We start from the raw sequence: 57671 nt of genomic DNA, 5'->3' as shown, positions 1-57671 counted from the left end.
TTCTTGGCATCCGCTAGCCGCTGGAGCACCGGTGGCCGCCGCGATACAGCAGGCATACGAAGCGATCCGGGGGGCAATCGCGTCCGGGACCTATGGGCCTGGGCAGCATCTGCGTGCCGCGGAGGTCGCCGACCGCCTTGGGATCAGCCGCACGCCTGTCCGGGAGGCCCTGCGGCGGCTCTCGGCCGAGGGGTTGGTGGAGTTCTTCGCGAACCGCGGCGCCTACGTTACGCACTGGTCCCAATCGGACGTCGAAGAGGTCTTCGCTCTGAGGACGGTGCTTGAGGCGCATGCTGCCGAGGTCGCCGCCGCTCGACTGACGCCTGCCGCGCTCGAAGAACTCGAGCGCTATGCGACAGAGATGGAGGGCGTGGTCGGATCGGGACCCGATCGCGACCTTGCCGAGCTTGCGCGGCGGAACGGCGAGTTCCATCGCATCATCATCACGGCCGCGGCAAATCAGAGGCTCTCGGCCATGATCTCGAGCGTCGTCGAGATGGCGCTCGTGACGCGGACGTTCCACGTCTATTCCGACGAAGACCTCGCCCGCAGCATGACGCATCATCGCGAGCTGATCGCGGCCTTCCGCGGCCGGGACAGCGTATGGGCTGGCTCCGTCATGCGCAGCCATATCCGTGCGGCCCATCACGTCTTCATCTCGTCATTGAGGCGCTCGGCACCGCCGAACATATCGACGCCGACGGTCGCCAACGGCCCAGGTCGGTCAACGACCTGATCTGCGGGACGTCGCTGCGAAGCATCAGAGCGCCACTACAATGATGGCGCTCGATCGTATTTGAAGTACCAAACCAAGTCTAACCCGCACCTTCCTCCAGCAACATCGGAAACAATCGCCATTTCGGCTGTTGAGAGACGATCAGCGTTGTGGCCACGCCCGGCTGACGGTGGCCCGGTCTCTCGGAGCTGACGAGGGCGGATCTGATGACGATGTACGGGCGGCTGAAGGCGGCGTTCCTCTATTTCGAGGGGGCGGTGCCGTTCAGGCTCAAGCCCGCACTGATCGCCACGGTCGTGCTCGCGATCCTGCTGCTGGTCCCGGCGCCGGCGGGACTGACGGAGAAGGCCTGGGCGCTCCTTGCGATCTTCCTGACGACCATCCTCGCCATCATCCTCAACGTGATGCCGATCGGCGTCATCGCGATGATGGCGATCGTCGTCGTGGCGCTGTCGCAGGTTACGGCTGCGTCCTCGCGGGAGGCCATAGCCGACGCGCTGAGTAGTTTTTCCAGCCCTCTCATATGGCTGATCGTCGTGGCCGTCCTGATCTCGCGCGGCTTGAGGAAGACAGGTCTCGGCAGGCGGATAGGCCTGATCTTCATCGGGCTCATGGGCCGCCACACGATCGGTATCGGTTACGGCCTGGCCACTTGCGAGCTGTTGCTGGCGCCATTCACTCCCAGCAACACGGCCCGCGGCGGCGGGATCGTGCACCCGATCATGAGGTCCATCGCCACCTCCTTCGATTCCGACCCGGCCAAGGGAACGGAGGGCAAGATGGGCACCTACCTGGCGCTGGTGAACATGCATGCGAACACGATCACGTCCGGCATGTTCGTCACGGCGACTGCGCCCAATCCGCTGGTCGTCGACTACATCGCCCGCGCGACGGACCAGAGCCTCGAACTGAGCTGGACCACGTGGGCGATATGCATGGCGGTTCCAGGGCTTGTCTGCCTGGGCCTCATGCCGCTCGCGATAGCGGTCCTTTCACCGCCTGCCGTAAGGGCGACACCTCACGCAGTCGAATACGCGCGGGCCGAACTGACGAAGATGGGCCCGCTCTCCGGGCCCGAGAGAGTGATGATCGGCACCTTCGGCCTGCTGCTGGTCCTTTGGGCGAACGTGCCTGCGCTTGTGCTCGGGGAGGCGGCCGTTCTCGACCCCACCGTCGTCGCCTTCGTCGGGCTGTTCGTGTTGATCATCACGGGCACGCTCGATTGGAACGACGTGCTCTCCGAGAAGAGCGCGTGGGACACGCTGATCTGGTTCGGCGCGCTGGTGATGATGGCCGAGCAGCTCAACGAGGCCGGCGTGATCGCCTGGCTGTCGGCGCGCCTTCAGGACGGCATCCTGGCCTCCGGGGTCGGCTGGCAGGCTGCCGCCGCGATCCTCGTGCTGCTCTTCGTGTTCAGCCACTACCTCTTTGCCAGCACGACGGCGCATATCAGCGCCATGATGCTGGCCTTCCTGACGGTCGGCGTCGCGCTCGTGCCCCCCGACTATGTCGCTCCCTTTGCCTTGATGATGGCGGCGGGGTCCACGATCATGATGACGCTGACGCATTACGCCACCGGGACCTCGCCGATCATCTTCGGCAGCGGCTACGTGACCATGGCCACATGGTGGAGGGTCGGCCTCGTCATGTGCATCGGCGAGCTGCTGATCTACGCCGTGCTGGGGAGCGCCTGGTGGAAGCTCCTGGGCCTCTGGTGATCTGCTCATCGTCCAGGCCTACGACGCAACCCGGTCTTACCGAGACGGGCGGACGCGTGAGCCCAGCTCGCTCCGGGCGCTCTCCCACTAACCCGGCTTGTCCGCCTTGGATCGAGAAGCGGGTTGCTCGGCAGCTTTCTGCTCCTCGACCACTTCGAGGAGCAGCTTGGCGGCAGCCATCGAGCCCGGCCAGCCCGAATAGAACGCCAGGTGAGTGATCATCTCGCTGAGCTCGTCGACGGTCACTCCGTTCGAGAGGGCGCGTACGAAGTGGCCCTTGAGCTGGTCAGGCCGGTAGGCGGTCAGGAGCGCCGCGCATGTGATCAGGCTTCGGTCGCGCTTAGAGAGCCCCTCCCGCTCCCAGACATCCCCGAAGAGGACCGTCTCGGTCAGCTCGATCATGTGGGGCACGATCGCCGAGAGCTTCGCTCGGACGGGCGTGGATGGCGTAGCGGCCATGGCGGGATGCTCCGAAATATGATGCAGAGACCCGGAGATCCGAAAAGAGGACATCCCGGTGGGCACAGCTTTCATATGCACCGCGTGCGGGCAGCAATACCCCGAGGCAGATGCTCCACCGGAAGGTTGCAAGATCTGCCTGGACGGACGCCAATATGTTCCGGCGTCAGGCCAGGGCTGGACGAGCTCCCCGGCGCTTTCGGCCCGTCATTTCGGCACCTGGCGAATGCACGAGCCCGGGCTATACGGGTTCGGCATCTCGCCAAAATTCGCAATCGGGCAGCGGGCGCTCTTCGTCTCGACCGGCGAAGGGCTGATCTTGTGGGACCTTGTCCCCTTCCTGGACGAGGCGACCCGGGAGATCGTCGCTTCGCTCGGGGGCATCAAGGCGATCGCCATCAGCCACCCACATTACTATTCCAATCTGGTGGAATGGAGCCGCGCCTTCGGTGACGTGCCCGTCTACCTGCACGAGAACGACCGATCCTGGGTCACGCGGCCGGATCCGTGCATCGTGCACTGGTCGGGCGACAGCCGCGAACTCGCGCCCGGGGTGACGATCGTCCGGACAGGCGGCCATTTCGAGGGGGCTTCCGTCCTTCACTGGGCCGCCGGCGCTGAGGGTGCCGGCGTGCTGCTGACAGGCGACAGCGTCCAGGTCGGGCCCGACCGACGCGTGAGCTTCATGCGCAGCTACCCGAACATGGTTCCGCTCAACGAGGCGAGCGTCGCCTCCATCTCGGCGACGCTCGAGCCGCTCGCGTTCGAGCGGATCTATGGCGCCTTCTTCGAAAGCGTTGTCCCTCGAGAGGCCAAGATCGTTTTCCGCGAGAGCGTGAGGCGTTACCTCGCGGCCCTCAAGGGCGATTACCGGCTGCCCGGGAACGGCTGAAGCCGCGCCAGCATCCCGCTCTCAGGCGGGTACGAGCGGACAGCCGCCCTTGTTCGCGGCCCGGAATGCCCGCTCGGGCGGCGTCGATTCGATGAGCTTGTAGTAGTCGTACGGGCCACGGCTCTCGGCCGGGGTCTTCACCTGGAAGAGATGCATCGGGTGCAGCTTACGCCCGTCTAGCCGGATCGAACCCGGGCCGAAGAGCGGATCGTCGGTCGGAATCGCCTTCATCCGCTCGACCGTCGCTCGGCCGCTCGCCTTGGCGGCTCCGACACCCAGCGCGGAGACCGCCTTGAGATAGTGCAGGACGGCGCTGTAGGCGCCTGCATGCGCGATGCTCGGCATCTGGCCGTTCATCTGCGCCCCGAAGCGCTGCGAGAAGGCGCGGGTCCCGTCGGTCAGGTCCCAGTAGAACGGTTCGCTGAGGAGGAGCCCGCCCGCGACGGCGAGGCCCATGCCGTGCACGTCCCCGAGCTGGATCACGAGGCCCGCCACGCGCTGCTTGCCTGACATCATGCCGAACTCGGCGGCCTGCTTGATGCAGGTCACCACATCCTGCCCGCCCTGGGCCAGGCCGACCACCTTCGCGCCGCTCGTCTGCGCCTGCAGCAGGAAGGACGAGAAGTCGTTCGAGGGCGAGGGTGTCAGCACGTTGCCGATCACCTTCCCGCCCTGCTCCGTCACCGCGGTCGCGGCGTCGCGCTGGAGCGCCTTCCCAAACGCGTAGTCGGCCGTGAGAAAGAACCAGGTGTCGCCGCCGCCCGCCATGATGCCTTGCACGGTTCCCTGGTTCAGAGCCCAGGAATCGTAGGTCCAGTGGATGCTGTTTGGCGTGCAGGCTGAGCCGGTCAGGTCGCTGCTCGCGGGCGCGGTGAAAAGCGCCACCCTGTCGCGCTCCTTGACCAGGTTGGCGACTCCAAGCGCCGCCGAGGAGATCGGCACGTCGATGATGCAGTCGACCTCAGCGCGGTCGATCCACTCGCGGCTGAGGGTGAGGGCGACGTCCGGCTTGTTCTGCTGGTCGGCGCTGACGAGTTCGACCCTGAGGCCCGGGTCGATCTTCTTGTAATCCTCGATCGCCATCGTGGCGCCGAGGACCGAGCCGCGTCCGGTATTCGTGGCGTAGATCCCCGACATGTCCGTCAGGACCCCGATCTTGACCGAGCTGGCCTGGGCCCGCGCGATCGCAGGACAGCCGAAACTCGCACCGAGCGCGGCGGCGGAGCCCAGGACGTGACGTCGTGACAGCATTGATTTCCCCCCTTGGCTGATGAGCTGTTGTCGGCAGCCCTTTCCGAGCGCCCTTATCGAAGCTCGCTCATAACCTCTTCGATGCTCGCGACCCGGCAGACGGGCCGAAGCGCCGCGAGCGCGGTCTCATGGGTCTCGAGCGAGAAGGCGGCGCATCCGTCACTGAGCACCGCGACGTCGAGGTCGCGCACATGCGCCTCCCGGACCGTCGAGGCGACCCCGCCATTGGTGACGATGCCGCAGACGAAGAGGTGCTGGATGCCGCACTTGCGAAGCACCCATTCGAGGCGTGTCTGATAGAAGGCCGAATAGGCGAGTTTCTCGACAGAGAGATCGGCCGGCTGCAACTCGTCCACGAGAGCGTGCCCCCAGGAGTTGGGGGCGAAATCGCCCTTGGCGAGGAAAGGCCGCAGCTGCTTCAAATGAGGCGAGATGATGGGCTCGCCGCCCTTTTCGGGAACAAGCGTGAACTGGGTGGAAACAATCCAGCCGCCGCGGCTGCGCAATAGATCGGCCAGAGGCTTCACCCGGGCGGGAAGCGCCGCAATGGCCTCGTGCCCTTGGCCTGCACGGCTATAGGCTCCGGCCGGATGCACGAAATCGTTCTGAAGATCGACGATCAGCAGTGCGGTGTCAGAAAGTTGTTCGGGCCGGGACATCATCTTTTCTAGGATGCTCGAGCTGCCCGCGTCCATCTGCGCGCGCCGCCGGGTAGGTCAAATCGCGGCTATCGAGCTTCCCATCGACGGTGGCGATTCACTTCTAGTCCCTACTGAGGCGGACATGATCATGGTCTTCCGCCCCTTCAGCTCTACGCAAATACTCGCTGCTAGTGAATCAAAGGCCGAGATAGGCCCGCCGGACGCGGTCGTCGTTGGCGAGCTCGGCTGCCGGGCCTTCGATCGCGATGCGGGCATGTTCGAGCACATAGGCATGGCTCGCCTGCTTGAGGGCGAGGGCCACGTTCTGCTCCACCAGCAGGATCCCGATGCCGCGGCTCGCGATGGTGCCGATCACGCGCATCACCTGCTTGACGACGATGGGCGCCAGCCCGAGCGACGGCTCGTCGAGAAGGAGATAGCGCGGCTGCGACATCAGTCCCCGGGCGATTGCGCACATCTGCTGTTCACCGCCGGAGAGGGAGCCGGCCGCTTGGCCGAGCCGCTCCTTTACCCGGGGAAAGATCTCGAACAGCCAATCCAGCGTCTCGGCCTCGCGCTTGCGGCCGCGCGGCGCATAGGCTCCGAGCTCGAGGTTCTCGCGCACGCTCATGAAGGGGAAGAGCTGCCGCCCCTGGGGGACATGGGCGATGCCGGCCTCGACCCGCTCGTGCGGCGACATTCGGCCAAGGTCCACGCCGTCCAGCCGGATGGTCCCGGACCGCACCTGCGTGACGAGGCCGGAGATCGCGTTGAGGGTCGTAGTCTTTCCATTGCCGTTGGCGCCGAGCAGGGCCACGACCTTGCTCTCCGGCACCTCGAGGCTGACGCCGCGCAGGACAGTCACGTCGCCGTAGCCCGCGACAAGATCGCGAATCTCGAGGCTCATGGCTCATCGCTCCCGAGATAGGCCGCAACCACGGCCGGGTCGCGGACGACCTCGGCCGGCACGCCATCGGCGATCTTGCGCCCGTAATCGAGGACGACCACGCGCTCGGCCAGCGACATGACCGCGTGCAGGTTGTGCTCGATCATGATCACGGCGAGGCCATCCGCCTCGGCAAAGCTGCGGATCAGATGGAGGCTGTCGTTGACCTCCGAGGGGTTCAGTCCTGCCAGGATCTCGTCCAGCAGCAGGATCTTCGGCTGGATCGACAGCGCACGCGCGAGTTCGAGGCGCTTGCGCGCTTCGAGGGTCAGGCTGCCGGCAGGCCGGCCGGCGAGGGATCCCATTCCCACACGCTCGATGATCGCCGCGGCTCGCCGGCGCGCCTCGGCAATCGGATGGTGGAGGAGAGCGCCCACGGTGACGTTCTCGAGCACCGTGAGCGTCGTCAGAGGTTTCACGATCTGGAAGGTGCGTCCGATCCCGGCTCGCGCGCAGGCGGTTGCAGAGGCCTTGGTGACAGGGGCTCCTGCGAAGACGACGCGGCCGGAATCGGCCCGTATGTGCCCACTGATGATGTTGAACAACGTCGTCTTGCCGGCGCCGTTCGGGCCGATGAGGCCGACGATCTGCCCGGGCCGAACGTCGAAAGAAACATCGTCGACCGCGACGAGCCCTCCGAAGCGGCGTGTCACGCCCTCGATCCGCATCAAGGCGGAGGAGTTCGCGCTCATTGCGCCCGCCTCCTGGCCTGGATGGCGCCGACTACGCCCTGCGGCGCCAGGAGGACCACGGCGAGAAGCACGGTGCCATAGATGAGGAGGCGCGGCCCGCCGCCGACGAACTGGCTCAGCGCGCCGTCGAGTGGCGTCATGATCATCGCGCCGACGATGGGGCCAGCGGGCGTGCCGAGGCCACCGATGATCGCGAGCAGCGCCACCTGGACGGAATTGTTGATCGAGAACACGCTCGGCGGGTCGATGAAGAGGATGTACTGGGCGTAGAAGAATCCGCCCATCGCCGTCAGAGCGGCGCTGATGAGCGTGATGAGCAGCTTCACCCGAAGCGGATCGACGCCCATGCTGGCCGCCGTCGCCTGGTCGTCCCGTACGGCTACCAGGTACAGCCCGAGCCGGCCGCGATGCATCCAGCGGGCGACGCCGTAGACGAGCAGCATGAACAGCGCCGCCGCGATCAGATAGGCGAGGCGGGAGGAGAACATGAAGTTCTCCAGCCCGGGCCGAAACGGGATCGCGATGCCGCTCGACCCGCGAGTCATGTCGGACCAGTTGTTCGCGACGATCTCCATCGCGATCGGGAAGACGAGCGTGGCGAGCGAGAAGAAGGCGCCGCGCAGCCGGAAGCAGGGCCAGCTGATGAGCACCGCGACCGCCGACGTAATGACGATGCTGGCGACGAGGCCGATCCAGGGCGACAGGCCGAACTTCGTGTAGGCGATGGCCGTCACGTAGGCGCCAATACCGAGGAAGGCCGCGTGACCGAGCGAGACGAGGCCGCCATAGCCAGCCATCAAGTTCCAGGCGCCCGCCAGACCCGCCCAGAGGCAGGTCATCACCAGGATGTTGAGGTAATAATCGTTGAAGAGGCTCATTTCGTCCCGACCTCTTCCATGCCGACGCGGCCGAAGAGCCCCTGTGGCCGAACGAGCAGGATGAGGAGAAACAGCCCGAGCGCGATCAGGTCCTTGAGTTCGACGGAGATGAAAAACCCGGTCAGCGTCTGCGTGATGCCGATGATCAGGCCGCCGACCACCGCTCCCGTGACGCTCCCAAGCCCCCCGAGCACCACGACCACGAAGGCCGTGATGATGAGATCCACGCCCGCGCCGGGGAAGGTGTAGTAGATCGGCGTGAGGATGCAGCCGGCGACGGCCGCGCAGGCAACTCCGACCCCGAACGCCACGCGATTGAGACGCTCGGTGTCGATTCCCATCAGGCTCGCCGCGTAGCGGTTCTGCACCATCGCCCGGAGCGCGCGGCCTTCGCGCGTGAAGTTCAGGAAGGCGACAAGCAGCGCCGCCATCGCGAGCGCGGTGAGGAAGGCGTAGAGCGAGGTCGCGGCGATAGAGACCTGGCCGACCACGAAGGAAGTGGTCGAGTAGGAGGCCTGGACCGATCGGTAATCCGGGCCCCAGAGCGTCAGGGCGAGGTTCTGGAGGATCACGGAGACCGCGAATGTCGCGAAGATCTGCATCGCGTGGGGCGCGTGCAGGATCGGCCGCACGACGATCCGTTCGGTCAGGAGGCCGAGTACATAGATCGCCGGCGCAACGATCAGGATCGACAGGTAAGGGTCGATCCCGAACAGCAGGTTCAGCCAGAACGCGCCGAACATCGCCAGCATGATGAATTCGCCCTGCGCGAAATTGACGATGCGCAGGACGCCGAAGATCAGCGTGAGGCCGATCGACAGCAATCCGTAGACGCCGCCGATCAGGATCCCCGACACGATCAGCTGGGGGAGGATGTCGAGCATGATTCTGGCCTGGCCAGCTTCTGGAGGCTAGCGGTTGCTCCAAGCCGGGAGGGGAATGTTCGTCGCGTCGGTTGTCTTCACCTTGTCCGGCGAGATCACGACGAGCTTGCCGTCCTGCCATTGCTGCGCCACCGGGAAGGAGCGCTGGTTCTGGCCCGGCATCGCGTCGCCTTCGGGTGCGAACTTGATGCCCCAGCCGAGAACAGTCTTCCCCTCGGGGATGTCGAGGGCGAGTGCCGCCGCGCGCACCTTGGCCGGCTCCGTGGAGCCCGCCTTGGCGATCACCTCGCTCAGGAGAGCATGAGTGCCGACGAAGCCCTGGGTCCCGACATAGGAGGGCGTCTTCCCGACCTTCGCCTCGAAGCGCTTGCGGAACTCGGCGAGCAGCGCGCGCGATTCCTCCGACAAGGCGTCCGGGTTCACGTTGGCCGACCCCTCCGTGTTGAAGATGCCGTTCACGGCATTGCCGAGCCCCTCTGCATAGCTCGGAAGCCCGTGGATGCCGCCCGTCCCGATATAGGCGCCGACATTCACGTTGAGCTGCTTCATCTGCCGCTGGATGAGGAGCGCATCGTTGGCGTAGGACGAGGCGATCACGATGTCCGCGCTGCCGGCTCGCATGCGAAGCACGAGCGGTGACAGATCTGTGGAGGACGCCTTGTAGGGGAGGCGGCCTGCCACCTTGAACCCGTCCGCCTTCGCCTTTTCTTCCGCCGCAGAAGCGACGGAGGTGCCGTAGTCCGAATCCTCGTGGATCACGAGGACGGTCAACTCGGACGGCTTCTTTCCGAGTTTCGGCGCGATGACGTCCTTTGCGACGGTCGCCGCGAGCTGTCCGTTCTGGCTCGCCGTGAACGGCACGCGGAAGAAGTTCTTGAAGCCGCGCTTGGTCAGCCCGTCCGCGATGCCGCCCGTCTCCCAATAGATGCCGCCACGGCGCTCGACGACCTGGCTCGCCGCGTAGGATAGGCCGCTGGAATAGGTTCCGGTGATGACCTCGAGCTTCTCGAGCGAGGCGAGGCGCTCGGCCTCCGATTGCGCCTTGTCAGGCGTCGAGGCGTCACCGGTGACGATCTCGACCTTGCGGCCGTTGATCCCGCCTTTCTCGTTGATCATCTCGACCGCGACACGGGCGCCTTCCATGTTCTCGTTGCCGAGAAGGGCGAGAGGTCCGCTCAGCGGGTAGAGCGCGCCGATCCGGAGCGGCTCCTGGGCCGCTGCGCCCGTGACACCGACCACGAAACAGGCGGCGGCGAACAGGCTGAAACTCGCTGTCGAACGGGTCATGTCGGCTGTCCTTCTGTCTGGCGCGGGAGGTCTTGCAGCTGGCGTATGACGTCGGCGGTCGACATCACGTCCGCGAATTGCCGGTCCATGTCGAACAGGCTGATCGCGTGCGAGATCGGGAGCCGGTCGAACACGGCATCCGACGGCACGATGGTGCGGAAGTTGTAGGAGGAGGAATCGAACACGGTCGCGCGAACGCAATTGCTCGTCGCGCCGCCGACCACGATCACGGTGTCGATCTTACGGTCGACCAAGTAGGCGAGAAGCGGCGTTCCGAAAAAGCCGCTCGGCTTCTTCTTCACGAAGACGATATCGCCCGGCTCGGGGCCGACCTCCGGGAGAAGCTCGGAGCCGGGCGTGCCCTCGAGACACCAATCCGGACGATCGAGAAACGCGCGCTTGCGGCCGTACACGCCGATGTCGGCGGCCGTCGGATCGAGGGCGAAGCGAGTGAGGAAGACCGGCACGCGAACGGCCCGGGCGGCCGCGAGAAGCTGGGAGATACGGTCGACGGCCGCCCAGCCGATCTCGCCGCAGGACGACGGAAAGCGCTCGTCCTTCACGCCGCGCTCGCCGACCATGTAGCGCTGACAATCGATCGCCACGATCGCCGGGCGTATGCCGAAGCCCATGCGCTGGGCGAAGCGGCCGCGGGCGAGGACCGCGCGGTCCTCCTCCCCTAGGTATCGCGCCCAGGGCAGCTCGGCCGGTGACGTGGGTTGGCTCATCGGGCGGTCTCTCCTGCGCCTCTCGGGGCGGGATGCTCCGCGATCCAGTGGCGGGCGATGTCGATGCGCCGGCAGACCCAGACGCGATCATGCTTCATGATGTGATCGAGCACGCGGGCGAGCGCATGGGTTCGGGCGGGACGGCCGGTGACCCGGCAATGCAGCCCGACCGACATGATGGCCGGACGCTCCTCGCCCTCCTCGTAGAGGCGGTCGAAGGCAGAGATCAGGTAGTTCTCGAAATCAGCCGGGGTGCCGAAGCCGGAGGGCGTCGCGAACTTCCCGTCATTCGCATCCATCGTGTACGGCACGACGAGATGCTGCCGCCCGCCGACCTCCGTCCAATAGGGCAGCTCGTCGTTGTAGGCGTCGGAATCGTAAAGGAACCCGCCCTCCTCGACGACGAGGCGGCGCGTATTCTCGCTCGGCCCGAAGCGACAATACCAGCCGAGCGGCCGCTCCCCGGTGGTCCGAGCGATCGATTCCACCGCCTTGTGGATGCGCTCGCGTTCCTCCTCCTCCGAGAGGCGGAAATGCTCTTCCCAGCGATACCCATGGGCGCAGACGTCGTAGGCCGACGCCACGATCTCCTCGCAGACCTGCGGGTTGCGCTCCATCGCGAGCGCACAGCCGAATACCGTGAGCGGCAATCCGCGCTCCTGGAAGAGCCGGAAGAGCCGCCAGACGCCGACGCGGCTGCCGTATTCGTACATGGTCTCGAAGGCGAGATCGCGCCGGCCCGCGGGAACCCGGCCGCCCGGCGCCTCGGCGAGGCCGAGCTCGGTGCGGTTGTCGCCGTCCAGGATCGTGTATTCGGACCCTTCCTCGTAGTTGACGACGAAGTTCACTGCGACACGCGCGCGGCCCGGCCAGCGCGGGTCGGGCGGCGTGCGGCCGTAACCGACAAGGTCACGGCCTAGGGGCCCGTTCATGCCGGCTCTCCCTTCCGGGCGCGCAGCCGATCGGCGAGCTCGGCGAGGATGTCGTCGCGGTGCTGATCAATTCGCCCGCCCGGGAACCGGATGCTGCCCGGGGTCCGCGACAGGCGCGGGAACACGTTCTGCATCTTCAGCGGCCCGAGATCCTCGTCCTCGACGGTGGTGATCGACTCGCGTGCCGCAAATTGCGGATCCTCGAAGATCTGTCCGACATCGTAGATCGGCGCGATGGCGGCCTCGGCCTTCTCGAAGGTCTCGATGACTTCCTTCAGGTCATGGCGCGCGATCCAGCCGCCGACAATCAGGTCGATCGCATCGACGTGCTTCACGCGGTCGAGATTGGTCTGGAAGCGCGGGTCGTCCGCGGTCCCCTCGCCACCGGTGAGGTTCAGAACGCGGCGCACGATGCTCGGAGCCGCAGCCGAGAGCGCGACCCATCGCCCGTCCCGCGTCTTGTAGGCATTCCGCGGCGCATTGTTGACGGAGCGATTGCCCGTCCGGTTCTGGATGATGCCGAGCTGATCGTAGACGGTCGGCTGCGCCCCCAGGAGGGCGAAGATCGGCTCGTAGATGGCGAGGTCGATGAACTGGCCCTTGCCGCTGCCCCGCACGTCGCGGTCGTAGATCGCGAACATGGAGGCGAAGCAGCCGAAATAGGCCGCGATGCCGTCCGCAAGGCCGAAGGGCGGCAGGGTCGGCGGGCCCTCGGGCTCGCCCGTGATATGGGCGAAGCCAGACATGGCCTCGGCGAGCGTGCCGAAACCTGCGCGTCGGCGGAACGGGCCCGTCTGGCCGAAACCGGTGACCCGGACCATGATCAGGCGTGGGTTCAGCTCGGACAGGACGTCCCAGCCGAGGCCCCAGCTCTCCAGCGTGCCAGTGCGGAAATTCTCGACCAGGATATCGGCATCCGCGACCAGCGACTTGAAGATTTCGGCATCCGACGCCGCCTTCAGGTCGAGCGCGATGCAGCGCTTGTTGCGCCCTGCGACCTTCCACCAGAGCCCGTGCCCGTCCTTCCTGTAGCCCATGTTCCGGATGGGATCCCCGGATGGGTGCTCGATCTTGATGACGTCTGCGCCGAAATCGCCGAGCAGCGTCGAGACGATCGGACCCGCGAACAGGGTCGCGCAATCGATGACCCGAAGGCCCTCGAGGGGTCCCTTCGCGGGAGCGCTCGTCTGACCCTCGCTCATCGAGAGGTCTCCCCGGCTGCCGTGAGGATCGCGCGGGCCCGCGCGATGAAGGGCTCGTCGACCATGTCGCCGTCCAAGGTGAAGGCGCCGACGCCGGCGCCGAGCTTCTCCTCCGCTGCGGCAAGCACCCGGCGGGCGCGTTCGATCTCCTGCGCGCTCGGGCCGAAGACCTCGTTTGCGATCGCGATCTGGCGAGGATGAATGCAGCTCTTGCCCGCGAAGCCGAAGCGCCGCGCCGTCTCGCATTCGCGCCTGTAGCCATCCTGGTCTTCGACACCCACGAAGGCGCCGTCATAGGCAGGTATGCCCGCTTCCGCAGCGGCCATCCGGACGGCGAAGCGCACAGCGGTGAGCGCGCCCTCCTGAGCGCGGTCGATCCCGAAGGGCTCGAACAGGTCACCAAAGCCGATCTGGAGTGCCATCACGCGGGGATGCGCGGTGGCGATGTCCGCCGCGAGACGCAAGCCACGCGGGGTCTCGATATTGGCCAGGATGGTGACCGGATCCGTCCGGCCGTGCTCGCGTTCGAGGCGCTCGAGGCGCTCGACGACCTCACGGACCTCGTCTGCGCTTTCGAGCTTGGGGACGTTCACGACGGCAAGGCCGGCCGGGACCAGCGCAGCGAGGTCGCCGCCAAAATGATCACTGTCGATCGCGTTCACGCGGACGATGATGAGGGGGGCGCCGGCAGGGCGGGCCTGCTTCAGCCACTCGGCAACAGTTTCGCGCCCCTCGGCCTTGCGCTCCCGCGCCACCGCGTCTTCCAGGTCGAAGGAGAGGGCATCGGCGCCAGAGGCCAGCGCCTTCCCGAAGAGCTCCGGCCGCGTTCCGGGCACGAAGAGCTTGCTCCGCATCGTCAAGTTATGCCCTTGAAGCATGTTGCTCTTGGAACCCGACCGGCTCCCTCCCGGATAGCCGACGGATTAGAGAGGCTCGACCGAGCCCGATCAAATAGTATGATCCTCTAGCGATATTCCGCCAAGGAATGGGATTGTGCGATGGACGTGCGCAAGCTTCGCTATTTCGCGCAGGTCGTGGAGGCGCGCAGCCTCTCGCGCGCGGCCGAACAGCTCAACGTGGCGCAGCCGGCGCTCAGCAAGAGCATTCAGGCTCTGGAGCGCGACCTCGACCTGCAGCTCCTGCGCCGCTCCGCCCAGGGCGTCACGCCGACCGAGGCGGGCGTGCGGCTCTACGAGCATAGCCAGATCATCTTCCAGCAGCTCGACCGTGCGCGCCTCGAGGTCCGGAAAACCGGAAACCGACCCTTTGGGCGAGTGGTGGTCGGGATGCCGCACAGCATCGCCGCCGTGCTCGGACTGCCGCTGCTCGTCGCCGCCGCGGAGCGGCTCCCGGACATCCGGCTGGAACTCGTCCAGGATCATAGTCACCAGCTGACCGGCGGCCTTCGGGCTGACCGGGTGAACCTCGCCATCATGGCCAACCCGCGGTCGCGTGCCGATCTCGCGGTGGAGCCGATCCTCTCCGAGCAGCTGTTCTTCGCGGTTCGCCTTCAGGAATCCGAGCCGGCGGGCCCGATCTCGTTCGCCGAGGCCGCCAACTACCGATACGTGCTGCCCGGCTCGAGCAACGGATTGCGAGCGACGGTGGAAAGCTATTTCCGCACGCGCGGCCTGTCGCTCGTGGTCGAAACCGAGGTGGATGCGATCGGGCTGATCCCGCGTTGCGTCGAGGCTGGGCTCGGCGCAACCGTTCTGCCCGGCGGCAGCCTTTCCGACCCTCGAGGAGCGAAAATGCTTCAGGTCCGGCCGTTTGAAACCAGCTTCGAACGCGTCGTAGTCCTCGCACGCAGCGCGCAAACGCCGCTGACGCCGGCTCCGGAAGCCGTCATCGAGTTGGCGATAACGCTGTGTCGCGAGCTGGCAATGTCAGGCAAGTGGCGGGGCGGATCCGTCCTCGCTCTTGATAGTCACTAGTGCTTTCTCGAGCCCTGAACGGTCATTTTCGTGCCCGTCGATCGACGTCGCCCGGGCGCGGCCACCTGGGGCTAAGCTGGCGGGGAGGAAGCGGCCGGCCGTCCTCGGCACGTCGTTACCGTGCGATGGACCAGATGAGGCGGGTCGGCTGGAAAGGGTCGGGGTTGCCGTAGCGGCGGGGGCAGTCGCCCGGGATCGCGAAGGAATCGCCCTCCCGCAGCAGCAGCCTTCTGCCGTCCAGCCAGAGTGCGAGGCGTCCGGACAGGACGTATCCATTGACTTCGCCTGGATAGGAATAGGGCTCCTCGCCCGTCCCGCCTCCTGGCTCGACCGTGATGAGAAAGGTCTGCAGCGGTCGTGTACGGTCCGGACTGAGCAGCTCCTTGGTCATGCTCGTCGTGTGCATGGCGATCCGCGGCCGAGCCTCGCGGCGAACGACGAGGCTGTCTTCGCCGTCATCGGCGGCTACGGCTTCGTCGAAGAACCAAGCCATCGGGACGTCGAAGGCGTTGCTGAGAGCGACGAGGTTCCTGACCGACGGCGAGGACAGGCCGCGCTCGATCTGGCTGAGAAGGCCGATCGACAGGCCTGTCATGCCGGCCACCGCCTGCAGCGACAGCTCGCGCGAGCGGCGAAGGAGCCTGAGCTTGCGGCCTACTGCGGCCTCCGCCGCTTGCGCCGGGCTGTCCCCGGGCGAAGCCGCGGCCCTGGCGTTCATCGCCGGGTTTCCGCCTCGACGAACAGCTCCAGCCCGACGAAGCGCTGGAGAAGCACGACGAGCACGATCGTGACGAGCACGAGGAAGCTCGAGATCGCGGCGACGACGGGGCTCGCGCTCTCCTGGATATGGGCGAAGATCCGCGTCGGCAGCGTGATCACCTCCGGGCCGATCAGGAAGATCGTGACCGTGACCTCGTCGAACGAGATGATGAAGCTGAAGAGGAGCGCGGTTACCAGGCCTGGCCGGAGCAGCGGCAGCGTCACCGTCCGGAACACGTAGGTGGGCCGCGCGCCGAGGCTCATGGCCGCCTCTTCCAATGCAAGATCGAGCTTGCGCATCGAGTTGACGATCGGGCGGTACGCGAAAGGCACGCAAAGGATCACGTGCGCGAGCAGGATGCCCGGATAGCGCCCGATCCAGCCCATGGCGGAGAGGAGGCTGAGGAGCGCCACGCCGATCGCCGCATGAGGAAAGAGAAGGGGCGAAAGGAGCAGTATCTCGAACGCGCCGCGCCCTGCGAAGCGCCTGCGGGTGGTCGCGAGGGCGGCGAGGAAGCTGATGACGGTCGTCAGGATGGCCACGACAAGCGCCACCACGAAGCTGACCGCGAGCGCCTTGAGCCAGGTCTCGTCGGTCAGAAACTGGGCGTACCAGCGCAGCGACAAGGCCTGGGGCGGGAACTGGAGGTAGCCAGTGCGGGAGAAGGACGACACGACCACGATGACGATCGGTGCCGGCAGAAAGAGCAGGACGGCCGTGAGCCACACGTTCAGGCCGAGGCTCGCGGGCCTCATGCGTCGGCCCTCCGGAGGTTCCTCGTGACGCGCCGCTCGACGAGCTGGAGTGGCCAGATCAGAAGCCCGGCGATCGCCATCAGCATGAAGGCCATCGCGCCGGCCTTCGGGAAATCGAAGAGCTGGAAGACGTCCTGGTAGATCTGCGTGGACAGCATGCCGTTGCGCGGCCCGCCGAGAAGCAGCGGCGTGATGATCGCGCCCGTGGACAGGAGGAACACGATCGTCGAGCCGGCGACCACGCCTGGAACGCTGAGGGGCAGCGTGACCCGGAAGAAGGTTTCGGTCGGGCCCGCGCCCAAATTGGCGGAGGCTTCCTCGAGCGACCGGTCGACATGCATCAGGACCGTCAGGATCGAGATGATCATGAACGGGCAGAACACATGCGTCAGGCCGATGAGCACGCCGGTCTGGTTGTAGAGGAGACGGATCGGGCCGTCGGTGACTCCGAGCGACATCAGGAGCGAGTTCAGCGTCCCACGATTGCCGAGGATCACGGTCCAGCCATAGGTGCGGACGACCACGCTCACCAGCCAGGGCAGGATGACGAAGATCATCAGCGTGTTGCGCCAGCGACCGGCCCGCGCGATGCCGTATGCGGCCGGGTAGCCGATCGCGAGGCAGAGCGCGGTCGTGGCGAGCGCGATGGAGATGGTCGTCACGAGCACGGCGCGATAATCGGGTCGCGCCAGGAAGGCGAGGTACTGCCCCAGCCCGACGCCGCCGTCCTCGCCATGCAGCGACTGCCAGCCGAGCTGGCCGAGCCCGTACACGAAGGCCGCCATGACCAGGCCCGCGGGCATGATCAGCGCCAGCAGCCAACGTCCGAAATTCATGACGTGGGACCGCCCAGCCGCGCAGCCCCCCGAGGAGGCTGCCTCACTTGATCCCCGCGATCGTCTTCTCAACGAAGGCCACGCGCTCCTTCTGCTTCTCGGCGATATAGGCCCAGTCGGGCTGGATCAGCTTGGGCTTCAGCACGGCGAGCGGCATGCCGACGATCTTCTCGAGCGGCGGCGGCAGGACGGCGGTCTCGTTCAGCGGCATGTAGCCGGAGATCTCGGTCGCCCTGAGCTGCGGGTCGGCCTTGCCGACGAAGTCGAGCCACTTCTTCGCCGCCGCCATGTCGGGCGCGCCCTTCGGCACGACGACGAGATAGGGCAGCATCAGGGCGCCTTCCTTCGGCACCACGAACTCGACATTGGTCAGGCCCTCGCGCTTCATCTGCCAGATGCGCGTGGAGTAGTAGGCGCCTCCGGCGATCTCGCCCCGCGTGAGGAGCTGGTTCATCTGCGCCATCGAGCTGAAGGCCGTCATGCCGTTCTGGGCGATCTGCTCGTAGAGCTTCATGCCCGGCTCGATGTTCTTCTCGTTGCCGCCGGTCGCGTAAGCGAGCACGGTCAGGTCGTAGGTGGAGGCATAGATGGGCCGGTTCAGCGCCAGCTGGCCCTTCCATTTCGGCTTGGCGAGGTCCGCCCAGGACGCGAATTCGGCCGCCTTCGCATTGTCCGTGTTCAGCGCGATCCCGTAATACATGAAATAGACCGGCATGCCGAGGAGCCGGCCGTTTCCGTCGAGGAGGCGGTATTTTTCGGCTATGTTCTTGATCTCGGGGAAGTCGGCGACGTCGAAGGTCTCGATCAGGCCGTCCTTGTTCATGTTCGCGGCCTCGAAATAGGTCGCGATCACGGCATTGTATTGCGGCGATCCCTTCTGGGCCCGGACCTGCGCCTCAGGGTTCGGCACCTCCGTGATGGTGACCGGCGTTCCTGTCGCTTCCTGGAACAGCTTGCCGAAACTGTTGCGCCAGGTCTCGCCGACGCCGCCGCCCCAGGTGGCCATGGAGATCTTCTGCGCGCAGGCCGGCCCCGCCGCGAGCCCCAGAGAGAACAGACTTCCCAGCGCGAGGGCCAGAACGCGGGATCGCTTGGGGGGACGCATCGCTGGTTCTCCTGTCAGTGGGCTGAGATCGTGTCGGATATCGGCGCCGGCCTATCGGCCGGGACCAGCACGGAAGCCCCCGCATCCCAGTCGATATCGACCTCGTCCCCGGTGGCGAATGGCGCATCCGCGCCTCCTGGACGACACGGCATCGTGGCGAGGATCGAGCGGCCGCCCGCCTGGACGGTGTATTGCACGTTCGAGCCGAGATAGACCTCGTCCCTCACGATGCCCCGAAGGGCGCTGCTGCCGACAAGGGCCGGCTGGAGCCGGATATGCTCGGGCCGGACCGCCAACATCAGCGCACCATTCGCGCTTGCGGCCTGCGGCGCCTGCCGGATGATCCCAAGCTCCGGCAGCCTGAGCCCGCCGGACACCCGCTCGGCCGAGAACATGTTGTTGTCGCCGACGAAGCTTGCCACGAAGGCGGTTCGCGGCCGATCGTAGATTTCCTTGGCGCTTGAGAGCTGCTCGACCTTGCCGCCGTTCATGACGGCGATGCGGTCGGACATGCTCAACGCCTCCTCCTGATCGTGCGTCACGAAGATGAAGGTGGTGCCCACTCGCTTCTGAAGGTTCTTCAGCTCGACCTGAAGCTGCCGCCGAAGCTTGAGATCGAGGGCGCCGAGCGGCTCGTCGAGGAGAAGCACGGCCGGCTTGACGACGAGCGCACGGGCGAGCGCCACACGCTGGCGCTGTCCGCCGCTGAGCTGATGGACGGCGCGTCCTGCAAGCGGGCCGAGCCCGACGAGCTCGAGGGCGGCCGCAACCTCCCGGGCGATCGTCGCGCCGTCCCGTCGGCGCACCTTCAAGCCGTAAGCCACGTTCTCGCCGACCGTGAGGTGGGGAAAGAGGGCGAGGTTCTGGAACACCATGCCGAGTGGCCGGCGGTAGGGCGGGGAATCCGTCTTCCGCTCGCCCGCGATGAAGATGTCGCCGCGAGTCACGCTCTCGAAGCCGGCGATCATGCGCAGCAGGGTCGTCTTCCCGCAGCCCGACGGTCCGAGCAGCGTCAGAAACTCACCCGCCTCGACGGCGATGCTGACGCCACGCACGGCCGTGTGGCCGGCGAAAGCCTTCCACACTTCGCGCGCTTCGAGGATCGCGCCTGCGCTCGTCATAGTCGTTCCGGCCACGGTGGCAGATTGCGGGCGATCACCCGGCAGTGCAAGCCTCTTTCACGATCATGGAATTCCGGCGCGCCGCAGAATGGAAGATCGTTGTTGATGGCGCAGGTTGAGGCAGGAAGGCGCGTTCCTGATCTTCACGTGAGTGAAAATTCGGGCGCTCGTCGGCATTGCGCCGAGGCCGGATTGATGCTTCACCCGACGGACGATGTCGGCCGTATGACGGAGTCCTGGATGCGGGTCGGAGTGGAGATCGGCGGCACGTTCACCGACCTCGTCGCGGTATCGCCCGAAGGCGTCCGTATCGTGAAGGTGCCGAGCGTTCCCAGCCGGCCGGACGATGGCGCCTTCGCGGCGATCGAAACGGCAGGCATCGCGCTCTCCGACATGGAGGAGTTCGGTCACGGCTCGACCGTCGCGACCAATGCGGTGCTCGAGCACAAGGGCGGGCGCCTCGCCTTCCTGGTCACGGCCGGGTTTCGCGACATCCTGCTGATCCAACGCCACGATCGCACCCGCATCTTCGACCTGTTCTATCGGAAGCCCCGCCCCCTCGCGACACGCGAGGACACCTTCGAGGTGCCGGAGCGGGTGCTCAGCGACGGCACCGTCGAGAAGGCACTCGATCTCAAGGCCTTCGAGCACGAGCTCGCCGCCTTCCTCGACCTTGGGCGGTACGACGCGGTCGCGATCTGCCTCCTGAACTCCTTTGCCTTGCCGGACCACGAGCACGCCCTGGCCGAGCTCGTCGGCCGGCTGGCGCCGGGATTGCCGGTGACCTGCTCGTCGGACGTGACGCGCGAATTCCGCGAATACGAACGCGCCTCCACGACCACGGTCGCCGCCTATGTGCAGCCGGTGATCGGCGCCTATCTCGATCGGATGGAGCAGCGGCTCGCCGCGTCCAGCTTCGACGGCCATTTCAGCATCATGCAGTCGAATGGCGGCCGTATCCCGGCCGTCGCCATGCGCCGCAACGCGGTCACCGCGCTGCTGTCCGGGCCGGCGGCCGGCGTCACCGGAGCGGTCCGCCATGTCGGCCTCTCCGGCTTCCGGGACGTCATCACGCTGGATATCGGCGGCACGAGCGCGGACGTGTCGATGGTACCGGACGGACGGCCGCAGCTGCTGCGCGAGAGCCGGATCGGCGGCCTTCCCGTGCAGATGCCGATGGTCGACATCGCCACCATCGGGGCCGGCGGCGGCAGCCTCATCTGGCGGGACGAAGGCGGGGCGTTGCGCGTCGGCCCGGGCAGCAGCGGCGCCGTGCCAGGCCCGGCCTGCTATGGCCGCGGCGGCACGGAGCCGACGCTGACGGATGCGCATGTCGTCACCGGTCGCCTGCGGCCGGACACGAGACTGGCCGGATCGATGCCGATCGACGCCGCGGCCGCATATGCCGCCTTCGAGCCGCTCGCCGCGGCGCTCGGCATGTCCGTTCCCGACCTCGCCGACAGCGCGGTCCGCATCGCAACCGCGAACGTCGTCGCCGCGATCCGCCTCGTCTCGACCGAGCGAGGGCGGGACCCCCGTGGCTTCGCGCTGGTCCCCTTCGGCGGGGCCGGGCCGCTCCATGCCGGGCTCGTGGCCGAGGAGCTCGGCCTTACCGAGATCGTCATCCCGCCGAATGCCGGCGTCATCTCCGCCTATGGCCTGCTCGCGGCGGACCACACCTTCTTCGACAGCCGGACGCGCCGGACGGAAATCGACGCCGATGCTCCGGCCATCGTGCGGGAGACGGTCGACGGCATGGCGCGCGCCCTGACGGCGCGCGCGGACGAACTCGGGCTTGAGGGCAGGCGGCGCATCGAGGCCTCGCTGGACATGCGCTTCGTCGGGCAGGCCTTCGAGGTAGCCGTTCCGATCGACGCCGAGCGGCTCGATGCCGTCACTAAGGAGTCGCTGCTCTCGGCCTTCCACGAGGAGCACCACAAGATCTACCGGCATGGTGCGGGCACCCGGACGCGCGTCGAGATCGTCTCGTTCCGCGTCGGCCTCCATGTGGAACAGGCGAGCGTGCCGGGCCTGATCACACCGGCCCCGGCCACGACGCGCGAGGAGCCCTGCGAGGTCTACGAGAACGGGGAACGCCTTTCCGCAATCGTGATCTCGCGCTCGCTCCTGCGTGAGCGCCTGCTGCAGGGGCCGGCGGTCGTCGAGGACACGACGGCGACGCTCTGGGTGCCGCCCGGCTGGACCGCGACGGACGATGCGCAGGGCAACCTGATCATGCGCCGCAGCCACTGACGGAGCCGCCCGCGATGAGCACCCAGAACCGGATCAGCCCGGCCGATTACGCCATCATCAGCGGCTCGCTCATGTCGGCCGCCCGCGAGATGGGCGTGAACCTCTGCCGCTCCGCCTATTCGTCCATCGTGCGCGACGCGAAGGATGCCTCGACCGGCCTTCTCGACGCCCGTGGCGCCTCCGTCGCCCAGAGCGACGAGCTGATCCCCATCCTGGTCGGCTCGCTGTCGCACACGTTCCGGCGCTGCGCAGCCGCCTATCCGATCGAGACACTTCGCGAAGGCGACTTCTACGTCACCAACCACCCCTACGAGGGCGGCGGGCAGCACCTGCAGGACATCTTCATCTTCATGCCGATCTTCTGGGAGGGCGAGATCGTCGGCTTCAGCGCCGCGGTCGCGCATCATCTCGACATCGGCGGCGGCTCGCCCGGCATCACGACGGCCTCGACCGACCTCTTCGGCGAGGGCATCATCCTGCCGCCGATGAAGTTCAACGTCGCGACGGACTGGAACGGCGGCGTGTTCCAGCGGCTCCTGACGGCCAATGTCCGGGTTCCGGAGCAGACGATCGGCGACGTGGATTCCCAGTTCGCGGCCTGCGGCACCGGCATCGCTCGGGTGCAGGACCTCTGCGCGCGCTACGGGGCCGGGAAGGTCACGGCCGTGATGACCGAGATGCAGGATTATGCCGAGCGCCGCGTCCGCGCCGTGATCGCCTCCATCCCGGACGGGACCTATGTCGGCGAGGACGCCGTCGACGACGACGGCCTCAGCGAGACGCCGCTCCGCGTGCGGGCGAGCGTGACCGTCAAGGGCGACTCGCTCACCGTCGACTATGCCGGCACCTGCGACCAGGTCGCGACCAACCTCAACGCGCCCTTCGCCTCGACGGTCGGGTCGACTTTCTCGGCGCTGAAATCGGCCCTGACGAGCGACGACGTCCCGTACAACGAAGGCGTTTTCCGCGCGGTCGAGATCAAGGCGCCCCTCGGCTGCCTGCTCAACCCGCGCTTCCCGGCGCCGGTGCGGGCCCGCATGGAGGCGATCTACCGGGCCTATGATTGCGTCGTGAAGGCGCTCGGCCAGGCGATGCCGGACCGCGTCGCGGCCTGCGGCTTCGATACGACGGTCGCGACCTGCCTCAGCCAACTCCGGGACGGGCGCTACAGCGTCTACCTCGAGATCCACAACGGCGGCTGGGGAGGCTCGATCGAGGGCGACGGCTGTGACGCGGTCGCCGGCCCTCTCTCGAACTGCACGAACGTGCCGATCGAGGCGCTCGACATGGATTTCGACTTCTTCCGCGTCGAGGGCTACGGCCTCCTGCCCGATACCGGAGGACCGGGCCGCCATCGCGGCGGGCTCGGCTTCTTCCGCTCCTACCGGGTGCTCGAGGACGGGGTGAAGTTCTCCATCTATGCCGACCGGTTCCGCATTCCGCCCTCGGGCCTTGCGGGGGGTGAGAGCGGCACGACGGGAAGCTGCACGATCGAGCGCGGAGAGGAACGCATCCCGGTCCGATCGAAGGACACGGTCATGCTGCGGAAGGGCGATCTGCTCGTCCTTCGGACGGGCGGTGGAGGCGGTTACGGCGACCCCGCCGAACGCTCGCCGGCCGAACTCGCGAGTGACCGCCGGATGGGGTTCGTCACCCGGTGGCCTTCGACGACCGAAGCCGCCTGACGCGACAGGGAGCGGGCCATGATCTCCGGGCAGGTCTATTGGTGGCGCGAGGCCCCGGTCGGGTCCGAGCCGCAGCAGCCCGTCGATCCAGCCTGCGACGTGGCCATCGTGGGCGCCGGCTACACGGGCCTCAGCGCCGCCATCACGCTCGCCCGCGCCGGGCGCTCCGTCCAGGTCTTCGACCGGCAGAAGCCGGGCGAGGGAGCGTCCACGCGGAACGGCGGCATCGCGAGCGGAAACCTGCGGCCCAGCCATGCGACCCTCGTGCGGCGGTTCGGCGAGGCGGGCGCAGAGGCGCTCCAGCGCGAAGCAAAGCTCGCCCGCGAGGACCTCGCCCGCTTCATCGCCGACGAACGCATCGAGTGCGACTTCGCGCTCACGGGACAGTTCAAGGGAGCGTCGGCGAGCGGCGATTACGAGGGCCTGGCCCGCGAGGCCGATCGCCTCAGGCAGATGCTGGGCATCGAGGCGTACGCCGTCCCGCGTGCGGAACAGACCGCCTTCCTTGGGACCGACTACTATCGAGGCGGGGCGGTCCGCATGGATATCGGCGGCCTGCACCCCGCAAAATTCCACGCCGGCATGCTGAGGGTCGCAAAGGAGGCCGGAGCATCCATCCATGGCGAGACCGCGGTTGGCCGCATCAGCCCCGAAGGGGCAGGCTTTCTGGTTGAGACGGCCCGTGGGCTCGTCCGCGCCCGTGAGGTCATCCTCGCGACCAACGGCTACACCGATACCGTCGACCGGTGGCTCCAGCGGCGGATGGTGCCCGTCCGCAGTCGCATGATCGCGACGGCACCCCTGTCCGACAATCTCATGAAGACGCTCATGCCGCGGGGCATGATGTGCGCCGAGACGCGGAAGCTTCACTACTACTACCGCCCTTCGCCCGACGGCACCCGGATCCTCTTCGGCGGGCGGGACGGCACGATCGCCGGCGATCCGGCCTGGCCGATCCAGAGCCTGCGGCGTGCGATGGTCGACGTCTTTCCCGAACTATCGGACGTGGACGTCGCGCACAGCTGGTTTGGCCATGTGGCGATGAACCGGGACAACCTTCCTCGGGTGTTCTCGCACCAATCGAAGCGCTACGCTTGCGGCTACTGCGGGTCGGGCGTGGTCTGGGCGAGATGGGCGGGACGCAAGGTCGCCCTTCAGTTGCTCGGCGACAAGGATGCACACTCAGAGCTGGACTGCCGCCCGCCTCCAGCCATTCCCGCCTACAACGGCACCCCTTGGTTCATGCCGGCGGTCTTCGCCTGGTTCACGATCCAGGATAAGATTGCGCGGCGGCGTGAAGGTTGAAGGTTCTAGGATTACACATTGCCGGCACCGTTTGAGGCACACGAACTCGCACTTGGGCGGCTGTTCAAGACGTCCCCCGACCGCCACCTCGAACATGGCGGGCCCTCGGGAAGATCTCGTCCTCGGCGGTGAACGGGACCAGGATGGTTCCGCCTTGCCGCAGGAGAGCACAATCCGGCTTAACTGGGAGGCGCATTCGCCTAGTGGCGCGGAGGGGCACTATCTCTTCAGAGGTCAGCGAAGCCGGGCAATCGAAGAGAGTTTCACAGCGTGCGAGGAGAATGTTCCCGTGAGAACCCCGCTGAGAGGCTTCTCCGCGCCCGTGAGACGGAGAGTGGTGATTGGCACCAGCATTGCGGCGCTCCTCCTGGCGCCGCTTCTGGCGATGCAGATCACCGATGAGGTGGCCTGGAGCGCAACAGACTTCCTCCTCGCCGCCGTTCTCCTCGGCAGCACCGGTCTCGCCTACGAGATTGTAGCCATCAGTATCCAGGAGCCAACGCACCGGTACGCGCTGACGGCCGTGATCGTCGCTATTGCGGCCACGATATGGGCGCAGGGCGCGATCGGCCTGTTCGAGTAGTGTCGGGGCACATTTGGTGAAAGGTCAGTGTGAGCCACCTCGGAAGGCCATCCCATGAATGTGGCTCGCCGGCGGAGAGATGACCCAAATCAAGACACTGGCCGCGCATCGCTCAACTGCCGAACTCCGAGCGTTAGCATTCGAGTTGCACGATGACCTGAAGATCGCAGCTTCCGGCATCTGTACAGATCTGGCGGAATATCTCCGCCGCGTTCGCGACCTGGATTTGGGGAGGAGTTCCTGTTCCGGAGCCCGTAATGGAGTTGGCGATCGGTCCCGCCTTCTCACCGACCCCGTAAGCTGCTCGTCACTGGCGCTCAGGCCGCACGGGTGCGTGACGATCTTCCCGGCCAACGAAGCGGGGTGTCCCGCTCCGGCTTGGAATCTGACAGGCTCTGCTCGCCGCGCCGGCCGCGTTCGAAGGTCTCAGAGCACCCCGATCGAAATCGCGGGAACGAGCGCGATGGCGATCAGACCCAGCACCAGGGCGCCCAGATAGAACCAGATCGTCCTCATAGCGGCGTCCGGATCGACCTTCCCGATGGAGCAGGCGATGTAGTAGCCGATGCCGATGGGGGGTGCGAACAGCCCGATGTTCATCGAAACCACGACGACCATCGCGTAGTGGACACCGTGGATGCCCAGATCCTTTGCGATGGGAAACATCAGGGGTGCCAGCAGCACGATCGCCGGGAGGCCCTCGAGGAGGCAGCCGAGCGTGAGGAACACCGCGATCGTCACGCCCATGTAGACGATCCAGCCTCCCGGGAGGCCCTTCATGACCTCCGCAAGGTACTGCGCAAAACCCGTCTGGGTGAGGACCCAGGCCGCGGCGGATGCGGTTCCGAGGATGATCAGGATCGCGCCCGTCATGGCGGCCGTCTCGACCAGCATACGGTACATGTCGCGCGCCTTGATGCCGCCGTAGAGCAGCATTCCGGCGATAAGCGCATAGACGACCGCTATGGTCGAAACCTCGGTCGCGGTTGCGATGCCCTCGGTGACCGCACCACGAACCAGGAATGGTAGCACCAGCGCGGGGGCGGCAATGACGAGCGCCTTGCCGATGAGGCGGAAGGGCGCCCGCCGCACGCCCTGCATCAGCTCGCCGCGGGCTTTCCAGCGAGCGGCCGCCGCCAGGATCACGAGGAGGAAGAAGGCAACAACGAAGCCGCTGGCAAAGAGTGCGGCGATCGAGATTCCTGCAACGGAGCCAATGACGATCAGCACGATCGACGGTGGGACGGTGTCGGCCATGATGGCCCCCGTGCCGAGAAGCGCGACCATCTCCTCCGGCTTGTTGCCGCGCCGCTTCATCTCCGGGAACAGAGCCGGAGCAACGGTCGCCATGTCAGACACCTTGGAGCCGGAGATGCCGGAGACGAGGTAGAGCGACCCGAGCATGACGTAGGACATGCCAGCTCGCACATGTCCGAAGAGCGAGGCGAGGAAGTCGACGATCGCCTTGCCCATCCCGGTTGCATCGAGGATGCATCCGAGCAGCACGAAGACGGGCACCGAGAGCAGGATCAGGCTCGACATGCCCTCGTCCATCCGCCCCACGATGACGGTCGCCGGAAGCTTGGTCGAGAACACCAAGAACGCCATCGCGCCCGCGCCGAAACAGAAGGCGATCGGCACCCCGATCGCCAGGCAGACCGCGATGATCGCGACGAGAAGGATGAGGATATTGGCTTTCCCAAGCCCGGCGAAAACGGGAGAGAGCAGCCACAAGGTGCCGATCGCCGCTCCCACGACCAGGAGGGCCGTCAGCAGGTCACGCTTCGAGACGTCCTGCCACAGCTTCACGGCCAAGACCACGAGCATCAGCGTGATGCCGAGCGGAATCCCGGCGACGCGCCACGCTGTCGAGATTTCCAGACCGGGCGAGACGACCGGAAACTCATCGTACCAGTGTTCCAGGGCCGACGGCAGCAACCCGGCAGGTTGAGCCTCGACCGCGAGGGCGGATGTGCCGTTCAGCGCAGTGGATCCGCCGGCCGCGATCGCGCGGCCGATGGTTCCGGAAGGTGGATAGCTGAACTCATTCCGAGTACGGTCGCGAAGCTGGTCGTATGTACCCGGAAGGACGATGCCTCAGACAACGCGCTTCGACGGACGGGTCGCAATCGTAACGGGGGCGGCGAGGGGGATCGGGGCGGCGACCGCGCGGCGACTTGCGGCCGAGGGTGCGAGGGTGCTGCTCGCGGATCGCGAGGACATGGTCGAGGAGACGGCTGCCGGTATCGGCATTCCTGCCGTTCTAGACATCACGGCCGCCGATGCCGGCGAGAGCCTTGTGAAAACCGCGCTCGACGCTTTCGGCCGGATCGACGTCTTGGTGAACAACGCCGGGATCGGCGGCTCGAAAGCCCTCGAAGATTCCGATGACGCGCTTCTGGCACGCTTCATCGACACGAACCTCACTTCTGTGCTGCGCGTGACGCGGGCTGTGCTCCCGCATCTCTCCCAGCCCGGCGGCGCCATCGTGAACGTGTCATCGATCTTTGGAATCATCGGCTATCCCGGGAGCACGGCCTATGCGGCTGCGAAAGGCGGGGTCGCGCAAGTGACCCGTCAGCTTGCGGCGGATCTCGGCCCGAAAGGCATTCGCGTGAACGCGGTAGCCCCCGGGGTCGTGCTGACTCCGATGACGCAGAACCACTTCAAGGATCCGTATTACAGGCGGATGCTGGTCGATAGCGCCCCGCTGGGGCGCTATGCCGAGCCGGAGGAACTCGCGGCGGCCATTGCATTCCTGGCCTCAGACGACGCGTCCTTCGTCACAGGGGTGGTTCTCCCCGTCGATGGCGGCTTCCTGGCCGCTAGGCGTCGCTGGGATGACGTCTGAGGAGCAAAATCGACCATGTGGGACATGAGCGTTCGGTGGCCGAACGGCGCGCGCTGCGCCGTGATGCTGACCTTCGACTTCGATGCCGAGACCCTCTGGACCTCCCGCGATCCGGCTAATGCTACTCGCCAGGGCGTGCTCAGCCAGGGGCGATACGGCGCGAAGGTCGGTGTCCCGAAGATCCTCGACGTGCTCGCAGAAGCCGACGTGAAGAGCACGTTCTTCATTCCCGGCTGGACGGTCGAGAATCACCAGGACCGCGCCGAGATGGTGCTGAAGGCCGGGCACGAGATCGCCCATCACAGCTATTCGCATCGCTGGATCGAGAACGATCCGGCGGCCGAGATGGAGGAAATGGAGAGGGGCCTCAGCGCGCTGAAGGCGCGGCTAGGGATCGTGCCCAAGGGATACCGGTCGCCCGCCGGCGAGGTCTCGGCCAACCTGTTCAAGCTGCTTCAGCAGTTCGATTTTCTCTACGATTCGTCGCTGATGGACGACGTGAACCCCTATCGGCACACCATGCCGGACGGATCGAAGGGACCGATCGAGCTACCCTGGCACTGGAGCTTGGACGATGCGCCCTATGCGCTGTTCTCGGTGAAGAACCCGCGGCCGATCTTCACCAACGAGCACATGCTGTCCATCTTCAAGGAGGAGTTCCGCGAGATCTATCGCTGGGGCGGCCTCTACGACATCATCTTCCACCCTCAGGTCAGCGGTCGGCCGAGCCGCCTGAACCTGATCCGCGAACTCGTCGCCTTCATCCGCACCTTCCCGAATGTCTGGTTCGCGACCGGGACGGAGGTGGCGGAGGCATGGTCTGCAGCCCACGAGGGCGGCGCCTGACGCCGCCTTATCTCGCTGGCCGGCTCCTCAGTAGACGGCGGGCGTCACGACCCAGATGAGGTCGACCGGTTGCTCGCCGACGCACCAGAAGCGGTGCAGCTTGATTGCCGGGAAGGCGAAGCTGTCTCCTGTCGCAAGCTGGTACTCCGTGCCATCCACCTCCAGTCCGAGCGTGCCCGCGAGAACCGTCCCGCATTTCGCGCCGGCCTCGTTGTTGTAGGGCAGATCACCCGAGCCCCCGCCCGGCTGGATGAGGATGCGGATCATCTGGACGCCCGGGACCGAGTCGGGCGAGAGCAATTCCTTCGTCATGCCCTTGGGGCCGAGGGTCATCACCCGGCGGGAGGATGCTCGCACCACCACGTCGCCGTGCTCGCCCCCCGGCACGTCGAAGAGCCAGCCGACAGGCATGTCGAGCGCGGCGCAGACTTGGCGCAGCGACTTCAGTGACGGCATCGTGACGCCACGCTCGATCTGGCTGAGAAGGCCGATCGAGATCTCGGCCCGGTCCGCTACCTCCTGAAGCGAGAGGCCCTTGATGGCCCGCCTGAGCCGGAGCTTGCGGCCAATCCCGTCATCCTCGGCATCGCTCGCCGCCATCGTCTGACCCTGTCTAACCATGCAGGCAAGCCTCCCGCGGACCATGATACCCCAGGATCCGACAGACCTTGCAGCAAGCATGAAACTTCGAGGTCTGATTTTCAACAGGGTTGCAATCCTCGGCCAGTTCTGGCCCAATCTCTGAAATCGCAGCCAGGGAGGGGGTATGCGGGTCGGTATCGAGGTTGGTGGCACCTTTACGGACCTGGTTGCCGTGGACGGCAGCAGGGTCGAGGTCGTCAAAGTCCCGAGCACGCCAAGATCGCCGGAGATCGGGGCTTTCAACTCGTTGCAAGCCGCCGGGATCGCCGCCGAGGGCATGTCGGATCTCGTCCACGGCTCCACCGTCGCCACCAACGCCATCCTCGAGCGCAAGGGCGCGAAGGTCGCGTTCGTCACGACCCGCGGCTTCAGGGACATCCTGTTCTTTCAGCGCCATGATCGGCGCAACATCTACGACCTCCACTATGCGAAGCCGGAGCCGCCGGTCCGCCGGAAGGACTGCCTGGAAGTCAGCGAGCGCGTCGATGCGAGCGGCAGGGTCATCCTCTCCCTTGACGAGGACGAGGTCCGCGGCAAGCTCCTTCCGCAGCTTGCCGCAGGCGGCTACGAAGCGGTGGCCATATGCCTCCTATCGGCCTACGCGGCCCCCGCTCATGAGGCGAGGCTCAAGGCGATCATCGCCGAGGCACTGCCCCAGGTAAGGGTCGCCTGCTCACATGAGGTGGCGAGCGAGTTCCGCGAGTTCGAGCGGGCCTCGACGACGGTCCTCTCCGCCTATGTACAGCCTGTCATCGACGGGTACCTGTCCCGGTTCGAGGCGACGCTCGCCGAGGCCCGCTTCTCCGGCGGCTTCAGCGTCATGCAGTCGAATGGCGGCCGCCTTCCAGCCGTGGCCATGCGGCGCAACTCGATCACGGCGCTTTTCAGCGGGCCGGCCGCGGGCGTTGTCGGCGCGATCCGCCAGGCGGAGCGCTCGAACCGGCGGGACGTCATCACATTCGACATGGGCGGCACGTCCACGGATGTCTGCCTCGTCCAGGCGGGCGTCCCCTCCGTCTCGCCGGAGACGGAGGTAGACGGGCTGCCGATCCGCACGCCCGTGCTTGACATCGTGAGCGTGGGCGCCGGCGGCGGATCGCTCGTATGGATCGACGACGGCGGCATGCTGCGCGTCGGCCCGCGTAGCGCCGGCGCCAATCCCGGTCCGGCCTGCTACGGCCGGGGCGGCACGCAGCCGACCGTCACGGATGCGCATGTCGTTCGCGGAACCATCCGGCCGGAGGCGTTCCTCGGCGGGACGATGATGCTGGATGCCGACAGGGCTCACCAAGCATTCGAGGAGATCGCCGCGAAGCTCGGCATCCCGGTCAGGGACGCGGCGGCGGCGGCGATCCGGCTCGCGGTCGCCAACATCGTGCGCGCCGTCCAGCTCGTATCGACCGAGCGCGGCCGAGATCCGCGCGACTACGCGCTCCTGCCCTTCGGCGGCGCCGGTCCGCTCCTTGCGGCCGAGATCGCCGAGGAGCTGGGGGTGCGGGAGATCGTGGTGCCGCCCAATCCGGGTGTGATCTCGGCCTTCGGGCTCCTTGCCGCCGATTACGTGCGGGTTGCGGGCGTGACACGCCGGGTCGCGCTGTCGGACGATGCGCCCGCGATGCTTCGCGAGGAATTTGCCCGCTTTCGCGAGAATGCGGAACGCGAGTTCCGCGATCTGGGCCTCGACGGTGCGCTCGTGTTCGAGCTCACGGCCGAGATGCGATTCGTCGGGCAAGCGTTCGAGATCCCGGTCGAGATCGATCCCGGCAGGCTGATGGGCCTCAAGCCTTCGGACTTGGCCGAGGAGTTTAGCATCGCCCACCGCCGCATTTACTTCCATGGTGGGGAGCCCGGCCGGAAGGTGGAAATCGTGGGTCTCCGGTTCGGCGTCCGGCGACGCCTGGACAGTCTTCCGGAGTTCCGCGAGCGGCCCTCCGAACTGAAAGGTCCCGGAGAGATCGAAGTCTGGACACCCGGGGGCGCCGTGCAGGCGAGGCTCGTCGAGGCCGCATCCCTCAGGCCCGGCCGCGCCGTCGAGGGCGCAGCCATGATCGAGGGCTACAGTTCGACCCTTTGGGTGCCGCCCGGTTGGCATGCGGAGCGCGACGAGCCCGGCAACATCATCATGCGGAAGGCCTGAGCCGATGACTGAGCGCAAGCCACTGGATCCGGTCGACTACGCGATCATCAGCCAATCGTTGATCGCGGCTGCGCGCGAGATGGGCGCCAAGCTGATCCGCTCCGCGTATTCCACCGTGCTGCGCGAAGCCCGGGACGGCTCGGCCGCTCTCCTGGACGCGCAGGGGAATACGATCGCGCAGGCGGAGCTGATCCCCATGCAGCTCGGCACGATCGGCCATGTCTTTCAGCCCTGCACCCGCCTCTATCCCAACGAGACGCTGGAGGAGGGCGACTTCTTCGTCATCAACGACCCATATTCCGGGGGGCAGCACCTCCAGGACGTTTTCTTCTTCCACCCGATCCTCGTGGACGGGAAGGTCATCGGCTTCTCCGCCTCCGTCGCCCACCACCTCGACATCAGCGGCGGTGATCCCGGACTGAACATCGGTGCGCCCGACGTCTATGCGGAGGGGCTCATCATCCCGCCGCTCAAGCTCAACATGAAGCGGGATTGGCACGGCGGCGCCTTCGAGCGCCTGCTTCGGGCCAACGTGCGTGTGCCTCACCAGACGATGGGGGATTTCGACGCCCAGATCGCCGCGAACGCGATCGGAGCGCAGCGCGTGACCGAACTGGCAGAGCGCTACGGGGCGGAAAAGATCACCGCCGTGATGGCGGCCTTGCTCGACTACTCGGAGGCCCGGATGCGGGCCGCGCTGCGCGAGATCCCCGACGGTGTCTATACGGGCGAGGATGCGGTCGATGACGACGGCCTGTCGGATACCCCGCTTCCCGTCCGAGCGACGCTCACGATCAAAGGCGATTCCGCCGAGATCGATTTCACGGGAACGGCGCAACAGGTCCGCCGCAACCTGAACGCGCCATTCGCCGCGACCGTTTCGGCGGCGCTGTCCTGCCTCAAGGCCGCGCTGACAAGCCCTGACATCCCGTTCAATGCCGGCGCATTCAGGCCGATCAAGGTCACGGCCCCGCTCGGCACGATGCTGAATCCGCGCCATCCGGCGCCGGTGCGAGCTCGCATGGAGGTCTGCTCCCGCGCCTGGAACGCCATCATGAAGGCGCTCTCGCAGGCTGTCCCGGACAAGGTGATCGCCTGCGGCTTCGATACGACGACGTCCTTCGTTCTGTCGCATCTCGGCGAGAACGGCTGGTCGGTTTACCTTGAGATATTCGGCGGCGGCTTCGGGGCCGGGCTGGACAAGGACGGCTGCGATGCCGTCGACAACCCGCTCTCGAACTGCTCGAACACGCCGGTCGAGGCGTTGGACCAGGACTTCTCCTTCTTCCGCGTCGTGGAATACGCGATGCGCACCGACAGCTGCGGCCACGGCCGCAGCCGTGGCGGTCTCGGGTTCGTGCGCAGCTTCGAAGCGCTTAAGGACGACGTGAGGATCTCCCTCTACAGCGACCGCTTCCGGCGCTCGGCCGAGGGGCTCTTTGGCGGCCTTCCGGGCGCAACGGGGTACTGCGAGGTGAGGCGCGGGAGCGAGGTGATCAAGCTTCGCTCGAAGGACGCCATGGATCTCAAGCGCGGGGATGTCGTTACGCTGGCGGTCGGCGGCGGAGGTGGCTACGGCAGCCCGAAGGAGCGTTCGCCGGAGAGCGTTGCGGCCGATCTCGAGGACGGGATCATCTCGGACGCGGTCGCCCGGTCTTGGCACCGGCAAGACGCCTCCGCCTAAGCATGCACTCCTCGGCGGACAGCGTTCGCGACGCGCTCTGGACGACAACGGCTCGCGAGCCTGCACCGTCGGGCGACGCGTTCGCGTCAGGCTCGACCGTTGACGTGGTCGTCGTCGGCGGCGGGTTCACAGGCGCAAGCGCGGCCCTTGCCGTGGCAGAGCGCGGCAACAGCGTGGCGCTCATCGAGGCCCACCGCGTGGGTTGGGGCGCCTCCGGCCGAAATGGCGGGCAGGTCATACCGGGCCTGAAGCTCGACCCGTCCGAGATGCTCGCCGCCTATGGCGAAGAGACTGGCCGCCGCCTCACGGAGGAGGTTGGCGGGGCGGCGGACCTGGTGTTCGATCTCGTCGGGCGCCACGGGATCGATTGCGAACCCGTACGCGGGGGCTGGATACAAGCCGCGCATGCCGAACCCGCGCTCGTTCGCGTCCAGAAGCGCGCAGGCGAGTGGGCGGCCCTCGGCGCGCCTGCTGAGCGGCTCGACGCGACTGCCGTCGCGCGCCTCACCGGCACCAATGCCTATCTGGGCGGCTGGATCGACCGGCGCGCCGGCACGCTACAGCCGCTCTCCTACGTGCGAGGGCTCGCCCGAGCGGCCCAGCAGGCCGGAGCCAGGCTCCACGAGGGGATTACCGCGACGGCTCTCACCAGGGACGGGGCCGGCTGGAAGATCACCACCTCGCAGGGCACGATCGCGGCGAGGCATGTCATCATCGGCCAGGACGGCTACGCCGACGGGCTGGTCAAAGGGCTCGCCCAGACTCTGATCTGCGTTCAGAGCGCCCAAGTCGCTACCGAGCCGCTTCCGTCCGGTCTCGCCGCAGGCATCATGCCGGGCGGCATCTGCGGGTCGGAGACGCGCCGGCTCGCCTTCTACTTTCGCCAGTCGCCCGATGGGCGGCTCGTGTTCGGGGGGAGGGGAGCGATCGGGGACAGACAGAACCCGGCCTTTTTCCAGGCGCTCATCAACGCGATGCATCGGACCTTTCCCGAGACGAAGGGCCTTGCCATCGCGCATCGCTGGTCCGGGCAGGTTGCACTAACGCTGGACGGGCTGCTGCACATTCACGAGCCTGAACCGGGATTGCTGATCGGGCTCGGCTACAACGGGCGCGGGGTCGCCATGGCCACCTTGATGGGCCGATGGCTCGCCGCGAGGGCGCTGGACGGCCTGGCCCACCCGCTGCCGGTCACAACGCTGGCGCCCATTCCGTTTCATCAACTGAGAGGGCCCGCAATCCATGCCGGAATTGCCTGGGCCTGGCTTCGCGATCGCATGGGATTTGCCGGATGAGCGACCTGCCGCATCTTTTCACGCCGATGACGCTGCGCGGGGTGACCATCCCGAACCGGGTGGTGGTCTCCCCGATGCAGCAATACGTAGCCGGCGACGACGGATTCCCTCGCGACTTCCACCTCCAGCACTACGGCCGGCTCGGGATCGGCGGCGCCGGTCTCGTCTTCACCGAAGCTCTGGCTGTCACCGCTCAGGGCCGCGTCACCCATCATGATCTCGGCATCTGGTCGGACGAGCATGTCGCACCGCTGAAACCGATCGTCGCTGCAATCGCGGCGGCCGGCGCGGTGCCTGCGACGCAGCTCATCCATGCGGGCCGCAAGGGCAGCGTATCGCGGCCCTGGCAGGGCTACAGTCCCCTCGATGAGAGCACCGCAGCGCGAGGCGAGGCTCCCTGGACCACCGTGGCGGCGAGCGCCATTCCGGCCAATCCAGGCTGGCACACGCCGGACGCGCTCGATGAGCGCGGTATCGAGGAGTTGATCGCCGCCTATGCGGCGGGCGCCCGCCGGGCCGCGGCCGCGGGCTTCCGGGTCCTCGATATTCACGGCGCCCACGGCTACCTCCTGCACAGCTTCCTGTCGCCGCTGGGCAACAAGCGCGACGACCGCTGGGGCGGGGATTTCGAAGGCCGCATCCGTCTCCTGCTCGAGGTCAGCAAGGCTGTCCGCGCAGCCTGGCCCGCGGACCTGCCGCTCTTTGTGCGCCTTTCCTGCGTGGACGATCAGGAAGGCGGCTGGACGCTGAACGATTCCGTCGCACTGTCGCGCCGGTTGAAGGAGGTCGGCGTCGACGTGATCGACTGCTCCTCGGGCGGCCTCGGCGAGCGCACGACCACGAAGATGATCCGCCGTCCGGAGGGGTATCAGGTGCCCTATGCCGAGCGCATCCGCCTGGAGGCGGAGGTTGCCGCGATGGCGGTCGGGCTGATCACGACCCCTGCCTTCGCCGAGTCCGTCGTCGTCGAAGGGCGCGCGGACCTCGTTGCGATCGGGCGCGAGGCACTGATGAACCCGCACTGGCCGTTGCACGCCGCCCGCGCGCTCGGCCACGATACGTCCTTCGCGAGCTGGCCCCCGTCCTGGGGGTGGTGGCTCGAGAAGCGCGCCCGCGCGGCCTCCGCGCCAATCACGGACAGAGTGGAGACAGGTCAGTCATGAGGATCGATCGCAGAACACTCCTCGGCGGGATAGCGGCGTCGCCGGCCGCGCTCGCCGCGCCCCCCTTCCTCCGGCATGCCTCGGCCCAGGCGAACACGATCGACATCGCGGCCGTGTATTCGCTGTCCGGCACCTTCGCGAATGTCGGCACCATGCTGAACGACGGCAGTCGTTGGGCCGTGGAGAAGTACGACAGCGTCCTTGGCAAGAAGCTGAACTACATCCTCCTCGACGATCGAGGCGACCCGGGTGAGGCCGTCCGTAAAGTCCAGGAGGTGATGACCCAGCGAGGCGTAAAGCACATCATCGGCTGCACGAACTCGGCGATCGCGCTGGCGGTGCAGAAAGAGGTCTACGCGCGCGGCGGCGTCTATGTGCAGGAGGCCGGCGCGGACGAATCGACCGGCAAGGATTGCAACAAGTCGAATTTCCGCTGGCCGGTCGCGAGCTATAGCGCCGTGAACGCCACGGTGCGTCCTCTGCTCGAAAAATTCCCGAATGCGAAGAAGTGGTACACGATCACCGGCCAGTATGTCTTCGGCGACAGCCTGCTGACGAATTGCAAGGAGATCTTCAAGGAGAAGGGGATCCAGCACGTCGGGAACAGCTATCACTCGCTCGCCGACCGTGAATACTCTGGCTACATCGCAACCGCGCTCGCGGCCAATCCGGACGTGCTTGCGATCTGCAACTTCGGCAACCAGACGGTGGACGTGATCCGTCAGGCCATCAGCTTCGGAATGAAGCGCAACACGAAGATCCTCGCGATCTGGTCCACGGGCCTCGACCAATACCAGGCGCTCGGTCCGGACAATTGCGAGGGCGTCTATTTCGGCTGCAACTTCTGGCACGGCGTCGACACGCCGGGCGCGCGCGTCGTGGCCGATGTCGTCAAGGCCAAGACGGGCGACGTGCCGAACTACCTCCATGCCTGCGGCTACGCGGTGGCGCAGGTGTTGATCGAGGGCATCATCAAGGCGGGGACCACGGACGTTCCAGCCGTGATCAAGGCGCTGGAGGGGATGACTTACGAAGGCCCGACTGGCACCGAGGTCGTCCGTCCCGAGGATCACCAGGTCATCAAGGACTACTACCTGATGCTCGGCAAGGCGAAGAGCGCCATGAAGGACAAGAACGACTACGCCGAGATCGTCGCCGCCACAAAGGCTTTCCTTCCGCCGGAGAAGACCGGCTGCAAGATGGCCTGACCGGATACCGGTAGCGAGTTCACCCGATGTCGATGCAACTTCTCGTCTTCCAAGTCCTGAACGGCCTTGGCATCGGGATGATCTATTTCCTCCTGTCGGTCGGCTTGACGCTGATCTTCGGCCTCATGCGCTTCGTCAACTTCGCGCATGGGGCCTTCTACCTCGTCGCCGCCTACATGGCCTTTGCCATCACGCGTTCGACCGGAAGCATCTGGATCGCGCTCGTGGTGGCGCCTCTCTCGGTGGCGCTTCTTGCCGTGATCGTGGAGCGTGTCCTGCTTCGGCACACCTACCGAATGCCGCATGAAGTCCAGATCCTGATCACGTTTGCGGTTGCCCTGTTCCTCCAGGAGATGGTGATCGTGGTGTTCGGACCCCTGGCGCAGAACGTCCCCGTGCCGGCCGCGCTGTCCGGGGTCGTTTTTCTGGGCCCCTATGTGTATCCGGCCTACCGCCTCGCGGTCGTGTTGGTCGCGGCAATCGTCGCCGTCGGGCTATGGTTTGTCGTCGAACGCACGAAACTCGGCGCCGTCCTGCGTGCGGGATCGGAAAGCGCCGAGATGGTCGGTCTGCTCGGGATCAATGTCGACCGGGTGTTCATGGCGACCTTCGCCCTTGGCGGGGCGCTTGCCGGTCTGGCAGGCGTTTTGGCCGCCCCGCTGCGCGGCGTCGAGCCCTTCATGAGTGTCGAGGCGCTCGGCATCGCCTTCGTGGTCATCGTCGTAGGTGGCCTTGGAACTCTCTCCGGCGCCTTGGTCGGCGGTCTCCTGATCGGTCTGGTGCAGTCCATCATGAGCACCCTCTGGCCCCAGGGCGCTCAATTGATGATCTATGCCGCGATGGCGCTCGTGATCCTTGCCCGCCCATCGGGCCTGCTGGGGCGCTTCTGAGATGGGGGCCCAACGCTTTCCCGACGTGACAACGGCGATCGTCGTCGCCGTGCTGGTCGCCTTACCGATCTTTGTTCCGACGACGTTGGCGAGCCAGGTCGCGATTTTTGCCACCGCGACGCTGTCCGTCACGCTTCTGCTCGGCTCGGTCGGCCTCCTGTCCTTTGGGCAGGGCCTGTATCTCGGCGTCGGCTCCTACGCGGCTGGGATCCTGCTCCGGGATGCCGGGTTTGGGCTCGGGCCTACGCTCGTGACTGCGACCGTTGCCGGGGCGCTGCTCGCCGGCGTCCTCGGTGCCGTGATCGTCCGACGCCAAGGCGTCTATTTCGTTATGCTCACGCTGGCCTTCGCGCAGATGGGCTTTTTCGCCATGCTCGCCTGGAAGGATGTGACGGGCGGCGAGAACGGCTTCTCGGGCCTGTCACGGACATTCACTCTCTTCGGCCTGCCGATCGCCTCCGCACTCTCGTTCTATCTCCTCAGCGCCGGCGCATTCCTCCTGGCCTTCCTGGCCGTCCAGCGCATCAACAGCTCGCCGCTCGGCACCGTACTGACGGCCATTCGGGAGAACGAGGCCCGAAGCGAAGCGATGGGCTACGACGTGAAGCTCTACAAGATCGTGGCGCTCGCCGTTGCTGGCGGAATTGCGGGCCTTTCTGGCGGGCTTCATGCCGCCTTCCTGGGCTTCGTGCCGCCGAACAACATCGAGCTAGAGATGAGCCAGCGCATCCTGGTGATGGCCATCATCGGTGGTGTTGGCTCGCCCGCGGGAGCGCTCGTCGGGTCGGGCTTCTACACGCTTGTGTCCGAGCTTCTTTCGGAGCTCTGGGCACGCTGGCTCGCGCTGATCGCACTCCTGTTGATTGCGATCGTGCTTTATCTCCCTGGAGGATTGTGGAGCATCGGGGCGCGGCTTGCCGGGAGGCGCGCCGATGGCTGAGCCGATTCTCCTGGCCGACGGCATCGGCGTTCGGTTTGGCGACTTCCAGGCGCTGACCGACATGTCCGTCTTCGTCCTGCCGAATACCATCCACGCCCTGATCGGCCCGAATGGCGCTGGGAAGACGACCTTCTTCAACGCGGTGACCGGGGTTCGCCGCCCGAACGCCGGGACAATTCGCTTTGCCGGCCAGGACGTTACCCGCGCGTCCGGGCACCGGCGTGTGCGGGCCGGCATGGCCCGCTCATTTCAGGTGACGAACATCTATCCCGCCCTGACCGTGGCCGAGAACGTCCGCCTGGCCGTGCAGGCGCGCCACCACCGCGAGGCGTGGGTCTTCTGGCGCTCACCCGCCGCCCGGCGCGACATCGCGGACGAGGTCGCGCAGATCCTTCGCGAGGTCGGCATCGAGGATCGGGCTGCCACAAGGGCGGGCGATCTCTCGCACGGTGCGCAGCGATCGCTCGAGATCGGGATGGCGCTAGCGGCTCGGCCGAGGATGATCTGCCTCGACGAGCCGCTCGCCGGCATGAGCATCGACGACGTCCACCGGACCAAGGAACTCATCCTGGGCCTCAGGAAAAGCATGGCCGTGCTCCTGATCGAGCACAACATGAGCGTCGTGCTCTCCATCTCCGATCGCGTCACCGTCATGGCCCAGGGGCGCAAGATCGCGGAAGATGTCCCCGACCGGATCCGAAACGATCCGGCGGTGCGCACAGCCTATCTCGGGAGCCAGGCATGAGCGGCGGCACAGTGCTCCTGGAGGCCGCCGGGCTCAACGGATGGTACGGCAAGAGCCATATCCTCCAGGGTGTGAACCTCACGATCCACGACGGGGAACTCGTCGCCCTGCTCGGCCGGAACGGGGCGGGGAAAACCACCACCATGCGGGCGCTCACCGGCCTTCTCGCGCGGACGGAGGGCAAGCTCACGTTCCGGGGCGAGAACGTGCTGGGCCTTCAGCCCTACGAGATCGCACGACGGGGCCTTTCCCTTGTTCCGGAGCACCGCGGCATCTTCGGCTCGCTGACCGTCGAGGAGAACCTGACGCTCGCGGCACAGCGAGGCGCACAGTGGAAGCCGGCGGATGTATTCACGATGTTTCCGGCGCTCGCGGGCCGTCGGCGTACGCCGGGGGGGAAACTGTCCGGCGGGGAGCAGCAGATGCTCGCGATCGGCCGCGCCCTCGTGACCGGCCCGAAGGTGCTGCTCCTCGACGAACCGACGGAGGGGCTCGCGCCCGTCATCGTGGAGCGATTGGTCGAACTCGTCCGCGAACTCAAGAGATCGGGCCTTAGCATGCTCCTTGTCGAGCAGAGCCTGGATGTCTGCATGGCCGTAGCCGATCGGCTGCAGATCATCGACGGCGGGACCATCGTCTGGGAAGGCGACGGTCCCGCGCTTGCCCGGGCCGAGGAGGTGCGCGGACGCCACCTCACGCTGGAACACGCATAGCCCGGATCATCCCCGGCCCTCACCGAGGAAGCCACAGCCGGCCCGTCGAGACCCGTTGCGACTGCGGGCCCGCTTTGAGCCGAGCTTCAGTCCAGCGCTCCTTGACGCCCGGTCGTACTGGAATGACCCTTCGGCCGTACTCCTCCCCGGCATTCGCCGGTAACAGAGGAGAGACGGCGTTGTCGCTTCATGCTCGGCTTCGGTGATGTCGAGAACCTGCTCGCGGGAGCGCTGGCTCGGCAGGTTGCTTGTATGTCAGAGCAGCCGGCCGAGGACTCTGCCCACCGCCGGGAACGTATCGAAGATCTCGGTCGCGAACGCGCCGACCTCCGCGAGGTCGCGCCCCATGGCAGCCAGTCTCTCCCGAGGATCTCCGTCGCGAAGGCGCGGTCCTGGAGATTCACATCCTTGGCGCCCGTGATGCCGCGCCCCGATCACAACGGCCGCGACGGAGATGCCTGGCTCGCTCTCGACATCGAGGATGAAGAGCTGCGCCGATAAAGTCTTGGCACCAGCGCCGTCATGGGTTCTTCGTGATCGGGACGGCGGCCACGACGAGCCGGGGAGGGCGGATTTGGCGAGGCGCTGTTACTCTGTCAGGCTTAGGGAGGAGCATCAGCGAGGTGTCAGATGGCCACCACCGTCAAAGAGTTGCTTTCGGCAGCGAACTCTTCCGTGCCGAAGCTTTCTCCCCAGGAAGCGGCCGACAAGCTCAAGGCGCAGAATGTTCTGATCGTGGACGTTCGCGATCCGTCAGAGGTCGAGAAGACTGGAAAGCTCAAGGGCGCCGTTAATGTCTCACGCGGGATGTTGGAGTTCCGTGCCGATCCCGAGAGCCAGTATCACGACCCGGCTTTCCAGAGGGACAAGACCGTCCTCGTCTACTGCGCGTCCGGGGGGCGCTCCGCCCTTGCCGGGAAGACGCTCCAGGAGATGGGGTTCCGGCAAGTGTTCAACTTGGGTGGCTTTAAGGATCTGGCTGAGGCGGGCCATCCGACAGAGCCCGCAACCTCGGCCTCATAGCGGCCGGGATCGCGCTCATTGCTCGCGGTGAAATCCGATAGATCTGAAGGGCTCGGGATCGTCGGATCGACGGAGGACTGGCGCGGAAGTTCAGGCCCGGCCCGCGCCAACGCCGGACTTCGGCTGCAAGCCCGAGAGCCGAAATTGCCTCAACGCGGGGTGTAAGCGCGGCGTCTGTTCGGCCGCAAGGTCCCGCGCATCCACGGTGTAGGCGGCGCGCGTTCCCCTTGCCGCGGATCGTAACTTGCCGGTATCTCGGCCAGCCCGCGCGATTCCAAGCTCGCCGTCGGACGGGAGGAACTGGTTGGCGCACGAGAGGGCTGAGAGCGCCCCCAGAGCGGGATCCGTCTTTTCAGAACCCGATTTCGTCAGGCTCTGGATCATTGGCGTCTCGACCTTCACGGTCAGGTGGCTCGAGACGCTGGTGATCAGCGTCTTCGTTTATCAACGAACCTCGTCAGAATTCACAGTCGCGCTGATGATGATGTGGCGCGTGCTTCCGATGGCGCTTTTTGGCGCCTTCTTGGGTGCCTGGTCGGATGTGATCGATCGGCGCCTGGCCTTGATGGTTATTCTGATCGGTTCCCTGGGGACGTCCCTCAGCATCGCAGCGCTGGCATTCTGGGGGACGCTTGAGATCTGGCAACTCGGAATCGCAAGTTTTGTGAACGGCATTGCTTGGGCGTGCGACAATCCCGTGCGCCGCACCTTGTTGGGGCAGGCCGCCGGCCCGTCGCGTCTCGGAACCGCGATGGCCGTCGATGTCGGCAGCAACAATGCGAGCCGTGTTCTCGGTCCGGCGATCGGCGGCATCCTGATGGTTGCCGCCGGGATCCATGGAGCCTTCTTCTGCGGGGCGCTCCTATACTTTGTTGGGCTTCTGGCAGCCCTTGCTCTTGAGCCTCGGACGAAGGATCAAAACACCACAGCGACTCCGGTGCTGACGCAATTGCTCAACGGCTGGCGCGAAATCAGCCTCAACGACCGATTCCGCGGGCTGCTGCTCATCACCATCCTGTTCAACATCTTTGGCTGGCCGATGGTCAGCCTGATCCCGGTCATCAGCCAGGACGTGTTGCGCCTGAAGCCGGATTGGACAGGGGTACTGACCGGCATCGATGGTGCCGCGACCCTTCTTGGCGCGATCCTGATCGGCTCGTTTGCTCCGCGGCGCTGGTTCGGCCGGTTGTACGTTCTGGGCGCTGGGATCTTCGCTGTCATGATGGGAGCGTTCGCAACCGCGGGTGACCCGGTCGCAGCTGTCGCGATCCTCCTCGCCGTCGGCCTCGGCGGGGCCGGCTTCAGCGTCATGCAATCGACCCTCGTTTTCATGGCCGTCCCGCCTGCTCTGCGCGGAGCAGCCTTCGGCATCCTTTCAGTCTGTATCGGCGTTTCTCCCTTGGGGCTGGTTCTGGTGGGATCGCTGGCGAACGTCGTCGGCGCCCCCGCCGCGCTCAAGATCTTCAGCGTTCTCGGGGTGTTCAGTATCGCGGCAACCTTCACGGCCTGGCGGAAGCTCTGGACGAGCCGATGGGCGCCGGGGTGAGTTAACGTTCGTTGCTGTTTGTAGCCGTGCAAATCCTCGGCGGCTCTGCGCCTGCGAACCGGCTCCGCGCACCGACCTGTACTCGGGATTCTTCCGAACCGACTCCTCTGAAACATTCGCCCTGTGTGTTTCGGGACACGGACACAGCTGGCCGCGCGGGCTTAGTTTCCGGGTGTGAGCCAGGAGGCGAGCATGTTCCAGATCGTCATAGCCGAGATCGTGGTCTGCACGGTCGCGATCGCAGCGAACCTCCTGCTGCTGGGCTGAGGCCCGGCGGGCTACCTCCCAGGCATTTCGGCACTACCCGGGAGCCGCAGCGGTCGGAGATTAGGGCCAGAGCCGGCCCAGGCTGGCGATGAGCCGATTCTGGAAGCCGACGAGAACGAGACATGAAAACGCCCGCTCGGCTCTCACCGGCGGGCGCCTCTGCCCTACACGATCACAGCGCCGGACTGTCTGCCGGGACGGGTGCGGTAGGTACAGGGTCGCTCAAGCCGAAGAGGCGAGCCCAACCCTGTGACGGAGAGATGGTGTCGAACACGCCAAGTTCAAGGTCTCAGGCAGGCAGCGCCACCGAAGCCCCCGATTCATCCTGAGGCGCCCCCATCGGCGAGCCCCAGCAGGAGCGCTTCCTTGACAGCCCGGGCGCTTGAAAATTAATATCCATCCGGTCGGATATTCGAATGAGCGAGAATGGGTCGTCGTAGGGTTATCAACCGAGATGCCGTGCTGGATGCCGCGCAGCGCGTCGTTAGCCGGGACGGCGCGGCCAAGCTGACGCTCGAGGCGGTCGCGGCCGAGGCGAATATCAGCAAGGCAAGCGTCCTCTACGACTACGGCACCAAGGAAGCCCTGATCCGCGCGATCATCGAGAAGCGTGTGGCCGCCGAGACCGAGCGCGTCGAGACGGTCACGGCGCAGATCGGGGAGAGGGCGGACGCGGCAATTCGAGGGCGCATCGCGGCGGCGGTCAGGTCCGTCAGCGACGAGGACAGGGCCGTCGCGATCAGCCTTTGCGCCGCGGCCGCGCAGAACGCGACGCTGCGGCACCCGATCCAGGAAGCCTATCGTCGCTGGATCGAGGAGATCGAGGCCACGTCGGAGCACCCGCGCGGTGCGCTCCTGGCCTTCCTGGCGCTCGAGGGTCTCACGCTTCTCGAATGGTTCGGCCTCCACGCCTTCCCGCCAGAGCAGCGCGAGCGGGTCCTGAGTGAGATCGATTGGCTCCGCACCCAATCACCGGCGCACGTCGAGCACGACGCTGCGCTGCCCAACAAAGTTCCTCGGTGACGTGACCAAGACTCACCTCACCAATCTCAATCACAGCGCAAGGTAACCTTCGTGCAGGCTCGACTGTGCTCGTTCATTCTCGTCGCGTTGCTTGTCAGCGCTTGCACCGATCAGGACCGCAAGGCCGCGGCTCCTGCAGAGGCGCCGCCGATTGCGGTCGGCACAATCAAGGTCGAGCCGAAGCCCCTCCCGGTCACCAACAATCTGCCGGGCCGGATCGCGCCTACGCGCATCGCGGAGGTGAGGCCGCGCGTGTCCGGTATCGTGGTCGAACGCGTGTTCACGCAAGGCAGCATCGTCAAGGCAGGCGACGTTCTCTACCGGATCGACCCGGCGCCTTTTCGGGTCCGGGTGGAGAGCGCCGAGGCGACCCTGAAGCGAGCCGAGGCGGTCCGTCTCCAGGCGCAGCAACAATCGGACCGCGTGCGCGAGCTGCGCGAGCGCAACGTTGCGAGCGCGCAGCAATTCGAGAGCGCGACGGCCGCTCTGGCGCAGGCTGACGCCGATGTCGCCATCGCCAGGGCTGGCCTCGCGGCCGCCAAGCTCGATCTCGAGTATTCCGAGGTTGCCGCCCCCATCGGTGGCCGCATCGGCCGTGCGCTCATTACGGAGGGAGCGCTCGTGTCGGCCAATTCCCCCGAGAGCCTGGCCACGATCCAGCAGCTGGACCCGATCTACGCCGACTTCACGCAATCGGCCGGCGAGCTCCTCGGGCTCAGGCGGGCCTTGCAGGAAGGCGCGATCACCAAGGGCGATCCGGATGCGGCGAACGTCCGGCTCCTGTTCGATGACGGGAGCCAGTATCGGCATCCCGGACGCCTGCTTTTCTCGGAAGCGACGGTCGACGCGACGACAGGGCAGGTCACGCTGCGTGGCGAGTTTCCAAACCCGGACGGCGACCTCCTGCCGGGCATGTATGTCCGCGTCCTGATCGAGCGCGGCGTCCAGAGCGACGCGATTGCCGTCCCGTTGCAGGCCGTGCAGCGCGACGGGGGCGGTCAGGCAAGCGTCTACGTGCTGCGGGACGATGGCACGCTCGATCTCCGGCCTGTCGTGACGGGCCGAGCGCTAGGCAACGATCAGGTCATCGACGGTGGCCTGAAGCCCGGCGAAGAGGTCGTCGCCGAGGGCTTCCAGAAAATACGCCCTGGCGCGCGCTTCAAGGGTGAGCCGTGGAAGCCCGCCTCGTCCGACGCCGCCGAGAACGGCAAGCAGGGTTGATCGATGCCGAGCTTCTTTATCGACCGGCCGATCTTTGCCTGGGTCGTCGCGATCTTCATCATGCTCGCCGGGATCATCGCCATCCCGATGCTGCCGATTGCCCAGTATCCGAACGTCGCTCCGCCGCAGATCACGATCGGCACCAACTATCCCGGGGCCTCTCCGGAGGAAATCTACCAGAGCGTCACCCGCCCCGTTGAGGAGGAGCTCAACGGCGTTCCGGGCCTGCTCTATTTCGAGTCCACCTCGGAGGCGAACGGGCGCATCAACATCACGGTCACCTTCGCGCCGGGCACCGAGATCGGCGAAGCGCAGGTCGAGGTGCAGAACCGGATCAGCCGCGTGGAGCCGCGGCTGCCGCGCACCGTCGTGCAGCAGGGCATGCGGGTCGAGCAGGCGGGCACGAGCTTCCTGCTCTTCGCCGTGCTGATCTCGGAAGACGGTCGGCTCGATGCCGTCGGCCTCGGCGACTACATCAGCCGCAACGTGCTGGGCGAGATCCGTCGCGTGCCGGGTGTGGGCAGTGCCCAGCTCTTTGCGACGCAGCGCTCGATGCGCATCTGGATGGACCCGGAAAAGATGCTCGGTCTCGGGCTGACCTCCACAGATGTCATCGACGCGATCACAGCCCAGAACGCACAGGTCGCAGCCGGACGAATTGGCGCCAGACCCAACCCGATCGGAACCCAGCTGTCGGCGACCGTGCTGGTCAAGGGCCAGCTTACCTCGCCGGAGGAATTCGGCGCGATCGTGCTGCGTGCGAATACCGACGGCTCCTCGGTTCGCCTGCGCGACGTGGCCCGGGTCGAGGTCGGGGGTGAATCCTACAACTTCTCGACCAGGCTGAACGGGCAGCCGGCCGCCGGCATCGGCGTGCAGCTCTCGCCCACCGGCAATGCCATGGCGACGGCGACCGCGGTCCGCGCCAAGATGGAGGAACTCGCCCGCTTTTTCCCGCCCGGGCTGAAGTACGAAATTCCCTACGACACCTCGCCCTTCGTCAAGGTCTCCATCGAGAAGGTGCTGCACACGCTCCTCGAGGCGATGGTGCTCGTGTTCGTCGTGATGTTCCTGTTCCTCCAGAACTTCCGCTACACGGTGATCCCGACCCTGGTCGTTCCCGTCGCGCTGCTCGGCACCTGCGGGGTGATGTTCGCGGCCGGATTCTCCATCAACGTGCTCACGATGTTCGCGATGGTGCTGGCGATCGGCATCCTCGTGGACGACGCGATCGTGGTGGTCGAGAACGTCGAACGCATCATGGCCGAGGAAGGGCTGCCGCCGAAGCAAGCCACCCGCAAGGCGATGGCCCAGATCACCGGTGCCATCATCGGGATCACGCTCGTGCTCACGGCGGTGTTCGTGCCGATGGCGTTCTTCCCCGGTGCGGTCGGGATCATCTACCAGCAGTTCAGCCTGACGATGGTGGTCTCGATCCTGTTCTCGGGCTTCCTGGCGCTGACCCTGACGCCCGCACTCTGCGCCACCTTCCTGAAGCCGGTCCCGAAGGGGCACCACGAGAAGAAAGGCTTCTTCGGCTGGTTCAATCGCAAGTTCGACAGCGCGACCAACGGCTATGCCGGCATGGTCGGTGGGATCGCACGCAAGCCCGGCCGCTACATGGTCATCTACCTGGCGTTGCTCGTCGGGCTGGGCTGGAGCTTCGTGCGCCTGCCCTCCGCGTTCCTGCCCAACGAGGACCAGGGCTTCCTGCTCGTCGACGTCCAGGCTCCGCCGGAGGCGAGCGCCAACCGAACATTCCAGGTCATCCAGCAGATCGAGAAGATCGCGCTGGCGGAGCCTGCCGTTTCGCGCATCCTCGGCATCTCCGGCTTCAGCTTCTCCGGAGCGGGCGAGAATGCGGCGCTCGCCTTCATCACGCTCAAGGACTGGAGCGAGCGCGGCCGGAGCGATTCCGCCGCCGCGATCTCGGGGCGGATCAACGGGAAGATGCAGCAGATCAGGGATGCGCAGACCTTCGCGCTCTCGCCGCCTCCGATTTCCGGCCTCGGCAACTCGACCGGCTTCACGTTCCGGCTGCAGGACCGTGCGGGTCGCGGCCAGGAGGCACTGTCGCAGGCGCGAACCCAGTTGCTCAACGCTGCCCGCCAGAGCCCGATCCTCGCCGGGTTGCGCGTCGAGGGCCTAGCCGACGCCGCCCAGGTCAACCTCGTCATCGACCGCGAAAAGGCGAACACGTTCGGCGTCGCCTTCGCGGACGTCAACGCGACGATCTCGGCCAATCTCGGCTCGGCCTATGTCAACGACTTCCCCAACGACGGTCGCATGCAGCGCGTCACCGTGCAGGCTGACGAGGGACAGCGCATGCAGGCGAACGACCTGCTGCGCCTGAACGTGCGCAACGTCCATGGCGGAATGGTGCCGCTCTCGGCATTCGCCACGATCGAGTGGCAGAAGGGGCCGACGCAGGTGGTGGGCTACAACGGCTATCCGGCCGTGCGCATCGCCGGTCAGGCCGCCCCAGGATATTCCTCGGGCGCTGCGATCGCCGAGATGGAGCGGCTGGCGCGCGACCTGCCGGCGGGGTTCGGCTACGAGTGGACCGGGCAATCTCTGCAGGAGATCCAGTCAGGCTCGCAGGCGCCGTTCCTGATCGCGCTGAGCATCCTGTTCGTGTTCCTGCTGCTCGCGGCGCTCTACGAGAGCTGGTCGATCCCGCTCTCGGTGATGATGGTCGTGCCGCTCGGCGTGATCGGCTCTGTAGCGGCCGTGACGCTGCGCGGCATGCCGAACGATGTCTACTTCATGGTCGGGCTGATCGCGATCATCGGACTGTCGGCGAAGAACGCGATCCTCATCATCGAGTTTGCCAACGACCTGCGCGAGCAGGGCATGTCGCTGCGTGAGGCGACGGTCGAGGCCGCGCGCCTGCGCTTTCGGCCGATCCTGATGACCTCGCTGGCCTTCACACTCGGGGTGGTGCCTCTCGCCATCGCTTCTGGCGCGAGCGCGGCCAGCCAGAATGCCATCGGTACGGGCGTGCTCGGGGGCATGATCTCCGCGACGGTCCTGGCGATCTTCTTCGTTCCGGCCTTCTTCGTATTCGTCATGTCGATGTTCGGCCGGGGCGTGAGACCGGTGTCCGCGGAAGGGAGGCCTGAGACTTCGAGCGGTACGCCTTCCGCCATCGGCCGGACGGAAGGCGCGGCCGAGGCTCATTGAGGCGTCTCGGTGCTGGATGTTCGGACCGAATGGCGCCTCTCTGATACCCGCACTCGAATGCCGACACGCCGCCCGTTCATGATGCGGGCGGTCACGCGCGGGCAAGAACACCCGAACTTTTCCGGCGCATTGGGAGGCGGCAGTAGGCCGGAGCATCGTCCTCAAGACATTGGCTCACCGGGGTTCGGGAACATACTGGGAAGACGAGGGGAGTCGGTTCGGTACCGTTGATGATGTAGCGTCTCACCCGCGCGGGCGCTGGCCTGAGAACGGTGGCTTTGGCGGGGCTCTGCCCCACACCGCTGACACCCGGCGGAAGCGAACAGGGCCCCGCCATGAATGTCACATCCGCAGCTGTGCTCTTGTTCATCGTGATGGACCCGCTCGGGAACGTGCCGTTGTTCCTGTCCGCGCTCAGGAAGGTGGACCCGGCGCGGCACCATGCCATCATCCTGCGGGAACTCGGTATCGCCCTGCTCGTGATGCTGGCGTTCCTCTTCGGAGGGCAGGTTTTCCTGCGCCTGCTCAATGTCTCCCCGGCAGCCCTGACGGCGGCTGGCGGTATCGTCCTACTCCTGATCGCCGTCCGCATGATCTTCCCCACACCCGATCGGCCACTTCGGGAGGATGTTGCCGAGCCGTTCGTGGTTCCTCTCGCGGTCCCCTACACGGCAGGGCCGTCCGTGCTCGCAACAGAGCTCCTCCTCATGACCCGCGAGCCTCACCGCTGGCCGGAATGGGTGGCAGCCATTTGCCTCGCGTGGCTTGCTGCCGCCGTGATCCTTTACCTGGCCAGCGACTTCCGGAAGCTGCTGGGCGACCGGGGATTGCTTGCGATCGAGCGGCTCATGGGAATGCTGCTCGTTATCGTTGCGGTCGAGATGATCATGAGCGGCGCGGCGCAATTCCTCTCCAAGGTGACTGCGAGCTGAAACGTCCTTCGCCGGGCTCGCTCTGTGCGAGAAGGCGGAGCGCGTTTTCGCACGCGGCCCTGGCGGCACGCCCTGGAGGCGTCGAGGCCGTTACCGTTCGGGGTTCCTGCTAGACCGTGCAGGCTTCCCGGGTCCAGACGCGCTCAACTGCTGCCCCAGCCGTTCGAGATTGTCCAAAGGCGGCGAGAGCTTCAGCCGTACATAGTCCTCCTCAGTAACGTAGACGCACCGTTGACCGGCATCGACCATCACCTTGCCTGCCGAGATCCAATGTAAGCCCCGCCACTTCATCTGCTCCTCCGCACGATACGAACGGCGCTGCCAGCGAGTTAACGGCTTTGGCTCGGCTGAGGTTGCCACGCCGCCAGTTCGGCTCCAGGCCTCCTGCATCTCCTTGCATTCGGCCGGTTACCTGTTCCGAGATGACGCATCTCTGCGGGCTCGATACGATCCGCGAGTCCGAGTGGGGAACCTCGATGCGCATGGCCATCCCTCCGCTGCTGGCCCTTATCGTTGCGGTGGGCCTCAGCTCCGTGCTGGCGTCCGCCTCGGAGGTTCGGGCCGAAACTGAAGTGGACGTCGCATTGGTGCTCGCGGTCGATGTCTCGCGCTCCATGGACAACGATGAGCAGCGACTTCAGCGCGATGGCTTCGTCGAGGCTTTCCGGTCGATGGCCGTCCACGACGCGATCCGAAAGGGGGCCATCGGACGGATCGGTGTCGTCTACATGGAGTGGTCCGGCCCAACTCAGCAGACCGTGGTGGTGCCCTGGACGCTGCTATCGGGCCCGGAAGACTCGGCCGCCTTCGCCGATCGTCTAGCCCAAGCACCAATCGGGCGCATCTACTCGACATCGATCTCGGGCGCGATCGACTTCGGACTCAAGCTGCACAGCGAGAGCGGGCTCGATCCCGTTCGTCGCGTCATCGACGTCTCCGGGGACGGCCCCAACAACGTGGGACGGGTCGTCACCGCGGCGCGGGACGAAGCCATCGCTCAGGGCATCACGATCAATGGACTCCCCTTCATGGTGAAGCGGCCGACGGGCTTCGGCGACATCGAGAACCTCGACCATTACTACGAGGACTGCGTGATCGGCGGGCCGGGCGCGTTCATCGTGCCCGTTCGCGAAGCAAGGGACTTCTCTGACGCGGTCAGGACGAAGCTGGTTCGGGAAATCGCCGCGGCTCCCGTGTCCGAGCCGCTGACCCGGCTTATTCAGGGCCGAGAGCGGTCGAATTGTATGATCGGCGAGATAAACCGGCGGCAGCGATATGAGCCGTAACCGAGCGGAGCCGAAGACCGTCCGCGAGGTAGCGCGCTGCCCCGAGATGCCCGAGGGAATAGGCTACCTCGTCCAGAGTGCGCCGTCAGCATGCCTTCCCCTTCCCACCGATCATGAGCCTTGATGATCTCGGCGGGTATGAGCCGCCGGTGACTGGTTCAGAGGTCCGTCCGCTCGGAGGGGACCAAGGCGTCGTCCATCTCGATCCCGAGATATCGGACAGTGCTCGGTGGTGCGAAGCCGGATCGGGTTTCCGATGCGGATATGGGCGACACGAAGTCGGACGAGGTCACAGCCCCCCCAAGTTCGCGACGGTTCGAGCCGCGGCAACATCCATCTCGGCCCGCGATGGCGAGCCCCTCATTCAGCCAAACTACGTACCCATGGACGAGGGATCGCCGCGTCGCCGTCGATTCGCTCAAGCCATGCCGAGCTGATCGGCCCGCCATGCGCTCATTTTGCGGTGATTCGCACGAAGAGCGCCTCCCTCTGGCCAGTCCACCGCCCGCGACACGACAGCGATCGCGCCGCTTCGGAGAGTTCTCAAGGGACCCGAGCTCAGCAGCGTCCCACACACTGTTGCTTGCAACATCTGGTGCTGGACTGTTCGGTCTGATAGGTCCAGGCTCACGCTTGAGGTCGGCAATTCTAAGTTGTTCGCGCGTTGCACCCATTCATTGCTCGCGGATGTCTTCCATATTCCTGTGAATTCGTGCCGCCGTCACAGCAAGACAATCTAGGAAGCCCAATTAAGGGTTTGGAAACCATAGGTTCGCGACAGAACCTTGGTTGGGGCAAAGCAGAGAGTCATGTTCGATTTGTCTGGGCGCGGCGACTCGCTGTTCCTTTCGTGGTGGATGCGGCGGCTCGGCGAGGGAATCAGCGCGGTTGCGATCCTGAGCCTCTCCGCGACCCAAGTTGGCGCGGAATCGATCGACGGCCGGACGGCGCCTGTGCGCCGGATCACGGTCGGCGCGCCGGGAGCGGACGGCACGGCGCCGAAGCCAGGCACCGCCGGCCCCGCGGTGGACCTCGGCCTTGGCGGCACCGTCACGGCGCCGCAGCCGGACCGGCCGGCGGTCGAGCTCAGTTCCACCGGCGGAAAAGGCGGCGGCATCACTTTCACCGACTTCGTGACGATGAGCGGTGGCGCGGGAGGCCCGGGGGGCGAGGTCACCTATCGCCACAACGGCGTCGTCGAGGCCTCGACAACGGCCCCCACCAAGGGCGTGCCTCTGATCTGGCTGCTCTCGGCCGGCGGCGTGGGCGGGAACGGTCCGGGCACGGGCACCGGCCGCCTCTCACGTTCGGGCGCCGGCGGAGCGGGCGGAGCGGTATCCGCCACGATCAACAAGGATATCGGGACCACGGCCGCCAACAATGCCGCGATCCGGGCGACGTCGCAGGGCGGAGATGCTGGCGGCGCGATGGGAGACTCGACTTATCCCTGGAACGGCTCCGGCGGGGCTGGCGGCGCAGGCGGCAAGGCAGCCGTGACGATCGACGGCAAGGCTTCCGTCACGACGCTGGGTCACAATGCTCCCGCGGTGGTCGTCGAATCCCTGGGCGGGAACGGCTCCCGGCTGCTCACCCGGGCGCCAGGGGGCGGCGGGGCCGGAGGCGCTAGCCTGGGGACTACGCTCGCGGATCCGGCCGTCCGGTTCGTCAACCGCGGCTGGGTTTCCACCGAGGGCGACCACGCGGTCGCCGTGGTGCTCCAGAGCATCGGCGGCAATGGCGGCGGCTCGTACAACATCGGCCCCGGCGGTGCCGGGGGCGCCGGCGGCTATGTGCGGGCCGAGAACCCGGGCACGATCATGACCTCGGGCGATCTCTCCTACGGCATCGTGGCCCAATCCGTCGGCGGCTCCGGCGGGAAGGGCGCGGACGGCATTCTGTTCGGCGACCGCGGGGGCGCGGCAGGTCAGGGCGGCGGCATAACCGTGGCCAATAGCGGCCTCGTCGTCACCTCCGGCCTCGGTTCCTCGGCGATCCTGGCCCAGAGCGTGGGCGGCGGAAATGCGCTCGATGCCTTCCAGCCCAAGGCGCTCACCCTGAAAGAGCTGACGGACGGCGCCGGGGGCGGCGCCGGCGGATCGGGCGGCTTCCTGTTCTTCGGGAAGGGGGGCGAGGGCGGCTCCGGCGGCAATGGCGGCTCCGTCGAGGTCATCCAGCGGGGAACGATCTGGACTGAGGGCGACGACGCGGCCGGCATCGTGGCTCAGAGCGTCGGCGGGGGCGGCGGCAACGGCGGTACTGCCAGATCGTTCGGAGCCTTCCTGTCGTTCGCTGTCGGGGGCGCGGGCGGCGGCGGGGGCGATGGCGGCCATGTGCTCGTCACCGGCAGCAGGAATCCGGACGCACCCGCGAGCATCGACACTTGGGGTGAGCGCTCCTATGGCCTGTTCGCGCAAAGCGTCGGCGGGGGCGGCGGCGTCGGCGGAAGCGCGAGCGCCAACGCCGCAGGCGTGCTTGGAAGCTTTGCGCTTGCCGTCGGAGGGCATGGCGGAAAGGGCGGCAACGGCGGCCGGGTAGAGGCGTACAATCACTCCGAGATTACCACGGAGGGCGCGGGCTCGGGCGGCATCTTCGCCGAATCCATCGGGGGCGGCGGCGGGTTGGCCGGGGCGGCCAATTCCTACGCGCTGTCGATCGGACTTCCGCAATATCCGACGGTGACCCTGTCCGTGGCGGTTGGCGGCAGTGGAGGCGACGGCGGCAACGGCGGCTACGTGACTGTCGGCAACCTGGCAGCCGTCACGACCCACGGGGCAGGCGCGATCGGCATCGAGGCGCTCAGCACCGGAGGCGGCGGCGGCAAGGCGGATACCGGTGCCGCGACCAGCAACTTCGTCGGCCTGTCGCTGGACACGGCGCTCACGATCGGGGTCGGCGGTTCCGGCGGTGGCGGCGGCAAGGGGGGCCGCGTCGAGGTCACCAACGATGCCCTGGTTCAAACCTTCGGGGAATTCGCGACGGGCATCTCCGCAGCCAGCATCGGCGGCGGTGGTGGATCTGCGGGCAGCGGTCAAACGGCAGCGTCCCAGGGCTTCTCCTGGAGCGACATGGCCGACGCCGCTGTGAAATCCTTCAAGCTTGCCAATTCCTTCACGCTCAACCCGACGGTCGGAGGCACGGGCGGGGACGGCGGCATCGGCGGAGCGGTCGTCCTGACAAACCGCGCCAGGGTGCAGACGGAGGCCTCGAACGCGACCGCTATCTTCGCCCAGAGCGTCGGCGGCGGGGGCGGCACGGCCGGAGGCTTTCTCGGCCAGGGAAGCGGCACCGCGGCCCTCAACCTCCAGATCGGCGGCAAGGGCGGCAAAGGTGGCGCCGGCGGTACCGTCGAGGTCACGAATGCCAAGGGCGCGTCCATCCGCACGGACGGCGCAGGATCGCACGGGATCCTGGCGCAATCGGTCGGCGGGGGCGGCGGCGTCGGCGGGACCTTCGCGGGAGAGCGCAAGAGCGCCCCGGGCTTCGAGGAATCGCTGCGACTCATCGGAGACAAGATCGCATCCATCATCAGGGACGAGCCGAGCCTTGCCAGCAACGACAAGCTGAAGGCGATCGTGACCCAGCTCGGAAAGGACGGGGTCAATGCCTACAAGACGGGAGACGCCCTGAAGGGCTACATGTCGTCGGCAAAGGAGAAGGACGACAACAAGCCGGCGACTCGAGGAAGGAAGGCCCTGAACGCGGCGAAGTCGCTGTTCAGCGCTGTCACGGCGCTCGGCAAGGACGATCCGATCGCACAGAAGATCCTCAAATCCAGCTATTTCGTCGCGCTGGCCGCGGCCCAGTACAAATTCACGGACAAGATCAACGAGCTCAACCAGGACGTCCTGAAATCGAAGGACGCGACCAAGCTGCCGAAGGCGTCGGTGAACTTCACGCTCGGCGGCATCGGTGGGGGCGGTGGCGCGGGTGACGCGGTGACGGTCACCAATGCCGGAACCATCGATACGCACGGCGCGAGCGCGTTCGGGATCCTCGCCCAGTCGATCGGAGGCGGCGGCGGAGCCGGCGGGGCCGGCTTCACCAGCGGCGAGAACGTGATGAACGTGAACCTCACGTTCGGCGGCAGGGGCGAGGCGGGCGGGGCCGGCGGAACGACCACCGTCACCAATTCCAGCACGATCACCACCCGCGGCGACATGGCCTACGGGATCCTGGCTCAGAGCGTCGGCGGAGGCGGCGGTGTCGGCGGCGCGAGCGCCAACGCCAATTCCTTCTCGGTTTCGGCGAATGTCACGTTCGGGCGGGCGGGCGGCCTCAGCGCCGATGGCGGCCTCGCGACCGTGACGAATTCCGGCACGGTCGAGACCAAGGGGGCCGGCGCGCATGCGGTCGTTGCGCAGAGCGTCGGCGGGGGCGGCGGCGCATATTTCATCCAGCAGGCCAAGCCGAAGGAGCCGCTGAGCTTCCTCCGTTCTCCGGATCCGGAGGAGCAGGAAGCACTCGATGCTCTGGTCGGGATGCTGACGAAGCTCGGCGTTGCGCCGCCAGCAGGGCTCGCGACGTATGACGACGATACGACCATCATCCCGGCTCCGGGCCTGAACCTGAATTTCGGGGCGAACGGGACGGGCGGAGGCAATGGCGGCCGCGCCGAGGTCACGCATTCGGGCACGATCCTGACCCACGGCCCGGGCTCATTCGGCATCTTCGCGCAGTCGATCGGCGGCGGCGGCGGCTTCGGCGGCAGCGCCGCCGGGGGCGGAGCGCTGCAGGGCTATGCGGCCTTCGGCGGCAAGGGCGGCGCTGCCGGCAATGGCGGCGCCGTCACGGTCCAGTTCGACGGGACATCCTCCATCACCACGGATGGCGTCGGCTCGCATGCCGTCTTCGCGCAATCCGTCGGTGGCGGCGGTGGTTATGGCGGCATGGGGAATATCGGGGTCTCGGCCAAGTCCTGGCCCGCCTTTGTGGCGGATGGCGGGTCGAGCGGCGATGGTGGCGCGATCACGGTCAAGACGAAGCCCGGCGCGAGCGTGGAGATAGCCACCAGGGGCGCCGCAGCCCATGGCATCTTCGCGCAAAGCCTTGGCGGCGGCGGCGGCCTGGTCACTAACGCGGACGGTGCGCGAGTCGAACTGAGCTCGAACCAGGATGGGCGGAAGCAGGCGAACGGCGCGGGAGGCGCCATCACGATCAACGTCGCCGGCAACATCGCTGCTTCCGGGCCCAATGCCTACGCCATCTTCGCCCAGAGCGGCGTGCAGAAGGCCGACGGCACGATCGACCCGCGCAGGCGAGGCGGCTCGATCAATATCGACGTGCAGGGCAAGGCTGCTGGCGGCAGCGAGGCCGGGGCCGGGATCCGGATCGACGGCGGGTTTGCCAATGTCCTCGCGGTGCAGCGCGGCGGCGCCGTCAGCGCCCGATCCGGTCAGGCCATTCAGACCGTTGCCGGCAGCGGCACGATCCGAAATGCCGGGGCCATAACGGGCAACATCGATGCCAGTGGCTACGATCTCGAGAACCTCGGGACCGGCACCATCGTCACGGGCGCGCGCGTGAATCTCGGCGGCGCTATCGCCCGCAGTGCCGGCATCTTCGATGTCCGCGGGACGGGCACGATCGCGTCCACGGACCTCGCCGGCTATTTCATGCTCGAGAGAGCTGGGACGCTTCAGGTCGACGTCTCGGCGGCGACCGGCAGCGGCGTTCTCGGGAGCGACCTGCTCCACGCGACGAAGGAAGCCTACATCGCGGGCACCGTGCGCCCGAACATCGTGGGCGGCCTCCTTCCTGGCAATTATACCTTCCTCAGATCCGACGAGACCCTCCGCGTATCCGGTACGGCCTCAGCGACGCCGGCGACGCTCCAATCGGGCTCCGTGCCGGTAACCTGGCAGCTCGTGCAGGCCGGGAACTCGCTTTCGCTCTCCCCCAAGGCGAACTTCGCCGATCCCTCGGGTGTCACGCTGTCGGCAGACCAGAAGGCAGTGGCCGGGCAGGTCCAGCAGGCCTGGGATACGCGCTCAATCGGCCAAAGCCCGCTTTTCGCCCGCTTCGCCTCGACGATCTCCCAGCGCGGCTACGGCGCCGACCTGTCCGAGCTCACGCCGGAGGCTAACCAATATGCCAGCGTGACCAACGTGCTGCGGACCCGGTCGGGGCTGAAGGCCGTCATGAGTTGCCCCGGCTTCGTGCCAGGATCCGCCTTGCTGCAGGAGGGCGATTGCGTCTGGGGTCGGGTCACGGGAACGCTCAACCGCCACGGAACGTCCCATGACGACAGCGGCTATCGCCAGAGCGGACTGACCTATCGGATCGGCCTGCAGAGAGAGTTCGCGAGCAACTGGTTCTTCGGCCTGTCGGGCGGCTACACGGCCGCCGAGCGCACCATCCCCGACGGCATTTCGCTGACGCGCGAAAATGCCGGGGACGTGTCGGCGGCTCTGAAGCACCAGATCGGCCCCTGGCAATTCGCCCTGTCCGGCAATCTCGGCATCGGCCGCCTCGCGAACAGGCGATCGATCGACTT

General features: G+C 66.6%; 47 protein-coding genes (2 of these 47 cut by a window edge). 28 read left to right on the top strand and 19 right to left on the bottom strand.

Going from position 1 to position 57671, the window contains the following annotated elements:
- From ACO2SS_RS06415 to ACO2SS_RS06405, 3 genes are all read left to right on the top strand, one after another.
- On the top strand, nucleotides 1-17 hold the 3' portion of the coding sequence (locus ACO2SS_RS06415; RefSeq protein WP_423276759.1) for an amidohydrolase family protein. It extends 805 nt beyond the left edge of the window; 17 of the gene's 822 nt are visible here — the last part of the coding sequence; its start codon lies beyond the left edge, outside the window; it ends in the stop codon at nucleotides 15-17.
- A gap of 14 nt (nucleotides 18-31) precedes the next feature.
- A complete protein-coding gene (locus ACO2SS_RS06410; RefSeq protein ID WP_423276758.1) occupies nucleotides 32-736 on the top strand; it encodes a GntR family transcriptional regulator in 705 nt (234 codons plus the stop codon).
- A gap of 206 nt (nucleotides 737-942) precedes the next feature.
- Nucleotides 943-2454, top strand: coding sequence for a DASS family sodium-coupled anion symporter (locus ACO2SS_RS06405; protein ID WP_423276757.1), 1512 nt, complete (start codon nucleotides 943-945; stop codon nucleotides 2452-2454).
- Nucleotides 2455-2541: 87 nt separating this feature from the next.
- On the opposite strand, the gene ACO2SS_RS06400 is transcribed toward ACO2SS_RS06405, so the two are convergent.
- Nucleotides 2542-2913, bottom strand: coding sequence for a carboxymuconolactone decarboxylase family protein (locus tag ACO2SS_RS06400; RefSeq protein WP_423276756.1), 372 nt, complete (start codon nucleotides 2911-2913; stop codon nucleotides 2542-2544).
- Between the two features lie 52 nt (nucleotides 2914-2965).
- Between ACO2SS_RS06400 and ACO2SS_RS06395 the strand changes: the two genes are divergently transcribed.
- Nucleotides 2966-3805 carry an MBL fold metallo-hydrolase gene (locus ACO2SS_RS06395; RefSeq protein WP_423276810.1) on the top strand — a complete coding sequence of 280 codons (840 nt, stop codon included), beginning with the start codon at nucleotides 2966-2968 and terminating at the stop codon, nucleotides 3803-3805.
- A gap of 21 nt (nucleotides 3806-3826) precedes the next feature.
- Here ACO2SS_RS06395 and ACO2SS_RS06390 read toward each other — a convergent pair whose 3' ends face one another.
- From ACO2SS_RS06390 to ACO2SS_RS06340, 11 genes are all read right to left on the bottom strand, one after another.
- Nucleotides 3827-5056: an ABC transporter substrate-binding protein gene (locus ACO2SS_RS06390; protein ID WP_423276755.1), complete on the bottom strand. Its 1230-nt coding sequence runs from the start codon at nucleotides 5054-5056 to the stop codon at nucleotides 3827-3829.
- Between the two features lie 53 nt (nucleotides 5057-5109).
- Nucleotides 5110-5718 carry a cysteine hydrolase family protein gene (locus ACO2SS_RS06385; RefSeq protein ID WP_423276809.1) on the bottom strand — a complete coding sequence of 203 codons (609 nt, stop codon included), beginning with the start codon at nucleotides 5716-5718 and terminating at the stop codon, nucleotides 5110-5112.
- 175 nt (nucleotides 5719-5893) lie between these two features.
- On the bottom strand, nucleotides 5894-6604 hold the full coding sequence (locus tag ACO2SS_RS06380; RefSeq protein WP_423276754.1) for an ABC transporter ATP-binding protein: 711 nt from the start codon (nucleotides 6602-6604) through the stop codon (nucleotides 5894-5896).
- The gene (locus ACO2SS_RS06375) at nucleotides 6601-7335 is read right to left on the bottom strand and encodes an ABC transporter ATP-binding protein (protein WP_423276753.1); all 735 of its coding nucleotides are present in this window, start codon (nucleotides 7333-7335) and stop codon (nucleotides 6601-6603) included. The genes ACO2SS_RS06380 and ACO2SS_RS06375 overlap by 4 nt, the downstream gene beginning before the upstream one ends.
- On the bottom strand, nucleotides 7332-8213 hold the full coding sequence (locus tag ACO2SS_RS06370) for a branched-chain amino acid ABC transporter permease (protein WP_423276752.1): 882 nt from the start codon (nucleotides 8211-8213) through the stop codon (nucleotides 7332-7334). Before ACO2SS_RS06370 ends, ACO2SS_RS06375 begins: the two co-directional genes overlap by 4 nt.
- Nucleotides 8210-9097 carry a branched-chain amino acid ABC transporter permease gene (locus ACO2SS_RS06365; RefSeq protein ID WP_423276751.1) on the bottom strand — a complete coding sequence of 296 codons (888 nt, stop codon included), beginning with the start codon at nucleotides 9095-9097 and terminating at the stop codon, nucleotides 8210-8212. Before ACO2SS_RS06365 ends, ACO2SS_RS06370 begins: the two co-directional genes overlap by 4 nt.
- 27 nt (nucleotides 9098-9124) lie before the next feature.
- Complete coding sequence (locus ACO2SS_RS06360) at nucleotides 9125-10384, bottom strand: ABC transporter substrate-binding protein (protein WP_423276750.1); 1260 nt, start codon at nucleotides 10382-10384, stop codon at nucleotides 9125-9127.
- Complete coding sequence (locus ACO2SS_RS06355) at nucleotides 10381-11112, bottom strand: cysteine hydrolase family protein (RefSeq protein WP_423276749.1); 732 nt, start codon at nucleotides 11110-11112, stop codon at nucleotides 10381-10383. Before ACO2SS_RS06355 ends, ACO2SS_RS06360 begins: the two co-directional genes overlap by 4 nt.
- Complete coding sequence (locus ACO2SS_RS06350; protein ID WP_423276748.1) at nucleotides 11109-12044, bottom strand: allantoinase PuuE; 936 nt, start codon at nucleotides 12042-12044, stop codon at nucleotides 11109-11111. Before ACO2SS_RS06350 ends, ACO2SS_RS06355 begins: the two co-directional genes overlap by 4 nt.
- Nucleotides 12041-13246, bottom strand: coding sequence for a CaiB/BaiF CoA transferase family protein (locus tag ACO2SS_RS06345; protein WP_423276747.1), 1206 nt, complete (start codon nucleotides 13244-13246; stop codon nucleotides 12041-12043). The genes ACO2SS_RS06350 and ACO2SS_RS06345 overlap by 4 nt, the downstream gene beginning before the upstream one ends.
- Nucleotides 13243-14100, bottom strand: a complete 858-nt coding sequence (locus ACO2SS_RS06340) for an HpcH/HpaI aldolase/citrate lyase family protein (RefSeq protein WP_423276746.1) — start codon at nucleotides 14098-14100, stop codon at nucleotides 13243-13245. Before ACO2SS_RS06340 ends, ACO2SS_RS06345 begins: the two co-directional genes overlap by 4 nt.
- A 144-nt stretch (nucleotides 14101-14244) precedes the next feature.
- Between ACO2SS_RS06340 and ACO2SS_RS06335 the strand changes: the two genes are divergently transcribed.
- A complete protein-coding gene (locus ACO2SS_RS06335; RefSeq protein WP_423276745.1) occupies nucleotides 14245-15180 on the top strand; it encodes a LysR substrate-binding domain-containing protein in 936 nt (311 codons plus the stop codon).
- Nucleotides 15181-15295: 115 nt separating this feature from the next.
- Here ACO2SS_RS06335 and ACO2SS_RS06330 read toward each other — a convergent pair whose 3' ends face one another.
- From ACO2SS_RS06330 to ACO2SS_RS06310, 5 genes are read right to left on the bottom strand one after another with little or no spacing between them, the layout of a single operon-like run.
- Nucleotides 15296-15898, bottom strand: coding sequence for a helix-turn-helix domain-containing protein (locus ACO2SS_RS06330; protein WP_423276744.1), 603 nt, complete (start codon nucleotides 15896-15898; stop codon nucleotides 15296-15298).
- The gene (locus ACO2SS_RS06325) at nucleotides 15895-16695 is read right to left on the bottom strand and encodes an ABC transporter permease (protein ID WP_423276743.1); all 801 of its coding nucleotides are present in this window, start codon (nucleotides 16693-16695) and stop codon (nucleotides 15895-15897) included. Before ACO2SS_RS06325 ends, ACO2SS_RS06330 begins: the two co-directional genes overlap by 4 nt.
- Nucleotides 16692-17531: an ABC transporter permease gene (locus tag ACO2SS_RS06320; protein ID WP_423276742.1), complete on the bottom strand. Its 840-nt coding sequence runs from the start codon at nucleotides 17529-17531 to the stop codon at nucleotides 16692-16694. Before ACO2SS_RS06320 ends, ACO2SS_RS06325 begins: the two co-directional genes overlap by 4 nt.
- 43 nt (nucleotides 17532-17574) lie before the next feature.
- Nucleotides 17575-18636, bottom strand: coding sequence for an extracellular solute-binding protein (locus tag ACO2SS_RS06315; protein WP_423276741.1), 1062 nt, complete (start codon nucleotides 18634-18636; stop codon nucleotides 17575-17577).
- 14 nt (nucleotides 18637-18650) lie between these two features.
- Nucleotides 18651-19757 carry an ABC transporter ATP-binding protein gene (locus tag ACO2SS_RS06310; RefSeq protein WP_423276740.1) on the bottom strand — a complete coding sequence of 369 codons (1107 nt, stop codon included), beginning with the start codon at nucleotides 19755-19757 and terminating at the stop codon, nucleotides 18651-18653.
- A gap of 195 nt (nucleotides 19758-19952) precedes the next feature.
- On the opposite strand from ACO2SS_RS06310, the gene ACO2SS_RS06305 reads away from it, so the two are divergent.
- The 4 genes from ACO2SS_RS06305 to ACO2SS_RS06290 all read left to right on the top strand — a co-directional run bounded on the left by ACO2SS_RS06305 (nucleotide 19953) and on the right by ACO2SS_RS06290 (nucleotide 25583).
- A complete protein-coding gene (locus ACO2SS_RS06305; RefSeq protein WP_423276739.1) occupies nucleotides 19953-22010 on the top strand; it encodes a hydantoinase/oxoprolinase family protein in 2058 nt (685 codons plus the stop codon).
- Nucleotides 22011-22024: 14 nt separating this feature from the next.
- Nucleotides 22025-23695 carry a hydantoinase B/oxoprolinase family protein gene (locus tag ACO2SS_RS06300; RefSeq protein WP_423276738.1) on the top strand — a complete coding sequence of 557 codons (1671 nt, stop codon included), beginning with the start codon at nucleotides 22025-22027 and terminating at the stop codon, nucleotides 23693-23695.
- 18 nt (nucleotides 23696-23713) lie between these two features.
- Nucleotides 23714-25000, top strand: coding sequence for an NAD(P)/FAD-dependent oxidoreductase (locus ACO2SS_RS06295; RefSeq protein ID WP_423276737.1), 1287 nt, complete (start codon nucleotides 23714-23716; stop codon nucleotides 24998-25000).
- A 337-nt stretch (nucleotides 25001-25337) separates the two neighbouring features.
- A complete protein-coding gene (locus tag ACO2SS_RS06290; protein WP_423276736.1) occupies nucleotides 25338-25583 on the top strand; it encodes a hypothetical protein in 246 nt (81 codons plus the stop codon).
- Between the two features lie 426 nt (nucleotides 25584-26009).
- On the opposite strand, the gene ACO2SS_RS06285 is transcribed toward ACO2SS_RS06290, so the two are convergent.
- Nucleotides 26010-27521, bottom strand: a complete 1512-nt coding sequence (locus ACO2SS_RS06285; RefSeq protein ID WP_423276735.1) for a TRAP transporter large permease — start codon at nucleotides 27519-27521, stop codon at nucleotides 26010-26012.
- Nucleotides 27522-27675: 154 nt separating this feature from the next.
- Here ACO2SS_RS06285 and ACO2SS_RS06280 point away from each other — a divergent pair, with 154 nt between their 5' ends.
- Entirely contained in the window at nucleotides 27676-28434 is a 759-nt protein-coding gene (locus tag ACO2SS_RS06280) for an SDR family NAD(P)-dependent oxidoreductase (RefSeq protein WP_423276734.1), read from the top strand.
- Nucleotides 28435-28449: 15 nt separating this feature from the next.
- Nucleotides 28450-29280 carry a polysaccharide deacetylase family protein gene (locus ACO2SS_RS06275; protein ID WP_423276733.1) on the top strand — a complete coding sequence of 277 codons (831 nt, stop codon included), beginning with the start codon at nucleotides 28450-28452 and terminating at the stop codon, nucleotides 29278-29280.
- A 27-nt stretch (nucleotides 29281-29307) separates the two neighbouring features.
- On the opposite strand, the gene ACO2SS_RS06270 is transcribed toward ACO2SS_RS06275, so the two are convergent.
- Nucleotides 29308-29901 (bottom strand): helix-turn-helix domain-containing protein, encoded by a 594-nt coding sequence (locus tag ACO2SS_RS06270; protein WP_423276732.1) that lies wholly within the window; start codon nucleotides 29899-29901, stop codon nucleotides 29308-29310.
- Nucleotides 29902-30046: 145 nt separating this feature from the next.
- Here ACO2SS_RS06270 and ACO2SS_RS06265 point away from each other — a divergent pair, with 145 nt between their 5' ends.
- The 17 genes from ACO2SS_RS06265 to ACO2SS_RS06185 all read left to right on the top strand — a co-directional run.
- Nucleotides 30047-32059: a hydantoinase/oxoprolinase family protein gene (locus ACO2SS_RS06265; protein WP_423276731.1), complete on the top strand. Its 2013-nt coding sequence runs from the start codon at nucleotides 30047-30049 to the stop codon at nucleotides 32057-32059.
- Between the two features lie 4 nt (nucleotides 32060-32063).
- Nucleotides 32064-33743, top strand: coding sequence for a hydantoinase B/oxoprolinase family protein (locus ACO2SS_RS06260; protein ID WP_423276730.1), 1680 nt, complete (start codon nucleotides 32064-32066; stop codon nucleotides 33741-33743).
- Nucleotides 33744-33745: 2 nt separating this feature from the next.
- Nucleotides 33746-35038, top strand: coding sequence for an NAD(P)/FAD-dependent oxidoreductase (locus tag ACO2SS_RS06255; protein WP_423276729.1), 1293 nt, complete (start codon nucleotides 33746-33748; stop codon nucleotides 35036-35038).
- Nucleotides 35035-36201: an NADH:flavin oxidoreductase/NADH oxidase gene (locus ACO2SS_RS06250; RefSeq protein WP_423276728.1), complete on the top strand. Its 1167-nt coding sequence runs from the start codon at nucleotides 35035-35037 to the stop codon at nucleotides 36199-36201. The genes ACO2SS_RS06255 and ACO2SS_RS06250 overlap by 4 nt, the downstream gene beginning before the upstream one ends.
- Entirely contained in the window at nucleotides 36198-37409 is a 1212-nt protein-coding gene (locus ACO2SS_RS06245) for an ABC transporter substrate-binding protein (RefSeq protein WP_423276727.1), read from the top strand. The genes ACO2SS_RS06250 and ACO2SS_RS06245 overlap by 4 nt, the downstream gene beginning before the upstream one ends.
- 26 nt (nucleotides 37410-37435) lie before the next feature.
- Entirely contained in the window at nucleotides 37436-38299 is an 864-nt protein-coding gene (locus ACO2SS_RS06240) for a branched-chain amino acid ABC transporter permease (RefSeq protein WP_423276726.1), read from the top strand.
- Between the two features lies 1 nt (nucleotide 38300).
- Nucleotides 38301-39239, top strand: a complete 939-nt coding sequence (locus ACO2SS_RS06235) for a branched-chain amino acid ABC transporter permease (RefSeq protein WP_423276725.1) — start codon at nucleotides 38301-38303, stop codon at nucleotides 39237-39239.
- Nucleotides 39232-39984 carry an ABC transporter ATP-binding protein gene (locus tag ACO2SS_RS06230; RefSeq protein ID WP_423276724.1) on the top strand — a complete coding sequence of 251 codons (753 nt, stop codon included), beginning with the start codon at nucleotides 39232-39234 and terminating at the stop codon, nucleotides 39982-39984. Before ACO2SS_RS06235 ends, ACO2SS_RS06230 begins: the two co-directional genes overlap by 8 nt.
- Nucleotides 39981-40697 carry an ABC transporter ATP-binding protein gene (locus tag ACO2SS_RS06225; protein ID WP_423276723.1) on the top strand — a complete coding sequence of 239 codons (717 nt, stop codon included), beginning with the start codon at nucleotides 39981-39983 and terminating at the stop codon, nucleotides 40695-40697. Before ACO2SS_RS06230 ends, ACO2SS_RS06225 begins: the two co-directional genes overlap by 4 nt.
- 630 nt (nucleotides 40698-41327) lie before the next feature.
- Nucleotides 41328-41720: a rhodanese-like domain-containing protein gene (locus tag ACO2SS_RS06220; RefSeq protein WP_423276722.1), complete on the top strand. Its 393-nt coding sequence runs from the start codon at nucleotides 41328-41330 to the stop codon at nucleotides 41718-41720.
- A gap of 304 nt (nucleotides 41721-42024) precedes the next feature.
- On the top strand, nucleotides 42025-43266 hold the full coding sequence (locus ACO2SS_RS06215) for an MFS transporter (protein ID WP_423276721.1): 1242 nt from the start codon (nucleotides 42025-42027) through the stop codon (nucleotides 43264-43266).
- A gap of 693 nt (nucleotides 43267-43959) precedes the next feature.
- A complete protein-coding gene (locus ACO2SS_RS06210; RefSeq protein ID WP_423276720.1) occupies nucleotides 43960-44556 on the top strand; it encodes a TetR/AcrR family transcriptional regulator in 597 nt (198 codons plus the stop codon).
- A 51-nt stretch (nucleotides 44557-44607) separates the two neighbouring features.
- The gene (locus tag ACO2SS_RS06205) at nucleotides 44608-45777 is read left to right on the top strand and encodes an efflux RND transporter periplasmic adaptor subunit (protein ID WP_423276719.1); all 1170 of its coding nucleotides are present in this window, start codon (nucleotides 44608-44610) and stop codon (nucleotides 45775-45777) included.
- Nucleotides 45778-45780: 3 nt separating this feature from the next.
- Nucleotides 45781-48960: a multidrug efflux RND transporter permease subunit gene (locus tag ACO2SS_RS06200; RefSeq protein ID WP_423276718.1), complete on the top strand. Its 3180-nt coding sequence runs from the start codon at nucleotides 45781-45783 to the stop codon at nucleotides 48958-48960.
- 335 nt (nucleotides 48961-49295) lie between these two features.
- On the top strand, nucleotides 49296-49892 hold the full coding sequence (locus ACO2SS_RS06195) for a MarC family protein (protein ID WP_423276717.1): 597 nt from the start codon (nucleotides 49296-49298) through the stop codon (nucleotides 49890-49892).
- 482 nt (nucleotides 49893-50374) lie between these two features.
- A complete protein-coding gene (locus ACO2SS_RS06190; protein ID WP_423276716.1) occupies nucleotides 50375-51178 on the top strand; it encodes a DUF1194 domain-containing protein in 804 nt (267 codons plus the stop codon).
- 809 nt (nucleotides 51179-51987) lie between these two features.
- Nucleotides 51988-57671, top strand: partial view of an autotransporter outer membrane beta-barrel domain-containing protein gene (locus tag ACO2SS_RS06185; RefSeq protein WP_423276715.1) — the 5' portion only. 520 nt of this gene lie beyond the right edge of the window; only the first 5684 of its 6204 coding nucleotides appear in the window; it begins with the start codon at nucleotides 51988-51990; the stop codon falls past the right edge of the window.

The organism is Enterovirga sp. CN4-39 (assembly GCF_049446235.1).
Lineage (GTDB): Bacteria > Pseudomonadota > Alphaproteobacteria > Rhizobiales > Beijerinckiaceae > Enterovirga.
Note: the sequence above shows the minus strand (reverse complement) of the source record. Positions and strands in the feature narration are given on the sequence as shown.

What these genes read in the sequence shown, in the direction of transcription:
- ACO2SS_RS06405 (WP_423276757.1), top strand. Translation starts at nt 943, where the DNA reads ATGACGATGTACGGGCGGCTGAAGGCGGCGTTCCTCTATTTCGAGGGG.
- ACO2SS_RS06400 (WP_423276756.1), bottom strand. Translation starts at nt 2,913, where the DNA reads ATGGCCGCTACGCCATCCACGCCCGTCCGAGCGAAGCTCTCGGCGATC.
- ACO2SS_RS06390 (WP_423276755.1), bottom strand. Translation starts at nt 5,056, where the DNA reads ATGCTGTCACGACGTCACGTCCTGGGCTCCGCCGCCGCGCTCGGTGCG.
- ACO2SS_RS06385 (WP_423276809.1), bottom strand. Translation starts at nt 5,718, where the DNA reads ATGATGTCCCGGCCCGAACAACTTTCTGACACCGCACTGCTGATCGTC.
- ACO2SS_RS06380 (WP_423276754.1), bottom strand. Translation starts at nt 6,604, where the DNA reads ATGAGCCTCGAGATTCGCGATCTTGTCGCGGGCTACGGCGACGTGACT.
- ACO2SS_RS06375 (WP_423276753.1), bottom strand. Translation starts at nt 7,335, where the DNA reads ATGAGCGCGAACTCCTCCGCCTTGATGCGGATCGAGGGCGTGACACGC.
- ACO2SS_RS06370 (WP_423276752.1), bottom strand. Translation starts at nt 8,213, where the DNA reads ATGAGCCTCTTCAACGATTATTACCTCAACATCCTGGTGATGACCTGC.
- ACO2SS_RS06365 (WP_423276751.1), bottom strand. Translation starts at nt 9,097, where the DNA reads ATGCTCGACATCCTCCCCCAGCTGATCGTGTCGGGGATCCTGATCGGC.
- ACO2SS_RS06360 (WP_423276750.1), bottom strand. Translation starts at nt 10,384, where the DNA reads ATGACCCGTTCGACAGCGAGTTTCAGCCTGTTCGCCGCCGCCTGTTTC.
- ACO2SS_RS06355 (WP_423276749.1), bottom strand. Translation starts at nt 11,112, where the DNA reads ATGAGCCAACCCACGTCACCGGCCGAGCTGCCCTGGGCGCGATACCTA.
- ACO2SS_RS06350 (WP_423276748.1), bottom strand. Translation starts at nt 12,044, where the DNA reads ATGAACGGGCCCCTAGGCCGTGACCTTGTCGGTTACGGCCGCACGCCG.
- ACO2SS_RS06345 (WP_423276747.1), bottom strand. Translation starts at nt 13,246, where the DNA reads ATGAGCGAGGGTCAGACGAGCGCTCCCGCGAAGGGACCCCTCGAGGGC.
- ACO2SS_RS06340 (WP_423276746.1), bottom strand. Translation starts at nt 14,100, where the DNA reads ATGCGGAGCAAGCTCTTCGTGCCCGGAACGCGGCCGGAGCTCTTCGGG.
- ACO2SS_RS06335 (WP_423276745.1), top strand. Translation starts at nt 14,245, where the DNA reads ATGGACGTGCGCAAGCTTCGCTATTTCGCGCAGGTCGTGGAGGCGCGC.
- ACO2SS_RS06330 (WP_423276744.1), bottom strand. Translation starts at nt 15,898, where the DNA reads ATGAACGCCAGGGCCGCGGCTTCGCCCGGGGACAGCCCGGCGCAAGCG.
- ACO2SS_RS06325 (WP_423276743.1), bottom strand. Translation starts at nt 16,695, where the DNA reads ATGAGGCCCGCGAGCCTCGGCCTGAACGTGTGGCTCACGGCCGTCCTG.
- ACO2SS_RS06320 (WP_423276742.1), bottom strand. Translation starts at nt 17,531, where the DNA reads ATGAATTTCGGACGTTGGCTGCTGGCGCTGATCATGCCCGCGGGCCTG.
- ACO2SS_RS06315 (WP_423276741.1), bottom strand. Translation starts at nt 18,636, where the DNA reads ATGCGTCCCCCCAAGCGATCCCGCGTTCTGGCCCTCGCGCTGGGAAGT.
- ACO2SS_RS06310 (WP_423276740.1), bottom strand. Translation starts at nt 19,757, where the DNA reads ATGACGAGCGCAGGCGCGATCCTCGAAGCGCGCGAAGTGTGGAAGGCT.
- ACO2SS_RS06305 (WP_423276739.1), top strand. Translation starts at nt 19,953, where the DNA reads ATGCTTCACCCGACGGACGATGTCGGCCGTATGACGGAGTCCTGGATG.
- ACO2SS_RS06300 (WP_423276738.1), top strand. Translation starts at nt 22,025, where the DNA reads ATGAGCACCCAGAACCGGATCAGCCCGGCCGATTACGCCATCATCAGC.
- ACO2SS_RS06295 (WP_423276737.1), top strand. Translation starts at nt 23,714, where the DNA reads ATGATCTCCGGGCAGGTCTATTGGTGGCGCGAGGCCCCGGTCGGGTCC.
- ACO2SS_RS06280 (WP_423276734.1), top strand. Translation starts at nt 27,676, where the DNA reads ATGCCTCAGACAACGCGCTTCGACGGACGGGTCGCAATCGTAACGGGG.
- ACO2SS_RS06275 (WP_423276733.1), top strand. Translation starts at nt 28,450, where the DNA reads ATGTGGGACATGAGCGTTCGGTGGCCGAACGGCGCGCGCTGCGCCGTG.
- ACO2SS_RS06270 (WP_423276732.1), bottom strand. Translation starts at nt 29,901, where the DNA reads ATGGTTAGACAGGGTCAGACGATGGCGGCGAGCGATGCCGAGGATGAC.
- ACO2SS_RS06265 (WP_423276731.1), top strand. Translation starts at nt 30,047, where the DNA reads ATGCGGGTCGGTATCGAGGTTGGTGGCACCTTTACGGACCTGGTTGCC.
- ACO2SS_RS06260 (WP_423276730.1), top strand. Translation starts at nt 32,064, where the DNA reads ATGACTGAGCGCAAGCCACTGGATCCGGTCGACTACGCGATCATCAGC.
- ACO2SS_RS06255 (WP_423276729.1), top strand. Translation starts at nt 33,746, where the DNA reads ATGCACTCCTCGGCGGACAGCGTTCGCGACGCGCTCTGGACGACAACG.
- ACO2SS_RS06250 (WP_423276728.1), top strand. Translation starts at nt 35,035, where the DNA reads ATGAGCGACCTGCCGCATCTTTTCACGCCGATGACGCTGCGCGGGGTG.
- ACO2SS_RS06245 (WP_423276727.1), top strand. Translation starts at nt 36,198, where the DNA reads ATGAGGATCGATCGCAGAACACTCCTCGGCGGGATAGCGGCGTCGCCG.
- ACO2SS_RS06240 (WP_423276726.1), top strand. Translation starts at nt 37,436, where the DNA reads ATGTCGATGCAACTTCTCGTCTTCCAAGTCCTGAACGGCCTTGGCATC.
- ACO2SS_RS06235 (WP_423276725.1), top strand. Translation starts at nt 38,301, where the DNA reads ATGGGGGCCCAACGCTTTCCCGACGTGACAACGGCGATCGTCGTCGCC.
- ACO2SS_RS06230 (WP_423276724.1), top strand. Translation starts at nt 39,232, where the DNA reads ATGGCTGAGCCGATTCTCCTGGCCGACGGCATCGGCGTTCGGTTTGGC.
- ACO2SS_RS06225 (WP_423276723.1), top strand. Translation starts at nt 39,981, where the DNA reads ATGAGCGGCGGCACAGTGCTCCTGGAGGCCGCCGGGCTCAACGGATGG.
- ACO2SS_RS06220 (WP_423276722.1), top strand. Translation starts at nt 41,328, where the DNA reads ATGGCCACCACCGTCAAAGAGTTGCTTTCGGCAGCGAACTCTTCCGTG.
- ACO2SS_RS06210 (WP_423276720.1), top strand. Translation starts at nt 43,960, where the DNA reads ATGGGTCGTCGTAGGGTTATCAACCGAGATGCCGTGCTGGATGCCGCG.
- ACO2SS_RS06200 (WP_423276718.1), top strand. Translation starts at nt 45,781, where the DNA reads ATGCCGAGCTTCTTTATCGACCGGCCGATCTTTGCCTGGGTCGTCGCG.
- ACO2SS_RS06195 (WP_423276717.1), top strand. Translation starts at nt 49,296, where the DNA reads ATGAATGTCACATCCGCAGCTGTGCTCTTGTTCATCGTGATGGACCCG.
- ACO2SS_RS06190 (WP_423276716.1), top strand. Translation starts at nt 50,375, where the DNA reads ATGGCCATCCCTCCGCTGCTGGCCCTTATCGTTGCGGTGGGCCTCAGC.